The sequence below is a fragment of the Oligella sp. HMSC09E12 genome (genome assembly GCF_001808505.1).
Taxonomy (GTDB): domain Bacteria; phylum Pseudomonadota; class Gammaproteobacteria; order Burkholderiales; family Burkholderiaceae_B; genus Oligella; species Oligella urethralis.
Genome location: NZ_KV793543.1, coordinates 3,777 through 53,502, shown reverse-complemented (window position 1 = coordinate 53,502; position 49,726 = coordinate 3,777). Strand labels below are relative to the sequence as shown.

The following is a 49,726-nucleotide window of genomic DNA, read 5'->3' as shown; positions in this document are numbered from 1 at the left end:
AATATTTGAAAATAAATTTTAGTGTGTTGTTTTTTATTTTACTTCGCTTTTACTTGCTATCGCTAAATATTGCGAAAGACAGCTATTATGCTGAAGTCTTTTCTTCTTGTCAAGTCTTTTATCGAAAATCCGAAACACCCTAGTGAGCTATCACTAAAAGCAAGGCTATTTTTAAATAAAAGGTGATTTGATAGAAAGAGAAGTGGTGCCGGCTACAAGAGTCGAACTCGTGACCTTCTGATTACAAATCAGCTGCTCTACCAACTGAGCTAAGCCGGCTGAAGATTGAAATTATAGACGATTTATATTTATTTGCAAGTACTTTTGTTGTTGTTTTATGAAAAAATCGAATTTAATGCTTTTTTGCAACAAAAATGACTTATTTGATAATTTGCAGTATTGAGGCTTTTTTGGTTTCAGGTTTTTCGGAAGCTGCGCCAGACTCAACTGTGTTATCAACTAAATCATAATCCTCTTCAAAGGGAAAGCCCATCCCCTCTTGTGTTTCTCGCGCAAAGAAACTCACCACGGTAGCCACCGGAAACATCACCTCTTGTGCTTGACCACCAAAGCGCGCACTAAATGAAACCCAGTGATTATCCACATGAAAATCCTTGGTTGCTACTGGACCCACATTAAAAGTGATATAGCCGTCTTTAACAAAGGCCTTTGGCACTTGGCAGTTTTTATCGACGCGCACCACAATATGCGGTGTTAAGCTTTGGTCATAACACCACTCATATAATGCACGAATCAAATAAGGCTTACTGGATGCCGGAAACATACAATCACTCCTTGCACTTAAATCACGCAAAATACCCGAACTTCAACAAACTGACAGCTCGGGTACTGCGCATCACAACAACTAACGACGCATTACCTTTTCACTTGGGGTAAGCGCTTCAATAAAAGACGGTCTGGAGAAAATACGCTCAGCATACTTCTGAATTGGTGCTGCGCTGCGCGGCAGCTCAATCCCATAATGCTCTAAACGCCATAGTAGTGGTGCAATCGCTACATCAGGCATTGAAAAATCATCGCCTAACAAATAGTCATTTTTGCTCATCACCGGCGCCAATACAGTTAACTGATCGCGAATACGATTACGTGCCACTTCCACTTCCTTGGCATCTGGACTTAACTGGCGATCCTCTAACACTAGCACGTGTGAAAAAAGCTCACGCTCAAAATTATGTAAAAACAACCGCGTACGTGCACGCATAATCGGTTCGGCCGGCATTAATTGTGGGTGAGGAAAGCGCTCATCAATATACTCGTTAATGATATTTGACTCATAAAGAATCAAATCACGCTCTTCCAAAATAGGTACTTTGCCATAAGGGTTCATCACTGTAATATCTTCCGGCATATTGAATAAATCAATATCACGGATTTCAAAGTCCATGCCCTTTTCATATAAAACAAAACGACAACGCTGAGAAAAGGGGCAAGTTGTTCCCGAGTGAAGAATCATCATATAAATTGGTCTCCGTTTAAACGAATTAAGGTCAGCGCCATAAGACACTGACCTCATTTGCATTACACAGTAGTGTAGGTACAAAAAACTGTCGGTGTTGAACTATTTTACATTTTTCCAGTATTGCTTGTTCAAGAACCAAGCGACAACAAAGAACAGTGATAAGAATAGCATTACCCAAGTACCGAGCACTTTACGGAAATGCTGATCCGGCTCAGCCATCCAACCCAAGAAAGCACTTAGGTCGGCCATGTTCTTATCAAAGGCCTCACGCTTAGACTCGTCTAAGTATGTAATTTCAGCAGAAGAACTTTCGCCACCTTTATAATCGCTAAGCACTTTTTCACTTACTAAGGTAGCAAAACCATCCTTGTCGAACTTAGTCACCGTTTCAACCCATTTGCGCGTATCGCCGTCCTCAACTGATTTAATATCAGTAATGGTGGCTTCAACCGGACCCTGCATTCTCCATAATGGATTAGGCATTGCCGCATTTGGGAATACGATATTATTCCAACCCGTTTGGCTGCTTTGATCACGATAGAAGGTACGCAAATACGTATAGATGTAGTCCGTACCCGGCTGGCCTAAGTTAGCCGCTCGAGAACGAGCAATCACAGACAGATCGGGCGGGGTCACACCCATCCACTTTTTAGCATCCTGTGCCGGTAAGGCAATATGCATCATATCGCCCACACGCTCACCAGTAAATAATAGATTATCCTCAATCTGCTGCTCAGTGAGACCCAGATCCATCAACTTGTTATAGCGCACATAATTAGCGCTATGACAGTTCAAACAGTAATTAACAAATAGCTTAGCGCCATTTTGTAAGGCAGCTTTATCAGTTACCTTAACAGGCATCACATCCCAAGCTGGGCCTGTTGTTGCTGCTCCAGCTGAAGTAACAGCAGCAACTGTTAAAGCTAAAACGCTTAATATTTTTTTCAACATGATTCACCCTTGCTCTTAGTGTGGCTTGTAGGTAACACGCTCAGGTACTTCTTTGAACGTACCTAAACGACTCCAAATCGGCATAAAGAAGAAGAACGCTAAGTAAATAACTGTAGCCACTTGCGACGTCAAGTTTAATAAGTCTGACGGCGCTTTAGTACCGATGATACCTAAGATAATAAAGTTAATCATGAAGATGGCGTAAAGTAGCTTGTGCCAACCTGGACGATAACGAATCGACTTAACTGGCGATTTATCTAACCAAGGTAAGAAACCAAGCATCACCACCGTACCGCCCATGACCACAACACCCCAGAACTTCGCATCAAACACACGAAGTAGCACAGCCACAGCAATTAAAATCACTGGCCATACAATCTTCCAGATGCCACGGGTATTTTTACTGAAGAATAAACCAATCGCAAAAAGAATACAGAAAGCGACTAACGCCCAAGTAAACTCATCCGTGGTGGCACGCAGCATTGAGTAGAATGGCGTGAAATACCATACTGGCGCAATATGCGGCGGTGTCACATAAGGGTCAGCAGGGATAAAGTTATTAGCCTCTAAGAAGTAACCACCCATGGTCGGCGCAAAAAACATAATAGCCGCAAAGACTAATAAGAAACCGGCCACACCTAAAATATCATGCACCGTGTAATAAGGATGGAACGGAATACCGTCTAGCGGACGACCGTTAGCATCTAATTTTTCTTTAATCTCCACACCATCAGGGTTATTAGAACCCACTTCGTGTAAAGCAATGATGTGCGCCACAATCAAACCGATAAGCACTAATGGAATCGCAATCACGTGGAAAGCAAAGAAGCGGTTTAAGGTAGCATCAGACACCACGAAGTCACCGCGAATCCAAGTAGATAAGGCTTCACCTACAAAAGGCACAGCCGCAAAAAGGTTAACAATCACCTGAGCGCCCCAGTATGACATTTGACCCCAAGGCAATAAATAACCAAAGAAGGCCTCAGCCATTAAGCAGAGGAAGATGGCAACCCCGAAAATCCACACTAGCTCACGTGGCTTGCGGTAAGAACCATAGAGCATACCACGCAACATGTGCAAATACACCACCACAAAGAACATGGAGGCGCCGGTAGAGTGCATATAGCGAATCACCCAACCAAAGGGTACTTCACGCATGATGTACTCAACTGAAGCGAATGCTACATTACCATCTGGCTTATAGTGCATCACCAAGAAAATACCGGTCAAAATCTGAATGACCAGTACCAGCATAGCTAATGAACCGAAAAAATACCAGAAGTTAAAATTCTTGGGGGCATAATACTCCGTCATATGCTCCTTGACCATTTTGGTCATCGGAAATCGGCGATCTACCCAACCAAGAAGACCTGTTGTTTCAACAACTTTCTCGCTGGCCATGTAAGGCTCCTTTTTATCAAAAGCTAACAATCAAAAAAACCCTGCAGGTTCCCAAGCGATTAGGCCGGAGAAACCATCCCAATCATGATGTTGAAATCGTCAACAAAGTAATAAGGAGGTACCAGTAGGTTATCAGGGGCCGGTTGGTTTTTAAACACACGACCGGCAAAATCAAAGACCGAACCATGACAAGGACACAAATAACCGCCCAACCAATCGGCGCTCATACCTTGAGAACTACCAGTAGCAAAGCGAGCGGAGGGAGAACAGCCTAAATGTGTGCAAATACCCACCATCACCATCCACTCAGGGTTAATTGAGCGGTGCTCATTTTTGGCAAAGTCAGGCGTGAAACCAGGACGATCGGACATCGGATCAACCAGTTCATCATTAAGCTTGGAGAGCGAAGCAAGCATCTCGGGTGTGCGGCGCAAAATCCATACCGGCTTACCCTGCCACTCAGCAGTAATCATCTGACCCGGGGCCACTGCTGAGATATTTACCTGAACCGGTGCACCGGCAGCCTTAGCTCTATCTGATGGTGACATTGATGCCACAAAAGGAATTACCGTAGCAACCCCTGCAACGCCACCGACCGCACAGGCGGTACCTAACCAAAAACGACGAGCGGGATCATCAGGCAACACACTGGGTGAGGCCTGCTCAACGACCATCTCTTTTGAAACTGTAGATTCTTGACTCATATCATTCCCTATTTCTGCCAAGGTCTAAAAAATAAACGATGTGCGGCACCAGAAACCTGCGCTACAATCGTACAAACATAATCTGAAAAATATACAATATTACTATACGCAATACTATTTAACCCCTTATTATATACTTTATAAACCTGTTACATCGATTAAAAGGAAATTTTTTATGAGCAAGGCCTCCAGTTTTATTCAAGAGTTCAAGGAATTTGCTGTTAAAGGCAATATGATCGACCTCGCCGTCGGGGTGATTATCGGTGCCGCTTTCGGCAAGATCATCGACTCATTAGTCAAGGATGTGATCATGCCGCTTATCAGCTTTATCATTGGCGGTTCGGCCGACTTCTCTAATATGTTCGTAGTGCTATCTCGCCCTGAGGGATACAGCGGCCCTGAAACCTACCAAGCGCTGACTGAGGCAGGCGCTAACGTCTTTGCTTATGGTAATTTTGTCACCATTTTAATCAACTTTATCTTACTGGCATTTGTGGTCTTTTTAATGGTAAAAGTCATTGCTAAAGCACGCGCTAGCTTTGAACACGAGAAAAAGGTCGAAGAGGCGGCTCCTGAAGCTGAACCAGCTGATGTTGCACTGCTCCGTGAAATCCGCGATTTACTACAAAAGCAGGAAGCACAGTCGCAAATTGACAACAAATTGCAGTAGTCGTTATTAGCGCTCATCATTGCATCAGCCCGAACCTAGCTTGTTCGGGCTAATTTTTTGCTAAGTAACGCCCCATCAAACTGGGTTTTCAATATTCACAAACTCTAACTGCAGCTGTGGAAAGCGTTCCTGCATCACCCGCATCAAACCCTGCACACCATAGCGCTCAGTCGCATGATGGCCGGCACCATAATAGGCCACACCATATTCTCTGGCCAGATGAAACACCGGCTCTGAGGCCTCACCAGTGATATAGGCATCGACACCCGCTAGAACTGCTTCTTCAAACATACTTTGAGCGCCGCCGGTACACCAAGCAACGGTGCGAATCCTTTGCTCCGGCTCACCAATAAAGAGCGGCGCACGACCCAAAGCAAGCTGCAGATGCTCGCTGAATTGCTGCGCAGTCATCTCGTCCTGTGGCGCCTGCCCTAACCAAATCAAATTATCCCTACCCACGGTGTGTGGTTTATTATCCACATAGTCAACACGCAATCCCAAGACTTGCGATAACATGGCATTATTACCCCATAATGGATGAGCATCAAGTGGTAGGTGATACGCAATCAGATTGATATCATGTTTGATAAGCTTAGCCAGTCGCTGATATTTTGCATTGATGATTCTGGTGTCTTCGTTTTTCCAAAACCAGCCATGGTGCACGATAATCGCATCTGCCTGCTTTGCAATCGCTTGCTCCACCAAATCCAGACTGGCTGTGACACCGAAAACCACCTTTTTGATCTCAGGTTTTCCCTGCACCTGCAGTCCATTTGGCGCATAATCCTGAAACAAATGGGGTTGCAGCTGAGTATCGAGCCAATGCATTAGCTCTTTGACTGTAATTTTATTCACGATCGATTCCTACGTTATTTATGTACCGCTATTGGTTGATTTTCACACAAGCCGTCACGATTGTCTTGGCACTGATATTTACGATTAGTACTATCAGGCCCGGATGGCTGGATCGACAAATAGAAATCCAAACTCAACCAACCGCCATGGTCAAGATACAACCCGAGGCGATTCCCAATCAAAACAGCTCCACTAAGTCTCAAAGTCCCATCACAACCACGGTGACGGTCTTTACCTCCTATGCGGATGCAGTGAAACTTGCCGCACCCTCAGTGGTTAATATTTATACCACTAAACGCGTTGCTTCGCCGCTACGCGAACTGAATGATATTCCCTCGCTACGCCCCTTTATTCAAGAGCAAAATGAGCGTCAGCGTCTAAGCGATCCAACCAGCCTAGGCTCAGGCGTGATCGCCTCAGAACAAGGCTATATCTTAACCAATTATCACGTCGTTGAAGCGGCGGATGCGATTGAGGTACTACTTCATGACGGGCAAAGAGCTGGCGCTAAATTTATTGGCGCCGATCCAGACACCGATCTGGCGGTACTGCAAATTGATTTACCAACGATCCAACCCATCAAAAGCGATCCTAATCAAACGCTTAATGTCGGCGATGTAGTGTTAGCGATAGGCAACCCCTTTGGTGTTGGTCAAACCACCACCATGGGCATTATTTCTGCCTTGGATCGCTCAGGCCTCGGCATCAATACCTATGAAAACTTTATTCAAACCGATGCGGCGATTAACCCAGGTAACTCCGGTGGCGCCTTAATTAATGTAAATGGCAGTTTGATTGGTATTAATACAGCGATATATGCTGAGTCTGGCTCTGGCGGTTCTTTAGGCATTGGCTTTGCAACACCGGCCAGTACGGCCTTAAAAATCATGGCCGAGATTATTGAAACGGGTAAGGTTTCACGCGGCTGGCTAGGAGTTGAGCCGCAAGACGTGACCCCAGATCTAGCCAAAGCCTTTAATCTGCCCCAAGTGCGTGGTGTGATTATTGCCTCGGTAGGTCAGCAAAGTCCTGCAGCCACCAGTGGTTTAGCGGTGGGCGATATTATTTTAAAAATCAATGACAAAGAGGCGATTAACACCCGCCAAATGCTGAATGAAGTGGCCGGACTAAAGCCCGGCACCCTGATTAAGCTAGAGGTCTTAAGAGGTGGTCGTAAACTTAGCTTTGATGTGACTTTAGCGCAGCGCCCTAAAAGCTTTGAGTAGCACTGATTACGACTCCTCTGCTACCGCTTCGCTCTCCGGCTTTCGGACCTTGACAAAGCGGCATAAGAAAATGCCAAACTCATACAAAATACACAGTGGCAAGGCCATGAGTAACTGACTGATAACGTCCGGTGGCGTCACGATAGCGGCTACGACAAAGGCACCGACAATCACATAACCACGAATGGCTTTTAGCTTTTCAACCGTGATAATACCAAATGAAGCTAATACCACGACCACCACCGGCACCTGAAAAGTCACACCAAAGGCCAAAAACATCGTCATCACAAAGCTGAGATACGCTGCAATATCAGGCGCAACAGCAATCGACTCTGGCGCAACCATCGCAATAAACTGAAAGATGGTATGAAATACCACGTAATAGCAGAACAGCATGCCCAAGAAAAAGAGCAAGGTACTGGACACAATTAAGGGGATGATTAAGCGCTTTTCATGCAAATACAATCCCGGTGCAATAAAGGCCCACGCTTGATATAAAACCACCGGCAAAGCAATCACAAAGGCCACCAACAGAGTCACCTTGAGCGGCACCAAAAACGGCGTAATAACGCCTGTCGCAATCATGGTGCGATTTTCTGGTAGGGTACTGATCATGGGTTGCGCCAAAAAATCATACACGGCACCAGTACCAGGATAGATGGTCAGCACCACAAAAACCGCCAACACCGCCAACAACATACGGATGATGCGTGTGCGCAACTCAATTAAATGTGAGAAAAAACTTTGACCCGGATCGTCTGCCGCTGAACTTGCTTGTTTAGACATGTGAGCCACCCCTATCACTACTTGATGTGTTCTTATTGCTTGCGTCGTCGGCAGCGGCCTCCTCATGCTGCGCAAGGCTAACAGCTGCCGATTCAGCACCAGGCTTTTGCTCCCATAGCGCTAAGCCTGCTAAACTTTTATCAGCATTGATAGGGCTCTCATGCTCCGCCACATAGGCATCCCAAGCAGCGTTATCTGCTTCAAGTGCCTCCGCATCTCGCTCAGGCGCTAGCGGTGGTTCGTAGCTTGGTCCATCATAAGCACTAGTGAGCTGCTGCCTACTGGCGCTCACGCCAGATGCAGCGGACCCCCCACTGGCGGTTGAGTCATCAGGTATCCAGCGTTTACGCAATACATCCGCGCCGGCGGCTAGACTCTCGTCCTGCTCTTCGGGATAAATTAAGGCCTCCGCCACCGTCGAATCAACGGACTTCATACGCGGCGCTGGCGCCTGCTGATGCTGTGTGGCATCAGGCATTGTGCTCTTAGCCCCAGCCCCCGTCACAGTCTCGGCAGAAGCACTGGAAGCACCAACGCTTACCGCCGCTGCACCACGACTGACAGTGCTTGAGGCCACTGTCTTTGGCGCCTCCGTCAGCGGCACCGAAGCCGCTGTCTTCGCTGCTTCGTCTAATTTTAAGCTATCTAAATTTGGTAAAGGGTTTAATGAACCCTTTAGCTGCTGCTCCAGATCCTTTACCTCAGATTTAACCGTATCTAAGGGGTTTGTGATGCTTTTAATGGGATTGGTAATGGAGGTAATTTCACCCTCCACTGAAGACTTAGCTTTGGAGACGTTTGAAGCCACTTCGTCCTTAAACTTTTTAATATCATCAACGTGCATTTCACGCTCGATATCACTTTTAATATCGTTCACATAGCGTTGTGCACGGCCCATCAATAAACCAAGCGCCCTTGCCGTTTTCGGCAGGCGCTCAGGTCCAATCACGATTAGCGCAACCAGCGCAATAATAATTATCTCGGAAAAGCTAAGACCAAACATAGTAACTCGGCACGACTACCTACACCGAAGTGCTTAAGCAGATGGCTTATCCTTGTCCTTAATCTCGGTGAATTCGGCATCGCTAACCTGATTTACGGGCACTGCTTTAGCCTCTTCGGCTGCCGCTTTCTTGGTCACTGTGCTTTCTTCTTCGGCATCACCAAGACCCTTTTTAAAGCCTTTGACCGCCGTACCTAAATCCTCACCGACATTACGCAATTTCTTGGTACCAAAGACTAAAGCCACTACGACCAAAACGATTAACCAATGCCAAATACTTAATGAACCCATCATATTCTCCCAAAAATTTCTTTGCTAATAGTATAGCATTTGCAAGTTGATACCTTTATGACTAAAAGCAGTACGACCTATTCAGGACGTGACGCTTTTTCAACTAAACCGGATAAGCCCTCACGCCGTGCCAATTCGGCTAGTACCTGTGCCGGTGAAACGCCATAATAGATCAAAGCAAGCAGACTATGGAACCCATAAGTCGGCCGCTTCATAAATAATTTCTTCTTGATTGCCATCTTTGCAGGCCATAATCAGCTCAGCGCCCTCTTCGGCAATTTTTTTCAAAAACGAGTTCTCACCCTTATGGTAGAGCTTGGCCACATATGAGGTGTCGGGATCGCCACCATTTGCCGGGAGACGGCTTATTAAGACCTGCTCTAAATGCGCTAACACCTGTTGCGCTTCAATTTGCTTTTGCTCTGACATTTACCACTCTAACTAATTACTCAGACTTGTACATAAGCGCTGGATCCATCAGCACAGGGTCTACCGCATCCCAATAGCGCTCACCCTCAGCAGATGTCTTTAAGACTCGAAAAAAACAACTCTCGCGACCGGTATGACAAGCCACACCGCCCTGTTGCTCGATCTTGAGTAGCAGCACATCAGCATCACAATCCAGAATAATCTCATGCACAATTTGTGTATTGCCTGAGCTTTCACCCTTACGCCACAGCTTTTTGCGAGAGCGGGACCAATAAACACCGCGTTTAGTGGTCACCGTCTCAACTAAGGCTTCATGGTTCATCCAAGCCACCATCAGCACACGATTTGTTTGCCAATCCTGCGCTATCACAGGGATAAGCCCCTGATCATTAAAGTTGACTTGAGTGATCCAGGTCATTTAGTCCATCCTAACTGCAATGCCTTGATCGCGCATAAACTGCTTGCACTCTTGCACCGTAAACTCGCCAAAGTGGAATACACTGGCTGCCAACACAGCACTAGCACCACCCTTTGTAACCCCATCAGCCATATGCTGGAGCGTACCCACACCACCAGAGGCGGTAACAGGAATGCTCACCGCATCGCTGATGGCGCGCGTTAATGCCAGATCAAAGCCGTCTTTGGTACCATCGCGATCCATACTGGTCACGAGAATCTCACCTGCACCCTTGGCCTCCATGGTTTTGGCCCATTCAACTGCGTCTAAACCAGTGCCCTGACGACCGCCGTGAGAAATAACCTCCCACCGTGGTGCTTCGCCCTCGGCATTCACCTGACGCGCATCAATCGCGATGACGATGCGTTCAGAACCAAAACGCTCGGCTGCCTCCGTAATCAGCTCGGGATTGGCAATGGCCGCACTACCGATGGATACCTTAGAGACGCCAATATCAAGCAGGCGCTGGATATCCTCCAGAGTACGCACACCGCCACCGACTGTCAGCGGGATATTGATAGCCGCTACGGTTTTTTCAATGACCGGAAAAATCATCTCACGATCGTCACTAGTCGCAGTAATGTCTAAAAAAGTCAGCTCATCGGCTCCCTGTTGACAATAGCTTTTCGCTATTTCAACCGGATCGCCGGCATCACGTAAGCCGACAAAATTTACACCCTTAACTACACGACCACCATTAACATCTAAGCACGGGATGATTCGCTTGTACAAATTTGATTGCTGGTTTAATTGGTCGTTTTGCATTATTCCTCTATCTCTTCAAAATAGTCATCAACAAAATCGAGGGCTTCTTCAAAATCCAAAGTACCTTCGTAGATACTCCGGCCGAGGATCACACCCTCAACGCCTTCATCTGCCACCTGACAAAGTGCCTCAATGTCTCGCAAATCAGTCACTCCGCCGGAAGCGATGACCGGAATTCTGGTCGCATTGGCCAGACGTACGGTTGCTTCGATATTAACCCCGCTCAACATGCCGTCGCGGCCAATATCAGTATAGATAATCGACTCCACTCCGAAGTCTTCAAAACGCTTTGCCATATCGATCACATCATTTTTTGTGATCTTGGCCCAACCATCAGTGGCTACCTTACCATCTTTGGCATCTAAACCCACAATAATATGGCCGTGAAAGGCGCTGCACGCATCCTGTAAAAAACCTGGATCCTTAACAGCTGCAGTACCGATAATGACATAATCAATGCCGCTATCAAGATAATGCTCAATGGTTGCCATATCCCGAATACCGCCGCCAATTTGGACGGGGATTTCGCGATCAACGGCTTTTAAAATGGCATCAATAGCGGCTTTGTTTTTAGGGCGTCCGGCAAAAGCACCGTTTAGGTCAACCAGATGCAGGCGCTCCGCCCCCTTTTTAAGCCAAGCCTCAGCAACTGCGGCTGGGCTATCAGAGAAAATCGTGGTGTCGTCAAGATCACCCTGTCTGAGACGAACACATTGGCCGTCCTTTAGGTCGATGGCTGGGATGAGCAGCATGATATTATAGAATGATAGAGTAAATAGTTTAAATTTAAATCAAACGGCGATGGATAATATTTATCGCCCCGCAAATAGTATTTATACCTTATTTTGAGTGTTTTGCACTAGCAATTACAAGGATCAATACAATTAAATTTGATGCTTCCTCAAATTGTCGTCCAAAGCCCACGCAGACCCTGGACAACACAGGCAAGACTAGAGCACACCCTTGGTTGAAGGAATTACCCCGGCCATACGCGGATCCTCGGCTAAGGCCATGCGTAGCGCCCGTCCGAATGCCTTAAATACCGTCTCGGCTTGGTGATGTGAATTAATCCCTTTAAGATTATCAATATGCAAGGTCACTGCGGCATGATTCACAAAGCCCTGAAAAAACTCTTGGAACAAATCCACATCAAAGCGACCAATCAAAGCCCGCGTAAAAGGAATGTGGTAGTACAAGCCTGGGCGACCTGAAAAATCAATCACTACGCGTGACAGCGCCTCATCCAAAGGCACGTAGGAATGACCATAGCGGACAATGCCCTTTTTATCACCCACGGCTTTGGCAAAGGCTTGCCCCAGCGTGATACCGACATCCTCCACCGTGTGGTGATCATCAATATGTGTATCACCATCACAGTAAACCTCTAAATCAATCAGACCGTGACGTGCGATTTGATCAAGCATATGATCGAGAAATGGCACGCCCGTATTAATATCCTGTTTACCCGTACCATCTAAATTAATGGCAACACGAATCTTCGTCTCTTGGGTATCACGACTAACTTCAGCAGTACGCATGACATCTTCCTTATAATAAATTAATTCTTATAGCGGTATTCGGCACTACGGGCATGCGCCTGTAGACCCTCACCATACGCTAAACTACTTGCAATCGGCCCTAGCGTCGCAGCCCCTGCTTGCGACACCCTAATAAGGCTAGAGCGCTTTTGGAAATCATACACGCCCAACGGCGATGAAAAACGAGCCGTACGTGAGGTGGGTAAGACATGATTAGGACCTGCACAATAGTCGCCTAAGGCTTCAGAGCTATAGGGTCCGATAAAGATCGCACCGGCATGGCGAATTTTATCGACCAAGGGCTGCGCATCTGCGACCGAAATCTCCAAATGCTCCGCAGCGACATAGTTAGCGATCTCACAGGCCTCATCTAAGTCTTTTACTAATATCAAGGCACCACGATTGGCTAAACTTGTCGCAATAATCTCACGCCGCGACATGTTGGGCAACTGACGTTGGATCGAAGCCTCCACCTCGTCTAAATAGGCGGCATCAGGGCATAATAAAATGGCTTGTGCCAATTCATCATGCTCAGCTTGCGAAAAGAGATCCATGGCAATCCAGTCAGCTGGCGTTTTACCATCACAAATAATTAAAATCTCACTGGGACCGGCAATCATATCGATACCGACCACACCAAAAACTCGACGCTTTGCCTCAGCCACGTAGGCATTACCCGGGCCGACAATTTTATCGACCTGTGCAATCGTCTCAGTACCATAAGCTAAGGCAGCCACCGCTTGCGCACCACCAATGCTGAGCACGCGATCGACACCGGCCACCGCCGCTGCGGCTAGCACCAAAGGATTATGCTCACCACCCGGAGTCGGGGTCACCATCACCACTTCCTGCACCCCGGCCACCTTGGCTGGCACCGCATTCATCAAAACCGAAGAAGGATAAGCGGCCTTACCGCCAGGCACATAGAGCCCGACCCGATCCATGGGGCTGATTTTAACCCCTAGCACCGTACCATCCGCCTCCTCGTAATGCCAGCCCTCGCTTTTTTGATGCTCATGATAGCGACGAATACGCTCAGCGGCTTTCATCAAGGCCTGACGCTGCTCCTCAGGCAGACCCTCTAATGCGGCCTGACATTGCGCCTGAGAAATCTCCAACTCAGCCATGCTCTCGGCCTGTACGCCATCAAATTTGCGGCTATACTCAAGCACGGCCGCATCACCACGCGCCCGCACATCCGCTATAATTTCGCTGACCACCTGCTCAATTTGAGCGTCTTGCGTCTCGTCATAGGCTAATAACTGAGCTAACTGCTCGCCAAATCCTACACTACTAGCATCTAATCGATTAATTACTGACATAACTATTCCAAGGCAGCCTTTTCAAATGCATCAAGAAAGGGCTGCAAACTTTTACTACGGGTTTTTAAGGCCGCTTGATTCACAATCAAACGTGATGAAACCGGCATCACATCTTCCACATCAATTAAATTATTCGCTCGCAGGGTACCACCCGTGGAAACCACATCCACAATGGCGTCAGCCAAGCCAGTCAAAGGCGCCAGTTCCATGGAGCCATATAACTTGATTATATCAACGTGTACGCCCTTTTTAGCGAAGTGCTCGCGCGTGATATTGACATACTTGGTGGCGACCCTTAGACGACTCCCTTGGCGCACCGCCTTTTCATAATCAAAATCCTGGCGCACCGCCACCGCCAAACGACATTTCGCAATATTTAAATCAATCGGCTGATATAGACCACCCGCATGATCCTGACTATATTCATACAGCACGTCCAAACCGGCCACACCAAAATCCGCCGCACCGAACTGCACATAGGTTGGCACATCAGAAGCGCGCACAATCAAAATCTGCAAATTCGGATCGCTAGTGGCTAAAATCAATTTGCGCGAGGTACTCGGGTTTTCTGCCACCTCAATCCCAACACTGGCCAATAATGGCAAGGTGTCATCAAAAATACGTCCTTTGGAAAGGGCAAGCGTCAGCTTATCCATGCTTAATCTATCCTTTGAATTGTTGCGCCAACGGCGCTCAGCTTTTGTTCCATATTGACATAGCCGCGATCGAGGTGATAGATACGATCGACAATTGTCTCGCCCTCTGCGACTAAACCAGCAATCACCAAACTAGCCGAAGCCCGTAGATCGGTTGCCATCACCATGGCTCCGGATAGGTGCTCAACACCGTTAACCACGGCGGTGGGACCATCAAGCAAAATATCCGCATTTAAGCGCAGCAGCTCAGAAACATGCATAAAGCGATTTTCGAAGATATTTTCTACAATCACAGCAGTCCCCTCGGCAACACAATTCATTGCCATCATTTGCGCCTGCATATCCGTAGGAAATCCTGGATGCTCGGCGGTACGAAAACTGACAGCTTTAGGCCGTTGCTTCATGGTTGCATGAATCGTATCCGCCCCAATCTCAAGCGCAAGCCCCGCTTCGCTCAGCTTATCCAGCGTGGCACCCATGGTGTCGGGATTCACATTGCGCAACAACAGCTCACCCCCGGTCGCCGCCACCGCGCATAAGAATGTCCCGGCCTCAATACGATCCGAGATAATGGCATAGTCGGTGCCATGGAGCTGCTCAACCCCTTCGATCACGATTCTATCCGTGCCGTGGCCACTGATTTTCGCCCCCATGGCAATCAGGATATTGGCCAAATCAACCACTTCCGGTTCCCGTGCGGCATTTTCTAAAATCGTGGTACCTTTTGCCAATACAGCGCTCATTAAAAACTGCTCAGTACCACCAACCGTCACCATATCAGTACGAATTGAGCCGCCAACCAAGCCTGTCGCACCAGCCTCGCCATAAACATAGCCATGCTCCACTTCTAATTGAGCGCCCAACTCCTTGAGCCCCTTAAGGTGTTGATCCACAGGGCGTGAACCGATGGCGCAACCACCAGGCAAGCTGACCTTAGCACGCCCAATCCGTGCTAGCAACGGCCCTAGCACAAGAATTGAGGCACGCATGGTGCTAACCAATTCATACGGCGCCTCATGCGATGTGACTTCAAGCGTCTGCAACTTCAGTACATCCTCGGCCAACCACTCCGCCACCACACCGAGCTGCTGCAATACCGCAATCATCGTTTCCACATCTTTGAGACGCGGAATATTACGTAAAATAACCGGCTCTGCGGTTAATAAGGTTGTACATAAAATAGGCAAGGCGGCGTTTTTAGCGCCAGAGATCATCACCTCACCGTGCAAAGGCTGACCGCCGATAATTCTTAATTTAGCCATGTTGAGAAAACTCTGCCGGGGTTAAGGTCTTCATTGAAAGCGCATGAATTTCCTCCTTCATGCGATCACCCAAGGCGGCATAAACTAACTGATGACGCTGAATCAAGCGCTTGCCCTCAAAGGCTTTGCTAACAATGACCGCTTCAAAATGCGAGCCATCACCGACCACATGCACATGCTCACAGGCTAAATTACTCTCGATATACGTTTTAATCTGCTCTGGTGTAGGTAACATCTTGATTAACCCTTTAAAAATTAATTTCTTAGCTTATAACCACTGACAATTAAACGCAAAGCGATCAGTGAAACAATCACAAAAAACACACTAACCACCGCCAAACTTAACCAGGGGGAGGTGTCTGCCACCCCAAAGAAGCCATAGCGCATGCCGTCAATCATATAAAAGATCGGATTCCAATGGGATACGGCTTGCCAAAACGGCGGTAATGAGTGAATTGAATAAAACACACCCGACAAAAAACTCGCCGGCATAATTAAAAAGTTTTGGAATAAGGCTAATTGGTCAAACTTCTCCGACCATATTCCCGCAATTAATCCCAAGGTAGACATAATACCGCACGCTAATACAGCAAAGACTAAAACCCACAGTATATTGTAAGGTAGCACCACCCTAAAAATCAGCGCAAAAAACCACAAGCTCAATCCCACCATCAAACCACGGATAACCCCACCCAGCACATAAGCACCATACAGCTCATAGGCAGATAACGGTGGCAATAAAATAAACACCAGATTACCGGTGATCCGACTTTGCACGAGCGACGATGAGGCATTAGCAAATGCATTTTGCTGCATACTCATCATAATTAATCCCGGAATCAAAAATGATACATAGTCAATGCTAATATCCGAGCCTGCGTAGCTTTGTACCCGTCCTTGCAAGACATGGGAAAAAACCAGTAAATAAAGCACAGAGGTTAACACCGGCGCCAGGATGGTTTGTAGAGCCACACGCCAGAAGCGCATCACCTCTTTGGCTAAGAGCGTAGGAAATCCAGAACGATAGTCTTTATGCTGGCGCAGTCGTTGATAGGCACTACTTCCTAACGCGCTGTTCTCTACGGTCGACGACACTTGACGATCACTAGTCCTAGTCATGAGACACCTCCAGCGAGGAATCATACATAGCGCGAGAAAATGCGGCCTCAAGATTCGCACCACCATAATGCGCCATAATCGCTTCTGTTGTATCTAAGGCGATTAAATTACCACGTTTTAAAAAGGCCAAGCGATGGCACATGGACTCGGCCTCTTCGAGATAATGCGTCGTTAAAAGTACAGTATGACCCTTTTTATTTAGTCTTGAAATAAAATCCCAAAGCCCACGTCGTAAATCCACATCCACGCCAGCGGTAGGTTCATCCAAAATAATCACCGGCGGACAGTGTACCAAGGCTTGCGCAACTAAAACACGCCGCTTCATACCACCTGATAGGGCGCGCATATTTGCCTCGGCCTTATCGCTTAAGCCTAAATTAGCAAGCACCTCATCAATCCAGTCGTCATTATGGCGAATACCAAAATAGCCAGACTGCAAACGTAAGGTCTCACGCACGGTAAAAAAGGGGTCATATACCAGCTCTTGTGGCACCACGCCCAAGGCTCGGCGTGCCTGTCTATATTGTTCCTGCACGTCAAAGCCCATCACCTTGGCGGTTCCAGCACTGGCTCGCACCAAACCCGACAGCACCGAAATCAGGGTAGTTTTACCGGCGCCATTAGGACCCAACAAACCAAAAAACTCCCCCTCTTTTACCTCAAAGGACACATCATTGAGCGCCTGAAAGCCGCCAGCCTCCACATCACGCCCCATGAGACGGCGCCACATTGAGCTTTCCTTAGGGTATATCTTGGAGACATGCTCAAATTGAATTGCAATAGACATAGATTTATTAACGTTAAGATTCTTATAAAGCAAGAAGTGAGACTAAGCTATTTTAGCCTAATCTCACTTTTAATCAGTTGACAATCCTTAAGCCTAACTCAAGGATGTCTGAACGACGGTAGCTACCCTAAACGCTTAGCACAGCAATCACTAGCGTTGTAGACTCTTAATCAAGCCATCGATACCATTGCGACTGATTTCACCTGCAAACTGGTTACGGTAATTTTGAATCAACCAAATGCCCTCGATATTCATATCATAAACTTTCCACGAGCTACCGGCTTTTTCCAAACGGTAATCAACCGCTACCGGGGTATTACTCACACCAGTTAAGGTGGTACGCACGACCACATCGGCGGCATTAGGATCACCACGGAATGGCAACACATTCAACTTGGTACTATCAGTCACGTCCTTTAAGGCACCACTATAGGTACGCACTAAGGTATTTTTAAAGCCCTCAACCAAAGCCGCTTTTTGCTGCTCTGTGGCTTGACGCCAAGGTTGACCGGTGGCTAAGCGGGTGGTTTTTTCCATATTGACATAAGGCACAATGTACTTATCCACCAAGCGATTGGTCGCCCCTACGTCACCGCTACGCGCAGCTTGGTCTTGTAATAAAGCGCTTAAGGCTTGATTAGCGACTTTCTCAACAAAGGCGTTAGGACTTTCAGCTCGGGCCTGAGCGCTAGCAAAAACACCTAAACTGATCAATGCTGCTAAAGCACCACGATTGACGACCTTTCCGGCTGTTAATTTCATAAAACTCTCCATAATCATTTGAGCTATCCATTGATTGGACTCGATTTTTTACAAGAGTGATAGCTCTGTCAGGCTAATGTACAGCATTTAAGGCTGTACATTATTTAGTCTTTGTGTAGATATGTAACCCAATCGCTAACTACTAAGCCTCTGGATCCTCATACTGTGGCAAGTCAGCGCTAGTATCTGGCGTTGATGCTGTCGCTGTTGCATCAGCCTCAGGATCCTCGTACTGAGGTAGAGCGGAGGCACTCGCAGCCGTATCAGCGCCGTCCGGGTCATCATAGCTTGGCAAGCCATCATAGCCTAAATCATCCGTGGTTGGACGAGACTGATCCATGGTCGGCTGCATAAACATATCCTCACCCGGACCATAACGATGATCGTCCTCCTTAGTCCATGCGGGTACCTTCGTGCCATCGGTGATTTCAGGAGCCATTTTTTGAGCCACCAGGGCGCGACGATTCTGCAAATAGGCATCACGCACAAAACTGTACTTATCAATGGCAATACTATCTGCCAATTCATCCGCATCTAATAAACTAGCACGGCTATCAATCACACCAAGTCCCACAGCAGGATTACGCAGCCTAACATTATCAATACTCCATGGGGATAAATAAGCCTCGGTTTTTGCTAAAGAATCCACTGCCAAACCAGCCGTATCGCGGAAATTGCTTGGACCAAAGCCAGGCAATACCACATAATCCCCTTCACCTACACCCCAAACCGCCAAGGTGGTACCGAAATCATTGCGAATTTTATGTGCGCCGTTCATTGAGGCAACATCAATACAGCCCCCTAAGCCCACGGTACTATTAAAAAGTACGCGCCCAAAGGTGTTAACCGCATCCAAGCCGCGTCCCTGTAACATACTGTTGAAACCGGACCAAACATCGCCCAAGTTACCAAAAATATTACTGACACAAGTTCTGACTGGATTCGGCACCAACACCTCGTAGGTACGCGCCACCGGTTTAAGAACAGCACCATCCAAGGCCTCATTTACCTCAAACATAGTGCGGTTATAGCTCTCAAAAGGATCATTTGGATCCGGTTGGGGCACAGACACGCATGCCGATAAAGCAAGCCCTAAAGCGCCTACCGTTAGTAGTTTTTTAGTCATCGCGAGCATCATATTCTCAATCAAAATTATTGTTAGTATTTATTCGGCCGAACCCTGTTTATCAGCCGTGGAGAACAAGAACTTACTAATTAAATCCTCAATCACCACTGCACTTTGAGTGTAAGTAATCACCCCACCCTGTGCTAAATTCTCATCATCGGCTCCGGGCGTTAAGTCAATATACTGCTCACCGATAAGGCCTTGGGTCTTAATCGAAGCGGAAGTATCCGTCGGAAACTGATACTGCTTTTCTATATCCATTTCAACAATCGCACGAAACATTTGATTATCAAAGGCGATATTTTTAACGCGACCTACCACCACACCGTTGCTCTTGACTGCCGAGCGCTTTTTGAGCGAGCCGATATTATCAAAATGGGCACTGACAGTGTAGTTAGGCTGCATACTAAAGGTGCTGAGATTACCGGCACGTAAGGCTAAAAACACCAATGCCAACACGCCTAACAGCACAAAAATGCCAACCACAAACTCAATACGTTTATTCATTTCTAAACCTTTGCTTTAAAACATCACGGCGGTCAATAAGAAATCTAGACCCAAAACCGTTAAAGAACTGATAACCACGGTACGTGTTGTGGCTTGCGAAACGCCCTCGGGCGTGGCTCTACACGTCCAACCTTGATGTAGGGCAATCAACATACACGCCACCCCGAACGCCATGCTTTTTACCACGCCATTTAGCACATCATCAAACACATCAACGCCTGCTTGCATTTGAGACCAGAAAGCGCCGTCATCAACACCTAGCGACACCACGCCAACAAACCAACCGCCCATCACGCCGACCGCTGAGAAAATAGCCGCCAAAATCGGCATTGCGATCACACCACCCCAGAAGCGCGGCACTAATACTCGCTCAACCGGATTAATCCCCATCACATCAATGGCATCCAACTGCTCACCGGCCTTCATCAAACCGATTTCGGCCGTAATCGAGGTGCCCGCACGCCCGGCAAACAATAAGGCCGTCACCACTGGACCAAGTTCACGCAACAAAGATAAGGCAACCATCAAACCCAAGGCCTGCTCAGAACCGAACATCGAGAGAATACTGTAGCCTTGGAAACCCAACACGAAGCCCACAAACAGACCGGATACCGCAATAATCAGTAAGGAATAGACCCCAATAAACAGAATCTGCTCAACCAATAGTCGCGGCCGCTTAAAAATCAAGGCTGAACGCAACACAATCTGCACTAGCAGAATAAAGATATTACCCAGGTGACCAATACCATTAATCACATAGCCACCAATTGATGCAATCCATGAATACATAACTATCGCCCCCTGCGCTTAGACTTCGCTTGGCGAGCAATTTGCAGCTGCTTTTCTGCAAACCAACTTTCATAATCAGGCGTCGTCGGGTACTCAAAGCGTGTGCTACCCTCGGGCGACAGACCATGAATAAAGTTTTGTACCCGCTGATCCGACATGGCACGAATCTGTGCTGGTGTACCCTCCGCAATAATGCCACCTTGATGAAGCATATACACATAATCCACGATGCGGAAAGACTCCTCAATATCATGGGTAATTAAGAGACCAGCGGTGCCTAATTGCTTAGTAATGCCGCGTAGCATATCCGCCGTTTGATTCATGGAAACAGGATCTAGACCCGCGAAAGGCTCGTCATACAGCAATAACTCTGGCTCCATCACAATGGCGCGAGCCAAGGCAATACGTCTTGCCATGCCCCCAGACACCTCGGAAATATTTAAATGAGCCGCAGTCTTAAGACCCACCGCAGCGAGCTTATCCAGCACGCGCTCCACAATCTGCGATTCATCCAGCGTGGTTAATTCACGTAAAGGATAAGCCACATTTTCAAAGGTATTTAGATCCGTAAACAGCGCGCCCTGCTGAAACAGCACACCCATATTTTTACGTAATAGGCTCAGCTCCTTGGGGCTGATCGCATTCAGCACCTGGCCAAAGAGCCTAACCTCCCCGGCCTTGGCACGAATCTGCCCGGTCACGCCACGCATAATGGTTGACTTACCGGAGCCGGAGCCGCCGATTAAGGCGATTAACTGCCCCTTGTGAATCGAAAGATTCACCCCGCTGAGAATAATACGCTTACCATAACCCAAACTGACATCGTTAAACTCAACGACTTTTTCAGAGGATAAATAATCGGCTGCTTTGGTTGCGGCGCCTGCATGACTTAGCGTAGCGTCTGTAGGTGAACCGTCAGAGCTTTGAATTGACATTAACTAGCTTTATAAACTATTAGGTAGATCAATTGATTTTAAATAATCAAATTTTTTCTTGCAATAACTATAACATCAATTACGCCATCTCGTTACAATAGCAACATCACTTATCATCATTTACTGCTTAGGCAATGATCAAAAACGACAATTCCGCACTCGCTTCCACCTCTTCCTTTAACAGCCTCAATTTATCGGAGGCGCAATTAGCCAATCTACAACAACTGGGTTATGAGCAAATGACAGCGATCCAAGCGCTAACCTTACCACTTGCCTTAAGCGCTCAGGATTTGATTGTGCAGGCACATACCGGCAGTGGCAAAACCCTGGTCTTTGCCTTAGCCATACTACAAACACTGGATTTGAGCCGTATAGAGGCACAGGCCTTAGTGCTTTGCCCTACGCGTGAGCTGGCCACACAAGTGGCAGAGGTGATTCGTAAGGTAGGTAGAAGCCACCCCTCATTAAAAGTCAGCCTTATCTGCGGTGGCGCTTCGATTAGCCGTCAACAAGCATCCTTAGCTCAAGGCACCCATATCATTGTGGGGACACCGGGACGGATTGAGGACCTTATCAATCGTGGCGCCTTGCCATTAGGCAGTGTAAAAACGCTGGTCTTCGATGAGGCTGACAAAATGATGGATATGGGCTTTTATGAAAGTCTCAGTACAATTAGCAATGCCTGCCCTTTAAAGCGCCAGACCTTAATGTTTTCTGCGACATACAGCCCGGCGTTATTGGAGCGCACTGAGGGCTTTTTAATCAATCCACACATGATTCAGGCCATAGATGAGCCAAAGCCTGAGATCCAGCAGGAATTTTATTTAGTCAACGCCAATGAGCGAGGCCAAGCGCTTATCAGCTTACTTAATCACCATCTCCCGCTGGCCACACTAGCCTTTTGTAATACCCGTGATGAGTGTGAGCTATTGCAACGCCAATTACAACGCGCCGGTATTATCAGCCATGTACTGCACGGACAAATGGAGCAACGTGAGCGCGAGGATGTATTAATCCAGTTTGCCAATCACAGCTGCAGCGTGTTGGTCGCCACCGATGTTGCAGCGCGCGGCTTGGATATCCATGCCTTAGATTTAGTGGTTAACGCACATATCTCACCGAATGCCGACACCCATCTGCACCGCATTGGACGCACCGGCCGTCAGGGCGCAACAGGGCACGCCATTACCTTCGTCACTGAGGACGAACTTTTCCGTAAAAAAAGAATCGAAGAAGTCAGCGCACAACGCTTTGATTTACTCGCTGCGCCCCCGGCGTGGCAGGGTCGACAACACTTAAAAGCGCCGATGCAAACCATCACAATCCGTGGGGGTAAAAAAGACAAATTACGTGCCGGTGATATCCTAGGATCACTGACTAAAACGCTTGGAGTAGCGGCGGAGCAAGTCGGCAAAATCACGATTCATGACTTTGTTAGCTTTGTGGCGATCGCACGGGATATTGCCCCGCAAGTAGCACAACGCTGGCAACAAACAACCATCAAGGGCAAGCGTCGCAAAATCAGCTTACTCCCTTGATAACTTACATAAATTAACACCTTACACAGCAAGCAATCAGGGAACTAAAGACTATCTTTGCAGTCAAATTAGCACTCAGACCGATAGAGTGCTAAAATAGCATACAGCGTACTTTATCGGCGCCTATCTATTAAAGGACATATATTACTATGACAAATCAAGCACTTGCTTTACATAATCGCGCATTAGCCACCCTTGGCTCGGGTGCTATTGGCAGTATTGAGTCATATATCAGTAGTGTGAATCAGATTCCTATGTTGACGCCCGAAGAGGAGCGAGAGTATGCGGAGCGTCTACAGTACCAAGATGATATACAGGCAGCCCAAGCCTTAGTGTTATCACATTTACGTTTAGTGGTGTCAATTGCACGCCAGTACTTAGGCTATGGCCTACCGCATGCCGATCTTATCCAAGAGGGTAATATCGGCCTAATGAAGGCGGTTAAGCGCTTTGACGTTAATCGTGGTGTACGTTTAGTCTCTTTTGCCGTGCATTGGATTAAGGCAGAAATTCACGAGTACGTGATCCGTAACTGGCGCATGGTACGCATTGCGACCACCAAGGCGCAGCGTAAGCTATTCTTTAATCTTCGCAGCCTACGCTTAGACAGTTCTACCCTGGCGCCCGAGGAGATTCAAGGCATTGCTGACAAGCTCAATGTCAAACCTGACGAAGTGGTTGAGATGGAGATCCGCTTAAGCGGTCGGGATATGTCATTGGATCCAGGCCCTAGCTCACGTGCCGATGAGGATGAGTTTACCCCTATCGATTATCTATCCGATGAGGGTGAAAGTAGTCCTTATGAGATCATCGCTAGACGCGAACATGAGGAATTGCAGACGCATGGTCTTGCGGCTGCTTTGGAGTCCCTGGACCCACGTTCACGTCGCATCGTGGAAGCGCGTTGGTTACAGGACGACGGTGGTTTAACACTACATCAACTAGCCGATGAGTTCGGCGTATCCGCTGAGCGTATTCGCCAGATTGAAGCCGCTGCAATGAAGAAAATGCGTAGCTTCCTTGGTGAAGATGCAATGAACTAATCCACACAGCGCAAGCTCACCATTAGTTACATTTTAGGGGTGAGTTTTTGGAACTAACAGGAGATTCTCTGGACTAACACCTGTGAGCAATGGAAACGTAGTTATTACCCCGCTCATCATTCGTCCATTTTTCTCCTCTTTCCCTTCCCCTTAAGGACGAATGTTTAGACACTTCCGGCCCCCTTGCCGGAGGTGTTTTTTTTTGCGCTGATATTGTTAACCCCCTTTGAATCAATCAAAGCCTTACTCCCTCACTCAAGGAGAAGCTTTTTCAAATCAGCAGCCATCTTGTCTGGTGGCGTGCCCTCGCTAAATAAAAGCACGGATTCTGCGGCTTTATCCAACACAAACACATAGGCACTATGCTCCATCGTATAAAAACCCGCTGGTCCTGGCACCTGATGATAAAACACATTAAAGGATTTGGCGATTTGTTGTAATTGTTGAGGCTCGGCAATTAAGGCCTTAAAGCTGGGATCAAAATGCGATAAATACTCTCTTAAGCGCTGAGGCGTATCACGCGCCGGATCCACCGTCACAAAGAAAAACTGCACCGCTTCTGCCTCTGTCGGCGCTAATAAGTTAAGTGCCTGTTGGATCTGCACCAGGGTGTTAGGACATACATCCGGACAATGGGTAAAGCCAAAATAAACGAGCGAGAGTTTACCCTTGAAGTCGTCAAATCTAAAATCATTCCCACGTTCATCACGAGCCTCTAGACCGCGACCAAAATGACTGCCCCGAATACTACTGCCATTAAAATCGCTATGAGTCAAATTAAACAGATGCTGCCATTGTGCCGCAACCGGCCTCATCGCCAGTAAGGAAAAGGCGACGCTTAGACTAATAAGCAAGGGTAAAAAATAAGCCACAAAACGCATCCTAGCTGCCTCCGATTGTTGATTGAAACGACGCCAAGCGCTTGAGATATGCTTCGTCACACCCGGACACAGTTCAAACACTAAGGCTTGATATATACTTGGAGATAATGTCATTATTTTAATATCCTAGTATACAGAGGAAGAGTAAGTCATTGAAGCTTGAAAAAATGCAAGCGCTCTATCAGCAGTTAAGCCAGCAGGTTCAAGAGGTGCCCGTGAGCGGCTCAAGACCCTTGATTATTGCCGGTAAAATTGCCGGTTTTATCCATCCCGCCGCCATTAGTGCATTACAAACTAAGCACTACCTTAAGCAGGATGCGTTGGCGGTTTATCTGGCTGAAGCAGGTATTACTCGGAGCGAGTTAAATGCGCTCTTAGTTGATGTAGCCTATTGTTTACGTGATGCAGGCTTAACCAGAGCTTGGCGCAATGAATTGCTAAATGTATACGCCGAGGGCTCCGTGATTGCACAGATTGAGCGTGCTGCCATGCGCCCCCTTGGCCTCTTAACCATGGCGATTCATTTAAATGGCTGGACCCCTGAGGGAGATATTTATCTGCAATTACGCGCTGCCAGTAAGGCCTTCGATCCTAATCGCTGGGATACCTTAGTCGGTGGTTTATTAAATGCCGAAGACAGCCCACCCGAGGGCTTAATCCGTGAATCACAGGAAGAAGCCGGGCTCGCCACCACTCATCTCAAGCAACGCACACCGATTCGTACGATTTTGCGGATGCGTCGACGCCTTCCCGAGGGCTATCAATTAGAAGATATTTTAGTCAGTGATTGCATTATTCCGCCTGACGCGACCCTTGAAAATCAGGATGGTGAAGTAGAGCGCATTGAGACCTTTAGACCGAGCGAAGTGATACAAATGATTGAGGATAAAGACATCACCATTGAAGCCGCCATTGTTCTTTTAGATAGCTTGATTAACCAGCATATTCGTCATTTAATGCAGCAATAATCCACCCAACAAAAGCCGTAGCCTAAGGAGAAAGAGATGAGCAAAGAACCTTTTAACTTTAACTTCCCCTTTGTTAATATGATGCCTGAGGAGATGGGCGATCCGAATTTGCTTTTCAATAGCATGAAGATGATGAGTCAATCCTGGCAGAAATTTGCCAATCTCGCTCCCCAAGCGACCAGCATGGCACTCGATCCTAATGAGCTCGATAAGCGCATTGAGGAACTAAAAGCGGTGGAGTCTTGGCTCAAATTAAATCTGTCCATGCTCTCTAGTAGCATTCACAGCTTAGAAATACAAAAGGCCAATCTGCAAAACTTCAACAGTTTTATGGGCATGATGAGCGAGCCGCTAAGAGCTTCGCAAGCCGCCACAACAACACCAGCATCCGGGGACAGCGCTTCCTCCCCTGCTCCTGAACAGCCACCGACTGAAGCGAACAAACAGAGCTCACAGCATGCCGCTACCGGTGCCGACGAGCAGCAACCAGATGCCCAAAGCGATACGCTTGAATCAAGCATTGCCAATACTGGCGCGCTGATGCAAGAGCAGGCCCTAAACTGGTTTAATCTTCTAGGCGATCAATTTAAAAATATCGTTGCTTCAGTGGCTGCCGCTACCCCGGCGGACGTTGTCGAAAAAGCCGAGGCTGAGAGCAAAGCACAGCCCGCTGCCAGCAAAAAAACGGCAACCAAAAAGGCGGCGAGCAAAAAGACAGCAACAAAAAAGGCGCTAACTAAGAAAACAGCGACTAAAAAAGCAAGCAAAACCCCTGCTAAAACTGCCGCTCAGCGCAATACGCCCAGCGCCACAAAAAAAGCCACAAAACGTGCGGCTAGCAAGCAGGCGAGCGCAAAAACATCAAGCAACGAGTAAACTACTTTACTAACCCATTTTTTAACTATAAACAATTTAGACCATGAAACTAACTATCGTAATTTTGGCTGCCGGTATGGGTAAGCGTATGCAATCTGATTTACCGAAGGTACTCCATAAGTTAGCCGGTAAGCCCATGTTGGCCCATGTGATTGAAAGCGCAAAGCAATTAAAGCCGGCGCAGATTGCCGTAGTCGTCGGTCATGGTGCCGACACGGTAAAAGCCGCCTTTGATAAACAAAAAGATTTAGCTTTTGCCTTGCAGCAGCCCCAACAAGGAACAGCGCATGCGGTACAACAGGCTGAGCCACTTTTTGTGGGCGATGCGGAGAGCGATAAAACCTTAATTCTTTATGGTGATGTGCCCTTGGTGCAGGCAGAGACCTTAAGCCGCTTGATTGAGGCCGCTGGCGATGGGGTTGCGGTATTAACCGAGTTTTTAGACGATCCTAGCGGTTATGGTCGTATTATTCGTGATGCCCAAGGCAATGTCAGCCGTATCGTGGAGCATAAGGACGCTAGCGAAGAGGAATTACAGACTAAGGAAGTCAATACTGGTATTCTTTGTGCGCCGACCAAGCAATTAAAAACATGGCTTAGCAAAATCGATAATAACAATGCCCAAGGTGAATACTATCTTACTGATGTGATCGGCTTAGCGGTTAGTGATGGTGTGACCGTCAGCGCGGCGCAGCCGGCAGCCTCATGGGAAACACTGGGGGTGAATAGCCGTATCCAACAGGTTGAATTAGAACGTGCTTGGCAAGAAGAACAGGCACGCCGCCTATTGGCGCAGGGCGTCACCTTAGCAGACAACAAACGCATTGATATTCGCGGCACCTTAAGCTGCGGTCGTGATGTGTTTATTGATGTAGGTTGTGTATTTGAAGGCGAGGTTGAACTAGCAGATGGCGTACATATCGGTCCATACTGTATTTTAAAAAATGTCAAAGTCGCCAAGGAGGCTAAGATTGAGGCCTATAGCCACCTTGAGCAAGCTGACTTGGCGGAGCAATGCAAGGTCGGTCCATATGCACGCTTACGTCCAGGCGCGCAACTAGGTAAGGGCAGCCAAGTGGGTAACTTTGTTGAAATTAAAAACACAGAATTAGGCGCCTTTAGTAAAGCAAGCCATCTGAGCTACTTAGGTGATGCCGTGATCGGTCAGCGTGTTAATATCGGCGCCGGCACCATCACATGTAATTACGACGGTGCCAATAAATTTACCACCGTCATCGGTGATGATGCCTTTATTGGTTCTGACACCCAGCTCATTGCCCCAGTCACCGTGGGCGAGGGCGCCACTATCGGTGCTGGCACCTCGCTACGCCAAGACGCACCAGCAAATCAATTAACCTTGACGCAAAGCAGACAAATTAATGTCCCCCATTGGCAACGTCCGGTTAAGAAGAAGCATTAATCACCTATGCCTAAACTCAACGCTAAGCCCAGCAGCATCAGCCAACCACAACGACAGTCGCCTGCACTCAAGCCGGCCCAAGGCAGTGCAGGCCTGCCGAAGCCACGACGCTATTGGGCGGTAGCCGCGATCCTGTTAGCCATCACCATCAGTGTGATGGACGCCAGTATTGCCAACCTGGCCTTGCCGACAATTTCCAAAGAGCTCGGCATTCCCCCTCACCTCACGGTGTGGATTGTGAACGCCTATTTAGTCACCTTAATCGCCACCACCATACCGCTATCGGCCGTGGGCGAACGCATCGGCTTTATCCGGATGTTTCGCTGCGGCATCCTCATTTTTATGTGCGGCAGCACACTCTGTGCCTTAGCCACAAACCTCCCCATGCTGGTAACTGGACGCGTGGTCAATGGTTTGGGCGGTGCTGTGATGATGAGTATTTTCGGCGCCATGATGCGCCATATTTATCCACCCCGAGAAATTGCTAATGGCATCAGTTTAAACGCCATGATGGTTGGGGTATCGGCCATTTTAAGTCCAGCGCTGGGGGCCTTTATCATCTCCATTGCATCATGGCATTGGATTTTTATCTTCCCCATCCCCATTTGCTTGATTTCATTGATATTTTCACACTATCTACCAAGGGTAGATGCGCTTAACAAGCCCTATGATTTTCACAGTGCACTATTAAATATCATCACCTTTGCCTGCTTTATCACTGGCTTAAATCTGCTCACTAATCAAACCCTAATTAGCATGGCGCTACTCAGTATTGCGACCATCAGCGGCACCCTTTTATGGCGACGTTCGCAGCGACAAGCCGCCCCGCTTTTCCCGGTAGATTTGCTAAAAATTCCTACCTTTAAATATGCTGTAATCGTCTCAGCCTTAAGCTTTGGCACGGCCTCCTCCGCCATGCTGTCACTGCCTTTTTTCTATGAAAATATCATTGGCCTACCCACCAAAACCGTGGGGCTACTCTTTATGGCGTGGCCTATAGGCTCTACCCTGATGGCACGTCCATCAGCCCGACTCTCGGCCATCTACCCGGCTTCTATCCTTGCTGCCATTGGCTCCTGCATCATGCTCGCTAGCCTGCTGCTGCTAACATTCATCCCCCATAGCGCTTGGTTAGGCTGGTATGCCCTTTGCATGTTCTGTTGCGGTTTAGGCTTTGGCTTTATTCAAACGCCAAATAATAAAACCATTTTATTATCCACCCCACTGAATCGCAGTGGCGCCACTGGTGCCATGCAATCCGGGGCACGTATGTTTGGTCAAAGTACGGGCGCCGCCTTGGTTGCGGTATCATTTCATTTATCGGCCGAGCGGGGCGTGTTTTTGGCGCTGAGCATCAGCGTACTATCCATTGCCATCGCATCCTTAATTAATTTAATACGGTTTTTTCGCGGTCAAGACATAGAGATTCTTTAAAGAGATGGTTTCAACTCCTACACCTACAGAAACAGCACCAGCCAAAGCCAGCTTAGCCGTGGCCTTGATTGTAAAAAATGAAGCACGCTTACTAGCACAATGCCTAGAAAGCATTGCCCACTTGGCTGATGAAATCGTGATTTTAGACTCCGGCAGCACAGATGAGACGGAGACTATTGCACGTCGCTATACCGATAAATTTTATGTTAACGCCGACTGGCCCGGCTTCGGTCCGCAAAGACAGCTTGCGCAACGCTATGTCAGCGCTGACTGGGTGCTATGGCTGGACGCAGACGAAGTGGTGAGCGAGGAGCTAGCCGAGAGCATTCGTCAAGCCATCGCCGAGGATAATCGACAAACTATTTACAAAATCAGTCGCTTAAACTGGGCCTTTGGTCAATTTATACGTCACGGCAGCTGGAATCCAGACTATGTGGCTCGCCTCTATCCCACCGCCTTAACCAACTACAATGACAATCTACTCCATGAAAGCGTGATCATCCCCAAAGGTATCAAAGTCACCGCACTCAAGGGACGACTGCTTCACTACACGTACAATACCTTAGCGGAGCATCTACAAAAATCCCTGAAATACGCAGAAATATGGGCAGAGCAACGCGCCCTTGCTGGTAAAACATCAAGCATTACTAAAGCCATCTTTAAAGCCTTTGGTCGCTTTGCCAGAGACTATCTGCTAAAACTTGGCTTTCTGGATGGTCTTGCCGGCTTGATGATTGTGATTGTCACCATGCAAGGCACCTTTAACCGATATGCACTCTTGCACTATAAATCCAAAGAAAAAAACAATGAACATCCTACAGATTAATATGGAAAAGGGTTGGCGCGGTGGTGAGAGCCAAACCCTGTTGTGCATGGAGCAATTTAGACAGGCCGGTCATGAGGTTGAGCTATTAGCACGACGCCACAGCGAGTTGGCGCAACGTGCAAGCGCTAAAGGCTTTAAAGTACATACGCAAAAAAGCGCAGCGCTGGCTGCACTCTTTTTTTTATTAGGCCGTGCCGCTAAATACGATATCATCCATTGCCAAACAGCCAATAGCCTCACTTGGCCTGCCCTCTTTAAAGGCCTATTTAAAGCGAAGTTAGTTTATACGCGACGCACCGCCTTTCCGATTAAAGCGCATAAAGAAAAGTCCACTCGCCTAAAATGGCGTAACACAGATTTATTTGTCGCTAACACCCAAGCTGGCATGGCTGAAGCCTTGCGCATCAAAGCGCTGGCTGCAGAAGCAGTGCAAACCATCGCGGAGTTTAAGCCGCAAGCGCATGGTAAAGGTCCTACAGCTATCGTGATTCCCAGCGCCACGATACCACAGAGCTATGATGACGCACGTTTTAACGACATTATCGAGCAACACCATTTGCAGGGTAAAAAAATCATTGCCGTGATTGCGGCCTTAACAGAAGAAAAAGAGCCTTTGCTAGAAATTGAGGCAATTCATCAGTTATTTCAACGCCGACAAGATATTGCTGTGCTTCATTTCGGCACCGGCAAGCTACTCCCAAGCTGCCAACAAAAAGTGCAGGCCTTAGGTTTAGCGCCGAACTATGTGTTTATGGGCTTTCAACATCAAGTCGAACAACTGTTTCAGGGCTTCGATTGCTATTTACTCACCAGTCGTCATGAGGGCGCTAATAACGGCATTATCAATGCCTTTTTTAATGAGGTAGCTGTTGTTTCCACCGCCTGTGGTGGACCGAACGAACTGATCGGTCAACATAATGAGCGCGGTTACCTCTGCCCCGTTGGCGACGCCAAAGCACTGGCTGAGGCACTTTATTTAGCCCTTGATCAAAGCCCTGAAACCGCCGCACGCATCCAGGCTGCCAAAGACTATGCACTACAAAATCACACGGTCGAAACAATGGCTAAGCACTACTTAACGGCCTTTAAGGCATTACTTGGGAGGTCTTAAGCTAGCATGACTCAACTTCACCCCCTAGTCATTCACTACAGCACCACCCAGAGCGATATCGGCGTGATTTTGCTGGCCACCCTCAAGCAGCAGATCTATAGTGTGATCCTTGACGATAGCGAAGAAGCATGTCTAGCGGCCTTAACAATACAAACAGCCAAGGATTTTCCTAGGGCCAAACTGCAAGCGACCTCCCCACACCCCACTCTCACCCTGATTAGCAACTTTATCGCTGCACCTAGTCATCAGCGCTATCAGTCATTACAGCGCATAGATTTATACTGCCAGGGCACAGATTTTCAGCAGCGAGTCTGGCAAGCCTTAAACCGTATTCCGCTAGGACAAACCGTGTCTTACGCCACCTTAGCTCAACAACTAGGCTGCCCCAAGGCCGTGCGTGCGGTGGCACAGGCGTGTGCGGCGAATCGGCATGCTATCATCATTCCATGCCACCGTGTTTTACGTAGTGACGGTAGCATCTCAGGTTATCGCTGGGGCGTTGCTCGTAAACAGCAGTTACTCGCCCTTGAAGCCACCACTAAGGAAGCAACATGAGTACTACCAAAGACTCGTTTAAGAACAGCGCCGTTTGGGAGCAACGCTTTAACACCCAGGACTCTGCCAACCGCTCCGAGAGAGAGGTTAGAACGCCTTGGGAGCGAGATTATGCACGGCTAATCCACTCTTCAGCCTTTAGACGCATGCAGTCTAAAACACAGGTACTCGGCCTAGGTGAAAGTGATTTTTATCGCACCCGTCTCACCCATTCATTGGAAGTAGCACAAATCGGTGTCGGCATTGTGCGCTGGCTTGAACAAAAACTCGAACGTAAAGAGTTTCTCGTGAGTGAGGTGGAGCAACACCATAGCAGTCAATTAAAACAGCTACTCCCTGATTATGAATTGATGAATGTGATTTGCCTGGCCCACGATCTTGGTCACCCACCCTTTGGTCATGGCGGTGAGGTGGCCTTAAATATCTGCATGCGTGACTATGGTGGCTTTGAGGGCAATGGCCAAAGCCTACGTATCCTCTCCCGCCTGGATAAATACACCAAAGCCAATGGCATGAATCCGACCCGTCGGCTACTATTAGGCATACTGAAATACCCACTACCCTATAGCGAACTGTGTGTGCCTGAGGCCTATGGCCCTCTTGCCACACCAGTTTGGCAAAGCAAAGCCAAAGAGCAACTACCGCCTAAATGCTACTTAGATAGTGAAAAAGAGATTGTAGACTGGATTTTAGAACCACTCACGGCGCTCGAGAAAGAAGCCTTTACCGCAACCAAAGCCCGCTCAGACACAGATAGCACGCCCAAGCACCGTAAAACCCGCTTTAAATCCTTTGATACCTCGATTATGGAATTGGCGGATGATATCTCCTATGGTTTGCATGATTTAGAGGATGCGATTTCCCTAGGTTTAATCAGTCAACAGCATTGGCAGCAGCATTTTAAAACGCATCTGCACTTATTCGAGGCCCTATGCAGCGGCAGCAACCAAGGCAAAAGCCCTCAACAAATGGCCAAGGAAGTAGAGGCTCAGCTATTTTCCGAGCAAAGCTACGAGCGTAAACGACAAATTGGACGCTTGGTGCATCACTGCATTACCAGTATCTTTATTGACTCCAGCGGTATTGAGCATGCCACTCAGCCATTAATTAGGTATAACGCCTATCTCGGCGCTGAGCAAAGCGAGTTACTGGCGCATATTACGACACTGGTCTTTGACAAAGTCATTCGTAGCGCCAATGTACAACAATTGGAATTTAAGGGTCAAAAAATCGTGATTGAGATCTTCCAAACCCTCAAGGCCGACCCGCTGCGCTTACTCCCGGACGGCACCCGCGAACGCTATCGTCAAGCGCTAACTCAGCACCCTCAGGATACTGCGCTACATATGCGCATCATTTGTGATTTTGTGGCCGGCATGACGGATGAGTATGCCGCACGCTTTTATGAACGCATTTACCACCCGCATGAGGGCTCGGTATTTGATCGGATGTAGGGTTTAAAGAACATGAGCTTAACTCGCAAACAAGCAACGAGCGTACCGGTGCTGATGTATCACCACGTGACCCCAAGTGGCGGTTCACTTAGCTGTAGCGTGAAAAACTTTGAATCGCAAATGCGCTTTTTAGCCAAGCATGGCTACACCAGCCTCCGGGGCGAGCAGTTTGCTGCTTTTTTAGAGGGCAAGGCCGTACCTAAACGCTCCGTGCTTCTCACCTTTGATGATGGCTATTTGAATAATTATCAATATGCGCACCCCATTCTTCAACGCTACGGCATGCATGCCATGCTATTTTTAATTACGCAATATATACACGATGGACCACTACGCCCGACCATGCTCAATGGCGCCGATCAAGCGTATAGCCCAGGGCACTATGAATGTAAAAAGCTGATCGCTGAGGGTAGAGCCAATGAGGTGATGCTACGTTGGGAAGAGGTGCGCGCCATGCAAGCGGCGGATAGCTTTGAGTTTCACAGTCATACCCACACGCACAATCGTTGGGATCTAGCCGCCGACAACGCGAATAAAAACCGTCATATTCGTGAGGATCTACTGCAATCACAACACGAGTTCCAAACCCATCTGGGCGCCGTCAGCGATCATCTATGCTGGCCACAAGGCTACTTTGATAAAGACTATGTTGCTATTGCCAAGGCATTAGGCTTTAACTATCTCTATACCACCGACGCCTACGGCATGAATCAGGCACATGGTGCAGCTGACCATATTTATCGAATTGCCGTCCGTAATCGCCCAGGGCTATGGCTGGGGCAACGCTTATGGTTAGCAAGCCATCCGCGACTAGGACCGCTATATAATCAAGCAAAACTAGAGAAAAAACAGCGTCGTGAGCAAAAACGCTTAGCCCGCCAGGGTGAGGCTTCTTAAGTCGATCACTAGACTTGAGGCAAGTAAGCAAAAGGCCACCCGCAATGGGTGGCCTTAAGCGCTTAAACAAGGAAAAAACTACTCGACGCGCTCAAAAATAGCGGAGATACCCTGACCACCACCAATACACATCGTCACTAAGGCGTATTTACCACCGATACGATGTAATTCATGTAGTGCCTTGGTCGTAATAATGGCACCGGTCGCACCGATAGGGTGACCCAAACCAACGCCACTACCGTTAGGATTAACCTTAGCAGGGTCTAAGCCTAAAGACTTGGACACGGCTAAGGCTTGAGCTGCGAAAGCTTCGTTTGCCTCAATCACGTCCATATCCTCAACGCTAAGGCCTGCTTTTTTCAACACTTTTTCAGAGGCTGGTACCGGACCAATACCCATGATTTCAGGATCCACACCAGCGTGAGCATACGCCACTAAACGGGCTAAAGGCTTGGCGCCGTGCTTTTTCACTGCCTCTTCGCTCATTAATACTACGGCGGCTGCACCGTCATTAATACCGGAGGCATTACCCGCAGTCACGGTACCATTTTCTTTAACAAACACCGGACGTAGCTTAGCTAAACCCTCTGCCGTCACGTCACCGCGCGCATGCTCGTCGGTATCGAATACGACCTCACCCTTGCGCGTTTTGAGCGTGATAGGCACGATTTGCTCTTTGAAATAACCGTTCTCAATAGCGTGACGGGCACGACGGTGAGACTCAACCGCTAAGGCGTCCTGCTCTTCGCGTGTGATATTGTACTTCTTGGCAACGTTTTCAGCGGTCACACCCATATGAATCACTTCGAAGGGGTCAGTTAAGGCACCGGTCATCATATCCACAACCTTATTGTCACCCATACGCGCACCCCAACGTAAGCTAGGCGTGATATAAGGACCACGGCTCATCACCTCAATACCACCGCCGATTGCCACATCCGCATCGCCCAGTTTAATCGCCTGAGCAGCTGAAACAATGGCTTGTAGACCGGAGCCACATAAACGGTTAACGTTCATGGCGGGGGCGTCCTTGGTCACACCCGCATTCACAGAAGCTAATCGAGATAAATACTGGTCTCTAGGCTCCGTGTTAATCACATGACCAATCACCACGTGATTCACATCATCCCCCGTGATACCCGCTTTTTCAATTGCGGCTTTGATCACGGCAGCGCCTAACTCATGTGGTGGCATATCCTTTAAACTACCACCGAAACCACCAATGGCGGAGCGCATTGCTGACACTACATAGACTTCTGACATACCAATCTCCTCAGAAAGTTAATACAAAATAATTTAGTCCAGGCAAACATACTCAATGGCTGAATAAAAACCACCCAGCATAAAACTAAACTATCAAATTTATATTACACGATTAAGAACAAAATACCCCACTTAAATAAGCGGGGTAATGAATTTGTATTAACTTATTTGTCGCCAAGCTCTAAAAGCGATAAATCGAAGCAATACCGGTATCCGTCGGCATATACTGACTTGGGATAATTTTCACATCGCCACCGCGACGTAGCACCATTTCAGCCAAATCATCTAACACATCATCGGCATTGGGGTCGGAAAAGTCCGCCACTAACTCAACCTTACGGGCTTCACGATCAATTTTGCCGGCAAGCTTTTTCTCGGCATCAACTAACAAAGTATCCACCCGACCATCTAGAATTGCCGCCAAGGTGCGATCAAGGTCGCCATTGGCAAGACCTGTGCCGTGCGCTTGTTGAAAACGACTAATTTCCTCCTGCACCCGTTTGGCCGCTACTGGTTCCACGATCGCCCACGCTTTTTCAAGCAATTGCTCTTCACTTAAAGCGCTCGGATCAACATGAATCTCTTGCTCCAAAACATATGGGTTTGCATTGTGCTTGCGGAAAGCGCCCAGGTTTTCAGGTAGCCCCACTAGCACCACAGGCAGTTTGGCATTTTTGCTGATATTGTTATGCAAAGCACGTGCCACCACTCCTAAAAAGCGCTCTTTATCCGCCTGTACAGCGTCTTTACGACCACCTTGATAGCGCAAGGCCTGACGCTGACGATAGGATGGACCTAAGCCATAGGAGGAGCTCGGTATCATTGGTGCCGTTTCGTCGTAGGTATCATCAATATGCTCAGGGAAGCCCTCAGCAAAAATCACCTGATCCAGACCCTCACGTGTGCCCTCATACATCTCAATATCGGTACGGGTAATGCAAAGCACCTGGAAGCGATCTTGCGTCTGCGTAATGCGTAACAAGGGCTTTAAGTGAAAGGAATCAGACACAACAGCAAAGGCTTCGGGCTGACGCTGCAAGGTAAATACCTCAAAATGAGTTTCATCCGCCAAAATTGCTAAGCCATCTAAGACCTGACGCTGCCAAAAATCATGATTATCAGCCAACTGCTGAAAAGGTTGCATCAGCGACTCGATCTCACTTTTAGCATATTTCTCTGCCAAGGATTGCTCTAATGTCTTGAGCAAGTTTTTGTAGCGAATCAGATCCTGCTGATTTTCAGGGTGGCTCCGGTGTGTCGGTTGGTACAAAGATAAGCAAGGTCCCTCGTGCCTTTCTAAAAAATAACTCAGGCTTTGAAGATTAACTGGTTGCATCGTACTCTCCTTATTATGTAATTTGTGAAAAACCTCAATCAAGGCCGTGATATCAGCTATCACTAGTTATCCGCTGATTACCTATGAGCGGTGGTCCTGCGACTTGGAAATCACTTTGCTAAGACCTTGTACTAGCTTACGCGTGGCCTCAAGAATAGCAATCTGAATATCCTCTGAGCGATGCTCAGCCACCACTGGCTTCATTGCCGCTACCCGAGCCTCAACCAAGCAACGCTTATCAGTAGCACCGGCACGTGTTTCACTATTGACATCCGACAGATGATATTCAACGCGAGTTAGATGTGCTGCTTGATGCTTTAACTCCTTCGCCGCGATCGCCTCAATGCGTTGAACTAATGCCTCGCTACGTGTGGTGTGCCTGTCAGTATTAACTAAAATTTGCATAGAACCTCCTTGAACTACTGCGTTTTATTATTACTCTATTATTACTAAAGATTGAGCATTAAGCCAATCCGTAGCGCATGATTTACTCCTTTGGATCGACTATATTTTGATCAATAACAATTAACGCTGAGGCAAATAGTAGCTAATTTCTCAAGGACTTAACGCAACGCTCGGCACGATCATAACGTCGCTTGCGGTTAATATGGTACTTACAAAGTTTTGCAAAGACTTAAGTTTTGAGTCGATTATTTAAGCCTCAACTAAACACCATCTGCTACATTACAAAACATCCATGAATCACATGAAGCGATCGTATATGACTATGTTTAAGCCAGTGAAGCATCTCATCCAACAAAGCTTATGCCTACCCCTATTAACACTCAGTATGGTGATGCCAGCCAGTGCCGCTGCACCCTATCAGGCAATTGATTATGTCGATGCAGAGTTTGCCGTGTCCTATAACCAGGCCGCTGCAGGCGGTACAGCCAAGCTAACAATTCGTCAGCAGCATAATCATTATGATGTGAATTTCAACATCCAGCATAGCCTCTTAAAGGCAAGGCAGCAGGCGCATTTCAGTGCTGAGGGTTGCGACATCACGCCCCAGTCCTATGGCGCCAGCACGGAAGCGACATTTAAAGGCAGGAGCCAGGAAAATTTAGGCTTTAACTGGGCAGATAAAATCGCTACTCGCCAACATAATAAAGACGGCGATACCAGCTTTCAGCTCACACAAGCTTACTATGACCCAATAAGCTTATACTTCAAAGCCCGTTGCGATTTGATGGCGGGTAAACAGCAACTCAGCTACCCTCTTATTTATAAAGGCAAAGAAAGTACCCACCGCTACCAGGTGGTTGGTACCGAAAAGGTCAATACGGGTATGGGTGAATTTGAGGCCTTGGTGGTAGAACGCCAGCGCCGCAACAAAAACCGTCGCACCACCTTTTATGTGGCGCCAGCGCTGGACTATTTAATTGTTAAGATCGAGCATCGTGAAAGTAGCCTCGCTACCGTCAGCATGACCTTAAAACGTATGGATTATCGACTCAAATAAAAAAACGCTCCCAACCACTAAGATTGAAAGCGCTTTAAAACTAAATTAAAAAATCGCCTAGCGACCCGCTTTGAGCTCAGCCCAGAGACGTGTTTGTAATCGCAGCAACTCCATGGACTGGGGTTGCATCAAAAACAGCGTATCACGCACTTCCTGCGGTGGATAAAGCATCGGGTCGTTAGCAATTTCGGGCTTCACGAACTTTTTGGACTCCAAATTGGCATTGGCAAAGAACATCTCATTGGTAATCTCTGCGTGCACTTCGGGGGTTTCCATGTAGTTAATAAAGGCCATGGCATTATCAAAATTAGGGGCGTTTTTAGCCACTGCCATCATGTCCATCCAAATCAATGCGCCACCGCGCGGGATCACGTAGGCAATTTCATAAGGACGATTCGCCTCTTTGGCACGGTCAGCGGCAATATAAATATCACCATCGCCCGCATAGACTAAACACACATCATTTTGCGCCAGCTCCTCAATATGGGCGGCAGGGCTAAAATGCTTAATATAAGGACGAATCGATTTTAAGACCTCAAAGGCCGCTAAATAATCATCCGGATCTTGAGAGGCCGGATCCTTGCCCATGTAGTTAAGTACCGCAGGGAAAATCAAACCCGCTTCATCGTACAGCGAGATGCCACAGCTAGCGAATTTTTTGGCCTTTTCTGGATCAAATAAATTACCCCAATCCATTAGGTCCACATCCTCACCTGCAACTTCCTTGGCGCGGGTCACGTTATAGCCCAAGCCCAAGGTCCCCATGGCCCAAGGCACTAAGTATTCATTGCCCGGATCGACCTCCTCCAAGATCTTCATAATCTCAGGATCCAAGTACTTTAAATTAGGTAGTTGAGACTTATCGAGCTTTTCTAAAAGACCCGCTTCAATCTGGCGCTTCGCGTAGTAACTACTGGGAATCACCACATCATAACCGGAATTACCAATCAGCAATTTGGTTTGTAAGACGTCATTATTATCAAAGGTATCAAAATTTACCTTGATGCCGGTACTGCGTTCAAAGCCTGGAATCGTATCCTCTGCCACGTACTCCGCCCAGTGATAAATATTTACCACCCCCTTATCCTGAGCCGCTGCGCCGTAATTCACCGCAAATAAGGCGCCTGCCATGGCAATGCCTTTTATTAATTTATTAAACTTCATCGTATCCCCCCTTAATCAAGATGGACCAAACTACTTATAAAAATAAAAGACAATGCTGTCTTAAAAAACGGATCGATTTTATTTCATTTTCCTATCATAAAGGCTGCAATAGTGCGATTTTTAATAAAAAATATCAGCCCACTGGCGTACTAGGACGTAGTGGGCTCAGACGCTACTGTAGAAACGGCAATTGCGTAAAGATTTGCAGCACAGTGGCGTTAATTAAATCCACAAAAAACGCACCCACGATGGGCACTAGCAAAAATGCCTTATAGGAAGGACCGTAGCGGTCGGTCACGGCCTGCATATTCGCCACCGCCGTGGGCGTAGCACCCATCCCGAAACCGCAATGACCTGCCGCTAAAATCACCGCATCATAGTCCTTGCCCATGACCCGATAGGTGATCAAAATCGCATAGCACATCATTAGTAATACTTGCACCGCTAAGATCACCAATACGGGCAAGGCCAAATCCACTAACTCCCACAACCGCAATGAAAGCAAAGCCATTGCCAAGAATAAAGAAAGTGAGGCGTTACCAAAGACATCAATGGCCCGATCAAACATATCGAAGCTAAAGACATGAGTCAGGATATTACGTAGAATCACACCGCACATTAAGGCCCAAACAAAGGTCGGCAATTCAAACGCCGTGCCCTTGGCCACATTCGTCATCACATCGGCAAAAGCCAAACAAGCCGCAAAGAGCGCCAAGGTCTCAATGGCTGAGGAAGCGGTGATACGACGAATCTGATCCGGTTTATCAAAGAGCGCATCATCATAGCCATCATCATCCTCATCGTGACGCGTATTGTAAAGCGAGGTCTTTTTAGCTTGCTGCTCCAACGGGGTCAACTCCGCTGGTTCAGGTAGGCGCTCGCGCTGCATTCTTTTTAAAAGAAACTTAGCCACTGGGCCACCAATCATACCGCCAGCAACCAAACCAAAGGTAGCGGTAGCGACTCCCAGGGTAGTCGCACCGACAATGCCGTATTGATCCTCTAAAATCGGTCCCCAGGCCGCTGCCGTACCATGCCCGCCGGTTAAGGTAACGGAACCAGTGACCAGACCCATCAAGGGATCCAGCCCAACTAAAGAGGCCATGGCGACACCCACCATATCCTGCACAATAATCAGACCTGAGACCGTAAAACTAAAAATCACCAGGGGCATACCGCCCACTTTGAGACGCTTGAAATCAGCACTTAAGCCGATGGAAGCAAAGAACATCAGCATAAAGGCGGTTTGCAGCGCCCCATCGAACTTAAAGGAGATGCCAAAGAAGTACTTCAGCAGCATCACAATACAACTCGCTAACAATCCGCCCGCCACTGGCTCGGGAATATTATAAGACTCCAAAAACTTAATGCGACGGGTCAAGATACGACCTAAGAGCAGCACTAAGGTGGCCAAAATTAAAGTGTAATAGCCATTTAGTACAATTTCCATCATATACCTCGTTGTTATTCACGCTATGCCACAGTTTAAAACACTCTCGGCAAAATGCGAAATTTAAATTTAAACTGCTGTCTTATCCTGCTCGTACTTTACCTAGGGTTACCTAGCATTTGTGCTAATGTTAAATCAGCCCGATTTACCCTATGCTTTAATACATAGCCATTCATTCATCTTTATAGTTTTAGTTTAGCGCATGAGTTCTTATTACAAACTGCTTAACCGTACAATTCAGGACGATGGCACGGTGGTTGCCAACTATCAACCCACTATCCACAGTCAGGGCGCGTGGAATGCACATGAGCAGCATATGGCCCCTGCTTCTGGTGTGATGAGTTATGAGTTAGAGCTATTTCAGCCGCGTGACGATATGATTTACGGTCGTTTAGGCTTTGATATTTTGGGTTTGATCCCGCTTAAAGACTTCACCATCACGACGCGTAATATTCGCCCCGGCAAAACCATTGAGCTGATTGAGAGCAGCTTAAGCTGTGAGGGTAAGGTCGCCATTGTACTCCGTGCTTGGCGGGTGATGAGAAATGACACGAGCACGGTAGCAAGTGTGGCGGATGAACCAATCACCCCACGCAATGAGATGGTCGAGTGGACGGCACTCAAAGGGGTCTGGGCCGGCGGCTATATTGCCTCCATTAGCGATCATATCCGCAGCAACCGTGAGCGCCGTCCAGGATGTGCGCAAGTCTGGTTGAGTAATGATCTCGCCATGGTGGAGGGTGTTGCAACCAGCTCCTTTGTGAAGTTAATGGGCATGGTTGACACCAGTAACGGGGTGGCGGTGTCGCAGCAGTCGCCCTTTAGCCATATGTTTCCTAATGTTGATCTGCAAATCCACCTATACCGTCTACCCCAAGGTCAATGGTTAGGCCTTAATACTCGCCAACAATATGGCGCCCAGGGCGTGGGTCTCACCACCTCGATTCTATACGATGAGGTAGGTCCCTTTGGTCATAGCGAGCAGATCCTCACCGTGCGCCCTATGCCTATTAAGGCTTAGCGACGGGCAGCCTCCTCCCACACGGCGGCCCAACCAAGCGACAACTCGGCGGCACGTTCGGCCGCCATCACCAAACTATCTTCTCGGGCAATGCTTTGACCGGCAATATCAAAGGCGGTGCCATGATCCACCGAGACACGCACTACCGGCAAACCGACCGTGATATTTACCCCCTGATCACCATACACCGCTTTAAAAGGTGCATGACCCTGATCGTGATAGCACATCACTAAAAAACGCCAACGTTGATCGCGCACAGCTTGAGGCCAAATCACATCCCCTGGGATGGGACCATGTAAATTAATCCCTCGTGCCCGACCTCGCTCAATGGCAGGCAGAATAATGCTCGACTCCTCGGTACCGAACAGATTATTTTCTCCCGCATGTGGATTTAGACCGGCCACCGCAATGGCTTCACCCTCACGCCCCAAGGCTTTGGAAAAGGCATGCACCAACGCAAAGATGGCATCAAAACGCGCTGCTGTGCAGTCCTCAACCGCCTGCTTCATGGATACATGGGTGGTGGCATGAAACACAAATAACTCACCGCTAGAGAGCACCAGTGAAAAATCCTCCACCCCGAACTCATGCGCTAGCAGCTCGGTATGCCCTGGCCAATGATAACCCCCCAGATGCATGGCCTCTTTATTTAAGGGGGCGGTGACAATGCCGTCCACCTCACCGGCACGAGCTAAGGCACAGGCCTTTATCACAAACTGCGCAGCAGCTGCACCGGCACGTGCATCTACGGTAGCCAGCTGCACCTCGGCTAAGCTTGTCCCCACCTGTATCACCTCAATACTATCGGGCGCATTAATAATCTCTGTGGGGCTTTGCACCTCACGCACCACCGCCGCATCAAAACCGATTTGCTGTGCTGCTTTTTGCAAAGCAGCGACATCCCCTATCACCACAAAACGCGCTTTAAGCCGCAGATGAGGGTGCTTTAGCAGCATTTTTGCAGTGACTTCGGGACCGATACCGGCGACATCACCTAAGGTGACCGCCAGGATGGGTAAGCGCTTTTGAGTAGACACGATGGCTGTTCCTTGTAGCAAAAAATCAAAGGTATCGTTATTTTACACCTGCGCTATTAAAAACAAAAATGCCCATGGTTATCATCAAGCATGGGCTTGTCAACTGGCTCATCGTGTCCTGATCAAAGCTCTGCTTGCTTAATATGCATATGCCCGCTTTCCAAATCCAAACTGGTACGCAATAAAAACTCGCGCGGATAGGGGTTACACCACATCATGCCCTTAATAATCAAGGTCAATACATTATGATGCTCAAGGTGATTAGCCTCATTAATAAACTTGACACTTAAAGTATCTCGCTGTAGGCGAGGTTCAAAATTCACAATGCAATCATAAATTGCATTTTGTAGACTAATGTGATCGATTTCTGACATGCGGCGACCTGCCAGTGGAGCGACCCCAAAATTAATGGTGGATTTTTTGACCTCATCTAAGCCCTCCAGCTCCACAATCGACTCAAGATTAACGGTATTTAATAACCACGCCAAATCCCGTAGAATAGCGGCACGCAGCACCTCATAATCCACCTGCAGGCCAGTATTTACTTCATTTTTTTTATGGGGTGCATGATCGGTTAAGCGATCAAATAAGGCCGGTTGTAAACGATCTTTAACGGCTTGCTGCTGACGTCGTTCGCTAGCCGTTTTTTTGCGTTCCTGATATTCAATTACCATGGCTATATAAGAAAATGACGCTAAGGTCAACTGCCCTTAGCGCCTAACACTACTCGATCAAGCAAAACACGCTTGGCAATTAGGCCACCGTTTTGTTTTGTTTGATATCGTAAGCAACCACAGACTCAGCGCCTTTACCGCCGCGGTCAGTTTGCTCCCAGTACTGCTGCTTGATTTTAGCAGCTTGGAAAGCGTAGCTTACCATCATTGCGTCACCTTCTTGATCACCAGTGTACTGAACAGAAGTCACTAATACATCTTCTAAAGTGATGCGAGAGTATTCAACTTGCTCACCGCCGGCTTTACATACAGAAAGCTCAACTTTGGCCAAGTGCTTACCAGTTGCACAATGCTTTAAAACAGCAGGCGCAGCACGATCAATGCGTGCAAACACGTGTAAATCGTTAAAGCTGGCTTTACCGGTACCGCCACCACCGCCAGTTGACATTGAACCAGGCTGAGTAGCGCCCCAAGAGAAAGACTCGATATCACTCCAGTCTTTGTGCTGAGAATCTTTAGATTCACCGTTAGCGCCTTCAATTTTCATAAACATAGCAACTGCCATTTCACTCTCCTTAAGAAATGAGATAATTAAATTTAAGATAAAAAGCTACTTACTGCACATAATAGATACGCAAATCAACTGCTTAATGAATTCCATAAATTAAGCCAGCTCCCACGAAATCCAACAAAATTCTAACGTTCAAAAATGACATTTAGATGACTGAATTATGTCAATTTAATGATTTTTGTCATATTACAATTAACAAAGAGTGACCTTGATAAAGGCGGGCCCAAGCTCGCTCTGACCGCATCGAAGTGGCTGGTTAGACAATCCCAGTGTAATACGGTAGACTGATGACATCTTGTCGGGGTGCCTGTAGCAAGCGCTATCACACTACAGGCTGAGATGACACCCGTGAACCTGATCCAGTTCGTACTGGCGGAGGAAATAAGATGCGCCACCCTAGATCTGTACACCAGCGCCTTTCCTCCCCCCATGTGCTGATATGTATCACGACAAATATAACCTCACTAGGGCATAGGAGCGTCTCTTTATATGTCACCAGGAATTCGTTTGCAGGAGATTGGCCTGAGTTATGCCGATAAACCGCTGTTTACGCAATTAAATGCGCATTTCAAGGGTGGCTGTTGGCATAGTATTCTTGGTCGTTCAGGCGTCGGTAAAAGTAGCCTGTTAAAAAGCATGGCGGGTTTGTTGAGTAACACCACGCTTGCGGGTTCAGTCAGCGCTGACGATCATCAGCCACTACAGGGAAGAATTGCCTGGATGGCTCAGGGCGACTCGCTGCTACCATGGCTTAATGTTCAAAACAATGTACTGCTCGGTGTGCGCTTACGCAAAGAGCGCTCAAAACAAGCCCTCGCTCGTGCCCAAGCGCTGCTCAGACAGGTTGGTTTAGACGGCTTAGGTGAGCGCATGCCCCATCAATTATCGGGTGGGCAGCGCCAACGTGTAGCCTTGGCTCGAACCCTGATGGAGGATAAGCCCGTGGTACTGATGGATGAGCCCTTTTCTGCGTTAGATGCCATCACGAAGCTACAGCTACAAGACCTAGCCGCCGAACTGTTGCAAGATAGAACGGTGGTCTTGATTACCCATGATCCTCTGGAGGCCTTGCGTTTGAGCGATGAGGTGTGGGCAATGACTGGACGACCGGTCAGCTTGGATAGCCTGTTCACTATTGATATACCTGCGCCACGCGCTTTAGAGGATGCTCGCATCCTAGCGTGGCAAGGTGAGTTATTAAACTTCCTGCAGCACGATCTTGAGGAGCCTACCCATGAGTAAGCATCGAATCTCACCTGGGCTGCGCTTGTTGTTGGTAACGCTCAGTCTGTTTTTATTTTGGCAAATAATTGTCTGGGTCACCAAGACGCCGCACTTTATTTTGCCAGGACCCATTCGTGTATTTAAGGTGTTGTGGGCTCAGCGCAGCTTAATTGCTGAACATTCCCTAGTGACTTTAGCAGAAATTCTCCTAGGTATGGCCTTGGGTTGCTTGCTTGGTTTTCTGAGTGCGATGCTGCTACAGTGGTCCCGCACCCTCAGTTCATGGTTGCTGCCTATCCTGATTGTGAGTCAAGCCATTCCAGTGTTTGCCCTTGCTCCCATTTTAATGTTGTGGTTTGGTTACGGTATGCTTTCAAAGGTCGTGATGGCGGCGCTGATTATCTTCTTCCCGGTCACTTCTGCCTGTTATGACGGCTTACGACGCACCTCAGGTGATTGGCTAGCGTTGGCACATACCATGGGTGCCAGTAAATCGCAGCTGCTCTGGCAAATTCGCTTGCCTGCCGCCATGCCTTCATTGGCTTCCGGTCTACGGGTAGCAGCCGCTACTGCACCTATCGGCGCAGTGATTGGCGAGTGGGTGGGTTCCAGCCAAGGCTTAGGCTATTTAATGCTACACGCCAATGCCCGTATGCAGGTGGACACGGTTTTTGCTGCCTTGATCGTGCTGGCGAGTTTATCTTTACTATTGTATTTCAGTGTGGACTACCTATTGCGTCGACTGATTTATTGGACGACTTAAGACGTTTTTAATCATACTTTTAGGAGGGGATTGATGAAATCTTTATTTTCACGTAAAAAATTGCTCGCTGCAGGTGCTTTGAGCCTGCTAATGAGTACGCAAGCCTTGGCGGAAGACAAGCTGACTTTGTTGCTTGACTGGTTTGTAAACCCAGATCATGCGCCGATTATTATTGCGGAGAAAAAAGGTTATTTTAAGGATCAGGATTTAAAGGTGGATATTCAGGAGCCCGCCGATCCGTCCATGCCCCCTAAACTCGTGGCAGCGGGCAAGGCCGATATGGCGGTGACCTATCAGCCGCAATTACATATGCAGATCGATGAGGGTTTGCCGCTTACTCGTGTTACTACTCTGATTGCAACGCCTTTAAATACCTTGGTGACACTTAAAAGCAGTAACATCAGCTCGATTGCCGATCTTAAGGGTAAAAAAATCGGTTTTTCCGTTAGTGGCTTTGAAGATGTATTGTTGAGCGTGATGTTGCAGCATCACGGCCTGACAATGGATGATGTTGAGCTAGTCAATGTGAACTGGTCACTCTCGCCCTCATTGATTACCGGTAAGGTGGACGCTGTGATTGGCTCATACAGAAACTTTGAATTAAATCAGCTCGATATCGAAAATCATCCTGGTCACGCTTTTTATGTGGAAGAAGAAGGTGTCCCGACCTATGAGGAGCTAATTATCGTAGTAAATAATAAGGACCGTGATCATGATAAGTATCGCCGCTTTAATCTTGCCTTAGAGCAAGCTGTACAATTTATTGTGAATCACCCTGATGAGGCGTGGACCTTGTTTAAAGACTACAAACCTGCCGAGTTGGATGATGAGTTAAATCGTCGGGCATGGAAGGATACCCTAACACGCTTCGCTTTACGCCCAGGGGCGCTGAGCGAGCGCAGCTATGAGGCCTTTGCTAAGTTTATGCAGGAGCAGAAGCTGATTAAGCAGGTGCCCACTGCTGTTGCAGACTATGCGATTGAGCCTTAAATTTGGCGTGATTTAAACTAGGCAAAGCGTCTAGAATAAATCGAGATAAGGTGTATGAGTATGAGGCTGATACACCTTTTTTGTGGGACAGCCAACCCTTCCCTTATCACTCAATGAATTCGCTTAACATCCTAGTAACTCTGGGTATCGCACAAGGTTTAACATGTTTATTCGTGAGAAGAAAAATAAATCAGGCTCCGTTAGTATTCAAATACTCAGCAAAGAAAATGGAAGGAAGCGACTGCTTAAAACCATCGGTTGCGCTAGCGACCGCTTAGAAATTGATGCCTTGAAAATAAAAGCGCAGGAGACGCTGGAGGAGCTGAGTGCTCAATCTTCATCAAGCCACAACGAAGAAGATCAGCAATTTATCAATACCATCGCCTCCCTGAGCAATCGAAATATCCAAACCATTGGTCCTGAGCTTATCTTTGGTCGTATCTATGATGACATCGGTTTTCATCAGATTAAGGATGAGCAATTTCGTCATCTGGTGATGGCTCGACTTGCCTTTCCCTTAAGCAAGCTAAAAACCATTGACTACCTTCGACGCTATCAAGGCAGCAAGTTAAGGATTGAGGTGCTATATCGCTACTTGGATGGTCTAGCAAATAAACACAAGCCACGCCTTGAGCAGATTGCTTTAGCGCATGCCTTGCGGATGCATGATGCTGTGCTTAATACGGTCTTTTACAAAATCACACGCTTACATTACGTGAGTGAGGATGAAGATGATTTAGCTCGTATCAGCTCTCTCAACATCACTAAAGCTCAACATCCAACCATTTATTTAGGTCTATTAGTGAGTGCCAATGGCTATCCCATTAGCTATGACATCCTGAAGGGTAGGAGCTTTGAAGGCACTTGTTTAACCACCTGGTTGGAGGCGCTAAGCAGCAAATTCAATATTGGCAAGCCCATCGTGATGGCAGCCAGTGGTCTGCTCTCGCAAGGGCAGATTAAGGCCTTAGAAGACAAAGGGTATGACTATCTAGTAGGCGCTAACTTAGCGAGCAAAACAAGCGAAAAAAATAACATGGCTAAGCTGAGCTGGGAGGATGGTGAGTCTAGAAGCTTTGACCTCCCCGCTCAACAACGCCTAGTTGTACACTATAGCGCAGAACGGGCGCAGCGGGATGCGGCAAATCGTCGCAAAGGACTCAAGCGACTGCAACAAGGTATTCTCACTGGCGCCTTAACAGAGAAAAATAGTAATCAGCGAGGCTATAACAAGTACCTCAAACCTCATGTCGATGGCTCCGTTGAGATTGACTGGCAACGCTATGAAGCAGATGCTGCGTGGGAGGGTTTGCGAGCTTATCTCACGAACTCGAGCTTAAAGGATGAGGAATTACTAAGCCAGTATGGACAACTGCAGCAGATTCAAAAAGCCTTCCGTCTATCCAACACCGATCTTAGCGTCGCTCCTATCCACCATCGTTTGGAGAACAGAATCTGCGCTCATCTCGGCATTGCCTTTAGCGCCTACACAATCCATCAACGCTTAGACACAGCGTTGCGACAAGCAGGCTCAACCCTCTCGCTCGACAAGGCGGCAGAGTTAACCCAGACGATGTACCAGGTTGTGCTTGACTTAGCTGCTAGCAAACAAAGTCAGACGATATTACTAGGTATGGATGCGCAACAACAAGCGTTACGGAATATCTGCGAGAAACACTTCAAGTGATCGCTCCTGCCGCCCACCAGGAGCGCAGGAGCTAAGCTTAATTTCAATGCCTTACCATTGATAGCCGGCGCCAATCGTACCGCCCGCCCCACCACGTGCGGAAGTGTTGGCACTGCCTTTTAGGACCCACTTACCGTTCGCACTGACCGTGGACACCCCAATCGCCATGCCGGACTCACCTCGCCATACACCACCGGCAATCGCTACCATACTCTTACCCGGCAAGTAGGCTTGAGGTAAACCAGCTGCCGCCATCGCAG

53 protein-coding genes, 1 tRNA gene, 1 pseudogene and 1 riboswitch are annotated in these 49,726 nt (G+C 47.8%); of the genes and pseudogenes, 19 read left to right on the top strand and 36 right to left on the bottom strand.

The window, feature by feature from the left end; translation table 11 throughout:
- Window positions 1-203: 203 nt before the first annotated feature.
- From HMPREF3179_RS02825 to petA, 6 genes are all read right to left on the bottom strand, one after another.
- Window positions 204-279 (bottom strand) — tRNA-Thr (locus HMPREF3179_RS02825).
- A gap of 100 nt (window positions 280-379) precedes the next feature.
- Window positions 380-784, bottom strand: coding sequence for a ClpXP protease specificity-enhancing factor (locus tag HMPREF3179_RS02820; protein ID WP_036561152.1), 405 nt, complete (start codon window positions 782-784; stop codon window positions 380-382).
- 81 nt (window positions 785-865) lie between these two features.
- Window positions 866-1,477, bottom strand: coding sequence for a glutathione S-transferase N-terminal domain-containing protein (locus HMPREF3179_RS02815; protein WP_048767903.1), 612 nt, complete (start codon window positions 1,475-1,477; stop codon window positions 866-868).
- A 102-nt stretch (window positions 1,478-1,579) separates the two neighbouring features.
- Complete coding sequence (locus HMPREF3179_RS02810) at window positions 1,580-2,431, bottom strand: cytochrome c1 (protein WP_018027107.1); 852 nt, start codon at window positions 2,429-2,431, stop codon at window positions 1,580-1,582.
- Between the two features lie 15 nt (window positions 2,432-2,446).
- Window positions 2,447-3,832 (bottom strand): cytochrome b, encoded by a 1,386-nt coding sequence (locus tag HMPREF3179_RS02805; RefSeq protein ID WP_018027108.1) that lies wholly within the window; start codon window positions 3,830-3,832, stop codon window positions 2,447-2,449.
- A 59-nt stretch (window positions 3,833-3,891) separates the two neighbouring features.
- A complete protein-coding gene (gene petA / locus HMPREF3179_RS02800) occupies window positions 3,892-4,536 on the bottom strand; it encodes a ubiquinol-cytochrome c reductase iron-sulfur subunit (protein ID WP_018027109.1) in 645 nt (214 codons plus the stop codon).
- A gap of 175 nt (window positions 4,537-4,711) precedes the next feature.
- Here petA and mscL point away from each other — a divergent pair, with 175 nt between their 5' ends.
- Window positions 4,712-5,206, top strand: a complete 495-nt coding sequence (gene mscL / locus HMPREF3179_RS02795) for a large conductance mechanosensitive channel protein MscL (protein WP_018027110.1) — start codon at window positions 4,712-4,714, stop codon at window positions 5,204-5,206.
- 75 nt (window positions 5,207-5,281) lie between these two features.
- On the opposite strand, the gene HMPREF3179_RS02790 is transcribed toward mscL, so the two are convergent.
- Window positions 5,282-6,061: a Nif3-like dinuclear metal center hexameric protein gene (locus HMPREF3179_RS02790; RefSeq protein ID WP_036559182.1), complete on the bottom strand. Its 780-nt coding sequence runs from the start codon at window positions 6,059-6,061 to the stop codon at window positions 5,282-5,284.
- Window positions 6,062-6,081: 20 nt separating this feature from the next.
- Here HMPREF3179_RS02790 and HMPREF3179_RS02785 point away from each other — a divergent pair, with 20 nt between their 5' ends.
- A complete protein-coding gene (locus tag HMPREF3179_RS02785; RefSeq protein ID WP_026156919.1) occupies window positions 6,082-7,287 on the top strand; it encodes a S1C family serine protease in 1,206 nt (401 codons plus the stop codon).
- Between the two features lie 6 nt (window positions 7,288-7,293).
- Here HMPREF3179_RS02785 and tatC read toward each other — a convergent pair whose 3' ends face one another.
- The 19 genes and pseudogenes from tatC to HMPREF3179_RS02690 form a co-directional block, all read right to left on the bottom strand.
- Window positions 7,294-8,073, bottom strand: coding sequence for a twin-arginine translocase subunit TatC (tatC, locus tag HMPREF3179_RS02780; RefSeq protein ID WP_018027113.1), 780 nt, complete (start codon window positions 8,071-8,073; stop codon window positions 7,294-7,296).
- Window positions 8,066-9,076, bottom strand: a complete 1,011-nt coding sequence (tatB, locus tag HMPREF3179_RS02775) for a Sec-independent protein translocase protein TatB (protein WP_070469648.1) — start codon at window positions 9,074-9,076, stop codon at window positions 8,066-8,068. The genes tatC and tatB overlap by 8 nt, the downstream gene beginning before the upstream one ends.
- Before the next feature lie 33 nt (window positions 9,077-9,109).
- Window positions 9,110-9,367, bottom strand: coding sequence for a Sec-independent protein translocase subunit TatA (tatA, locus tag HMPREF3179_RS02770; RefSeq protein WP_036559177.1), 258 nt, complete (start codon window positions 9,365-9,367; stop codon window positions 9,110-9,112).
- Window positions 9,368-9,444: 77 nt separating this feature from the next.
- Window positions 9,445-9,796: pseudogene (locus HMPREF3179_RS02765) on the bottom strand (phosphoribosyl-ATP diphosphatase).
- A gap of 16 nt (window positions 9,797-9,812) precedes the next feature.
- A complete protein-coding gene (gene hisI, locus HMPREF3179_RS02760) occupies window positions 9,813-10,214 on the bottom strand; it encodes a phosphoribosyl-AMP cyclohydrolase (protein WP_018027117.1) in 402 nt (133 codons plus the stop codon).
- Window positions 10,215-11,018: an imidazole glycerol phosphate synthase subunit HisF gene (gene hisF / locus HMPREF3179_RS02755; protein WP_070469647.1), complete on the bottom strand. Its 804-nt coding sequence runs from the start codon at window positions 11,016-11,018 to the stop codon at window positions 10,215-10,217. It lies immediately after the preceding gene.
- Window positions 11,018-11,770 carry a 1-(5-phosphoribosyl)-5-[(5-phosphoribosylamino)methylideneamino]imidazole-4-carboxamide isomerase gene (gene hisA, locus HMPREF3179_RS02750; protein ID WP_018027119.1) on the bottom strand — a complete coding sequence of 251 codons (753 nt, stop codon included), beginning with the start codon at window positions 11,768-11,770 and terminating at the stop codon, window positions 11,018-11,020. Before hisA ends, hisF begins: the two co-directional genes overlap by 1 nt.
- A gap of 198 nt (window positions 11,771-11,968) precedes the next feature.
- On the bottom strand, window positions 11,969-12,556 hold the full coding sequence (gene hisB / locus HMPREF3179_RS02745; protein ID WP_018027120.1) for an imidazoleglycerol-phosphate dehydratase HisB: 588 nt from the start codon (window positions 12,554-12,556) through the stop codon (window positions 11,969-11,971).
- A 20-nt stretch (window positions 12,557-12,576) separates the two neighbouring features.
- The gene (gene hisD, locus HMPREF3179_RS02740; protein ID WP_070469645.1) at window positions 12,577-13,878 is read right to left on the bottom strand and encodes a histidinol dehydrogenase; all 1,302 of its coding nucleotides are present in this window, start codon (window positions 13,876-13,878) and stop codon (window positions 12,577-12,579) included.
- A 2-nt stretch (window positions 13,879-13,880) separates the two neighbouring features.
- Window positions 13,881-14,534 carry an ATP phosphoribosyltransferase gene (gene hisG / locus HMPREF3179_RS02735; protein WP_018027122.1) on the bottom strand — a complete coding sequence of 218 codons (654 nt, stop codon included), beginning with the start codon at window positions 14,532-14,534 and terminating at the stop codon, window positions 13,881-13,883.
- 2 nt (window positions 14,535-14,536) lie between these two features.
- Window positions 14,537-15,796: a UDP-N-acetylglucosamine 1-carboxyvinyltransferase gene (gene murA, locus HMPREF3179_RS02730; RefSeq protein ID WP_070469644.1), complete on the bottom strand. Its 1,260-nt coding sequence runs from the start codon at window positions 15,794-15,796 to the stop codon at window positions 14,537-14,539.
- Complete coding sequence (locus tag HMPREF3179_RS02725) at window positions 15,789-16,031, bottom strand: BolA family protein (protein ID WP_036559167.1); 243 nt, start codon at window positions 16,029-16,031, stop codon at window positions 15,789-15,791. Before HMPREF3179_RS02725 ends, murA begins: the two co-directional genes overlap by 8 nt.
- Before the next feature lie 20 nt (window positions 16,032-16,051).
- Window positions 16,052-16,915 (bottom strand): ABC transporter permease, encoded by an 864-nt coding sequence (locus HMPREF3179_RS02720; protein WP_070469642.1) that lies wholly within the window; start codon window positions 16,913-16,915, stop codon window positions 16,052-16,054.
- Window positions 16,908-17,702 (bottom strand): ABC transporter ATP-binding protein, encoded by a 795-nt coding sequence (locus HMPREF3179_RS02715; RefSeq protein WP_026156923.1) that lies wholly within the window; start codon window positions 17,700-17,702, stop codon window positions 16,908-16,910. Before HMPREF3179_RS02715 ends, HMPREF3179_RS02720 begins: the two co-directional genes overlap by 8 nt.
- Before the next feature lie 150 nt (window positions 17,703-17,852).
- Window positions 17,853-18,464 carry an MlaC/ttg2D family ABC transporter substrate-binding protein gene (locus HMPREF3179_RS02710; protein ID WP_018027127.1) on the bottom strand — a complete coding sequence of 204 codons (612 nt, stop codon included), beginning with the start codon at window positions 18,462-18,464 and terminating at the stop codon, window positions 17,853-17,855.
- Window positions 18,465-18,606: 142 nt separating this feature from the next.
- Window positions 18,607-19,590: an MlaA family lipoprotein gene (locus HMPREF3179_RS02705; RefSeq protein ID WP_246824344.1), complete on the bottom strand. Its 984-nt coding sequence runs from the start codon at window positions 19,588-19,590 to the stop codon at window positions 18,607-18,609.
- A 39-nt stretch (window positions 19,591-19,629) separates the two neighbouring features.
- Window positions 19,630-20,097 (bottom strand): outer membrane lipid asymmetry maintenance protein MlaD, encoded by a 468-nt coding sequence (gene mlaD / locus HMPREF3179_RS02700; RefSeq protein WP_018027129.1) that lies wholly within the window; start codon window positions 20,095-20,097, stop codon window positions 19,630-19,632.
- A gap of 15 nt (window positions 20,098-20,112) precedes the next feature.
- The gene (mlaE, locus tag HMPREF3179_RS02695; RefSeq protein ID WP_018027130.1) at window positions 20,113-20,886 is read right to left on the bottom strand and encodes a lipid asymmetry maintenance ABC transporter permease subunit MlaE; all 774 of its coding nucleotides are present in this window, start codon (window positions 20,884-20,886) and stop codon (window positions 20,113-20,115) included.
- 2 nt (window positions 20,887-20,888) lie between these two features.
- A complete protein-coding gene (locus HMPREF3179_RS02690; RefSeq protein WP_036559162.1) occupies window positions 20,889-21,821 on the bottom strand; it encodes an ABC transporter ATP-binding protein in 933 nt (310 codons plus the stop codon).
- A 134-nt stretch (window positions 21,822-21,955) separates the two neighbouring features.
- On the opposite strand from HMPREF3179_RS02690, the gene dbpA reads away from it, so the two are divergent.
- Together dbpA and rpoH are read left to right on the top strand one after the other, a co-directional pair.
- Entirely contained in the window at window positions 21,956-23,359 is a 1,404-nt protein-coding gene (gene dbpA, locus HMPREF3179_RS02685) for an ATP-dependent RNA helicase DbpA (RefSeq protein ID WP_070469640.1), read from the top strand.
- 149 nt (window positions 23,360-23,508) lie between these two features.
- The gene (rpoH, locus tag HMPREF3179_RS02680) at window positions 23,509-24,402 is read left to right on the top strand and encodes an RNA polymerase sigma factor RpoH (protein ID WP_036559157.1); all 894 of its coding nucleotides are present in this window, start codon (window positions 23,509-23,511) and stop codon (window positions 24,400-24,402) included.
- A 251-nt stretch (window positions 24,403-24,653) separates the two neighbouring features.
- Here rpoH and HMPREF3179_RS02675 read toward each other — a convergent pair whose 3' ends face one another.
- Window positions 24,654-25,397: an SCO family protein gene (locus HMPREF3179_RS02675; protein WP_070469639.1), complete on the bottom strand. Its 744-nt coding sequence runs from the start codon at window positions 25,395-25,397 to the stop codon at window positions 24,654-24,656.
- Window positions 25,398-25,435: 38 nt separating this feature from the next.
- On the opposite strand from HMPREF3179_RS02675, the gene HMPREF3179_RS02670 reads away from it, so the two are divergent.
- From HMPREF3179_RS02670 to HMPREF3179_RS02630, 9 genes are read left to right on the top strand one after another with little or no spacing between them, the layout of a single operon-like run.
- Window positions 25,436-26,251: an NUDIX hydrolase gene (locus tag HMPREF3179_RS02670; protein ID WP_018027135.1), complete on the top strand. Its 816-nt coding sequence runs from the start codon at window positions 25,436-25,438 to the stop codon at window positions 26,249-26,251.
- Window positions 26,252-26,287: 36 nt separating this feature from the next.
- Window positions 26,288-27,127, top strand: coding sequence for a PhaM family polyhydroxyalkanoate granule multifunctional regulatory protein (locus HMPREF3179_RS02665; protein ID WP_070469638.1), 840 nt, complete (start codon window positions 26,288-26,290; stop codon window positions 27,125-27,127).
- A gap of 43 nt (window positions 27,128-27,170) precedes the next feature.
- Window positions 27,171-28,547, top strand: coding sequence for a bifunctional UDP-N-acetylglucosamine diphosphorylase/glucosamine-1-phosphate N-acetyltransferase GlmU (gene glmU, locus HMPREF3179_RS02660; protein WP_070469637.1), 1,377 nt, complete (start codon window positions 27,171-27,173; stop codon window positions 28,545-28,547).
- Window positions 28,548-28,553: 6 nt separating this feature from the next.
- Window positions 28,554-29,981, top strand: coding sequence for an MFS transporter (locus HMPREF3179_RS02655; RefSeq protein ID WP_018027138.1), 1,428 nt, complete (start codon window positions 28,554-28,556; stop codon window positions 29,979-29,981).
- Between the two features lie 4 nt (window positions 29,982-29,985).
- Window positions 29,986-30,807, top strand: a complete 822-nt coding sequence (locus HMPREF3179_RS02650) for a glycosyltransferase family 2 protein (protein ID WP_070469636.1) — start codon at window positions 29,986-29,988, stop codon at window positions 30,805-30,807.
- Window positions 30,788-31,918, top strand: a complete 1,131-nt coding sequence (locus HMPREF3179_RS02645) for a glycosyltransferase (RefSeq protein ID WP_018027140.1) — start codon at window positions 30,788-30,790, stop codon at window positions 31,916-31,918. Before HMPREF3179_RS02650 ends, HMPREF3179_RS02645 begins: the two co-directional genes overlap by 20 nt.
- A 6-nt stretch (window positions 31,919-31,924) precedes the next feature.
- Window positions 31,925-32,473 (top strand): methylated-DNA--[protein]-cysteine S-methyltransferase, encoded by a 549-nt coding sequence (locus tag HMPREF3179_RS02640; protein ID WP_070469634.1) that lies wholly within the window; start codon window positions 31,925-31,927, stop codon window positions 32,471-32,473.
- Entirely contained in the window at window positions 32,470-33,927 is a 1,458-nt protein-coding gene (locus HMPREF3179_RS02635; RefSeq protein WP_070469631.1) for an anti-phage deoxyguanosine triphosphatase, read from the top strand. The genes HMPREF3179_RS02640 and HMPREF3179_RS02635 overlap by 4 nt, the downstream gene beginning before the upstream one ends.
- A 12-nt stretch (window positions 33,928-33,939) precedes the next feature.
- A complete protein-coding gene (locus HMPREF3179_RS02630) occupies window positions 33,940-34,824 on the top strand; it encodes a polysaccharide deacetylase family protein (protein ID WP_070469629.1) in 885 nt (294 codons plus the stop codon).
- Window positions 34,825-34,902: 78 nt separating this feature from the next.
- On the opposite strand, the gene HMPREF3179_RS02625 is transcribed toward HMPREF3179_RS02630, so the two are convergent.
- From HMPREF3179_RS02625 to HMPREF3179_RS02615, 3 genes are all read right to left on the bottom strand, one after another.
- On the bottom strand, window positions 34,903-36,087 hold the full coding sequence (locus HMPREF3179_RS02625; protein WP_018027144.1) for an acetyl-CoA C-acyltransferase family protein: 1,185 nt from the start codon (window positions 36,085-36,087) through the stop codon (window positions 34,903-34,905).
- A gap of 181 nt (window positions 36,088-36,268) precedes the next feature.
- On the bottom strand, window positions 36,269-37,423 hold the full coding sequence (locus tag HMPREF3179_RS02620) for a baeRF3 domain-containing protein (protein WP_070469627.1): 1,155 nt from the start codon (window positions 37,421-37,423) through the stop codon (window positions 36,269-36,271).
- A gap of 81 nt (window positions 37,424-37,504) precedes the next feature.
- Entirely contained in the window at window positions 37,505-37,828 is a 324-nt protein-coding gene (locus HMPREF3179_RS02615; protein WP_018027146.1) for an HPF/RaiA family ribosome-associated protein, read from the bottom strand.
- A gap of 316 nt (window positions 37,829-38,144) precedes the next feature.
- On the opposite strand from HMPREF3179_RS02615, the gene HMPREF3179_RS02610 reads away from it, so the two are divergent.
- Entirely contained in the window at window positions 38,145-38,885 is a 741-nt protein-coding gene (locus HMPREF3179_RS02610) for a DUF3108 domain-containing protein (RefSeq protein WP_070469624.1), read from the top strand.
- Window positions 38,886-38,942: 57 nt separating this feature from the next.
- On the opposite strand, the gene HMPREF3179_RS02605 is transcribed toward HMPREF3179_RS02610, so the two are convergent.
- Window positions 38,943-40,049, bottom strand: a complete 1,107-nt coding sequence (locus HMPREF3179_RS02605) for an extracellular solute-binding protein (protein WP_070469622.1) — start codon at window positions 40,047-40,049, stop codon at window positions 38,943-38,945.
- A 172-nt stretch (window positions 40,050-40,221) separates the two neighbouring features.
- On the bottom strand, window positions 40,222-41,499 hold the full coding sequence (gltS, locus tag HMPREF3179_RS02600; RefSeq protein WP_070469619.1) for a sodium/glutamate symporter: 1,278 nt from the start codon (window positions 41,497-41,499) through the stop codon (window positions 40,222-40,224).
- 202 nt (window positions 41,500-41,701) lie between these two features.
- Between gltS and HMPREF3179_RS02595 the strand changes: the two genes are divergently transcribed.
- Window positions 41,702-42,520: a thioesterase family protein gene (locus tag HMPREF3179_RS02595; RefSeq protein WP_036559127.1), complete on the top strand. Its 819-nt coding sequence runs from the start codon at window positions 41,702-41,704 to the stop codon at window positions 42,518-42,520.
- Here HMPREF3179_RS02595 and pdxA read toward each other — a convergent pair.
- The 3 genes from pdxA to HMPREF3179_RS02580 all read right to left on the bottom strand — a co-directional run bounded on the left by pdxA (window position 42,517) and on the right by HMPREF3179_RS02580 (window position 44,796).
- Complete coding sequence (pdxA, locus tag HMPREF3179_RS02590) at window positions 42,517-43,557, bottom strand: 4-hydroxythreonine-4-phosphate dehydrogenase PdxA (RefSeq protein ID WP_070469618.1); 1,041 nt, start codon at window positions 43,555-43,557, stop codon at window positions 42,517-42,519. The genes HMPREF3179_RS02595 and pdxA overlap by 4 nt on opposite strands.
- A gap of 122 nt (window positions 43,558-43,679) precedes the next feature.
- Window positions 43,680-44,231 (bottom strand): type VI secretion system baseplate subunit TssE, encoded by a 552-nt coding sequence (gene tssE / locus HMPREF3179_RS02585; RefSeq protein WP_070469650.1) that lies wholly within the window; start codon window positions 44,229-44,231, stop codon window positions 43,680-43,682.
- Window positions 44,232-44,310: 79 nt separating this feature from the next.
- Window positions 44,311-44,796 (bottom strand): Hcp family type VI secretion system effector, encoded by a 486-nt coding sequence (locus HMPREF3179_RS02580; RefSeq protein ID WP_018027399.1) that lies wholly within the window; start codon window positions 44,794-44,796, stop codon window positions 44,311-44,313.
- 295 nt (window positions 44,797-45,091) lie between these two features.
- A riboswitch (TPP riboswitch) is annotated at window positions 45,092-45,200 on the top strand.
- 91 nt (window positions 45,201-45,291) lie between these two features.
- Here HMPREF3179_RS02580 and HMPREF3179_RS02575 point away from each other — a divergent pair.
- From HMPREF3179_RS02575 to HMPREF3179_RS12085, 4 genes are all read left to right on the top strand, one after another.
- Window positions 45,292-46,044: an ABC transporter ATP-binding protein gene (locus HMPREF3179_RS02575; RefSeq protein ID WP_070469616.1), complete on the top strand. Its 753-nt coding sequence runs from the start codon at window positions 45,292-45,294 to the stop codon at window positions 46,042-46,044.
- Entirely contained in the window at window positions 46,037-46,789 is a 753-nt protein-coding gene (locus HMPREF3179_RS02570; RefSeq protein ID WP_070469614.1) for an ABC transporter permease, read from the top strand. The genes HMPREF3179_RS02575 and HMPREF3179_RS02570 overlap by 8 nt, the downstream gene beginning before the upstream one ends.
- Window positions 46,790-46,822: 33 nt before the next feature.
- Entirely contained in the window at window positions 46,823-47,779 is a 957-nt protein-coding gene (locus HMPREF3179_RS02565) for an ABC transporter substrate-binding protein (RefSeq protein ID WP_052043616.1), read from the top strand.
- Window positions 47,780-47,942: 163 nt separating this feature from the next.
- Window positions 47,943-49,466 (top strand): IS1634 family transposase, encoded by a 1,524-nt coding sequence (locus tag HMPREF3179_RS12085; RefSeq protein ID WP_070469611.1) that lies wholly within the window; start codon window positions 47,943-47,945, stop codon window positions 49,464-49,466.
- Between the two features lie 51 nt (window positions 49,467-49,517).
- Here HMPREF3179_RS12085 and HMPREF3179_RS11830 read toward each other — a convergent pair.
- Window positions 49,518-49,726: YadA-like family protein (locus HMPREF3179_RS11830; RefSeq protein ID WP_141743422.1), on the bottom strand; the 209-nt coding region annotated here is incomplete at its 5' end.

Coding starts and splice junctions, on each gene's coding strand:
- HMPREF3179_RS02820 (WP_036561152.1), bottom strand. CDS start 784: ATGTTTCCGGCATCCAGTAAGCCTTATTTGATTCGTGCATTATATGAG.
- HMPREF3179_RS02815 (WP_048767903.1), bottom strand. CDS start 1,477: ATGATGATTCTTCACTCGGGAACAACTTGCCCCTTTTCTCAGCGTTGT.
- HMPREF3179_RS02810 (WP_018027107.1), bottom strand. CDS start 2,431: ATGTTGAAAAAAATATTAAGCGTTTTAGCTTTAACAGTTGCTGCTGTT.
- HMPREF3179_RS02805 (WP_018027108.1), bottom strand. CDS start 3,832: ATGGCCAGCGAGAAAGTTGTTGAAACAACAGGTCTTCTTGGTTGGGTA.
- petA (WP_018027109.1), bottom strand. CDS start 4,536: ATGAGTCAAGAATCTACAGTTTCAAAAGAGATGGTCGTTGAGCAGGCC.
- mscL (WP_018027110.1), top strand. CDS start 4,712: ATGAGCAAGGCCTCCAGTTTTATTCAAGAGTTCAAGGAATTTGCTGTT.
- HMPREF3179_RS02785 (WP_026156919.1), top strand. CDS start 6,082: ATGTACCGCTATTGGTTGATTTTCACACAAGCCGTCACGATTGTCTTG.
- tatC (WP_018027113.1), bottom strand. CDS start 8,073: ATGTCTAAACAAGCAAGTTCAGCGGCAGACGATCCGGGTCAAAGTTTT.
- tatB (WP_070469648.1), bottom strand. CDS start 9,076: ATGTTTGGTCTTAGCTTTTCCGAGATAATTATTATTGCGCTGGTTGCG.
- tatA (WP_036559177.1), bottom strand. CDS start 9,367: ATGGGTTCATTAAGTATTTGGCATTGGTTAATCGTTTTGGTCGTAGTG.
- hisI (WP_018027117.1), bottom strand. CDS start 10,214: ATGACCTGGATCACTCAAGTCAACTTTAATGATCAGGGGCTTATCCCT.
- hisF (WP_070469647.1), bottom strand. CDS start 11,018: ATGCAAAACGACCAATTAAACCAGCAATCAAATTTGTACAAGCGAATC.
- hisA (WP_018027119.1), bottom strand. CDS start 11,770: ATGCTGCTCATCCCAGCCATCGACCTAAAGGACGGCCAATGTGTTCGT.
- hisB (WP_018027120.1), bottom strand. CDS start 12,556: ATGCGTACTGCTGAAGTTAGTCGTGATACCCAAGAGACGAAGATTCGT.
- hisD (WP_070469645.1), bottom strand. CDS start 13,878: ATGTCAGTAATTAATCGATTAGATGCTAGTAGTGTAGGATTTGGCGAG.
- hisG (WP_018027122.1), bottom strand. CDS start 14,534: ATGGATAAGCTGACGCTTGCCCTTTCCAAAGGACGTATTTTTGATGAC.
- murA (WP_070469644.1), bottom strand. CDS start 15,796: ATGGCTAAATTAAGAATTATCGGCGGTCAGCCTTTGCACGGTGAGGTG.
- HMPREF3179_RS02725 (WP_036559167.1), bottom strand. CDS start 16,031: ATGTTACCTACACCAGAGCAGATTAAAACGTATATCGAGAGTAATTTA.
- HMPREF3179_RS02720 (WP_070469642.1), bottom strand. CDS start 16,915: ATGACTAGGACTAGTGATCGTCAAGTGTCGTCGACCGTAGAGAACAGC.
- HMPREF3179_RS02715 (WP_026156923.1), bottom strand. CDS start 17,702: ATGTCTATTGCAATTCAATTTGAGCATGTCTCCAAGATATACCCTAAG.
- HMPREF3179_RS02710 (WP_018027127.1), bottom strand. CDS start 18,464: ATGAAATTAACAGCCGGAAAGGTCGTCAATCGTGGTGCTTTAGCAGCA.
- HMPREF3179_RS02705 (WP_246824344.1), bottom strand. CDS start 19,590: ATGACTAAAAAACTACTAACGGTAGGCGCTTTAGGGCTTGCTTTATCG.
- mlaD (WP_018027129.1), bottom strand. CDS start 20,097: ATGAATAAACGTATTGAGTTTGTGGTTGGCATTTTTGTGCTGTTAGGC.
- mlaE (WP_018027130.1), bottom strand. CDS start 20,886: ATGTATTCATGGATTGCATCAATTGGTGGCTATGTGATTAATGGTATT.
- HMPREF3179_RS02690 (WP_036559162.1), bottom strand. CDS start 21,821: ATGTCAATTCAAAGCTCTGACGGTTCACCTACAGACGCTACGCTAAGT.
- dbpA (WP_070469640.1), top strand. CDS start 21,956: ATGATCAAAAACGACAATTCCGCACTCGCTTCCACCTCTTCCTTTAAC.
- rpoH (WP_036559157.1), top strand. CDS start 23,509: ATGACAAATCAAGCACTTGCTTTACATAATCGCGCATTAGCCACCCTT.
- HMPREF3179_RS02675 (WP_070469639.1), bottom strand. CDS start 25,397: ATGACATTATCTCCAAGTATATATCAAGCCTTAGTGTTTGAACTGTGT.
- HMPREF3179_RS02665 (WP_070469638.1), top strand. CDS start 26,288: ATGAGCAAAGAACCTTTTAACTTTAACTTCCCCTTTGTTAATATGATG.
- glmU (WP_070469637.1), top strand. CDS start 27,171: ATGAAACTAACTATCGTAATTTTGGCTGCCGGTATGGGTAAGCGTATG.
- HMPREF3179_RS02655 (WP_018027138.1), top strand. CDS start 28,554: ATGCCTAAACTCAACGCTAAGCCCAGCAGCATCAGCCAACCACAACGA.
- HMPREF3179_RS02650 (WP_070469636.1), top strand. CDS start 29,986: ATGGTTTCAACTCCTACACCTACAGAAACAGCACCAGCCAAAGCCAGC.
- HMPREF3179_RS02645 (WP_018027140.1), top strand. CDS start 30,788: ATGAACATCCTACAGATTAATATGGAAAAGGGTTGGCGCGGTGGTGAG.
- HMPREF3179_RS02640 (WP_070469634.1), top strand. CDS start 31,925: ATGACTCAACTTCACCCCCTAGTCATTCACTACAGCACCACCCAGAGC.
- HMPREF3179_RS02635 (WP_070469631.1), top strand. CDS start 32,470: ATGAGTACTACCAAAGACTCGTTTAAGAACAGCGCCGTTTGGGAGCAA.
- HMPREF3179_RS02630 (WP_070469629.1), top strand. CDS start 33,940: ATGAGCTTAACTCGCAAACAAGCAACGAGCGTACCGGTGCTGATGTAT.
- HMPREF3179_RS02625 (WP_018027144.1), bottom strand. CDS start 36,087: ATGTCAGAAGTCTATGTAGTGTCAGCAATGCGCTCCGCCATTGGTGGT.
- HMPREF3179_RS02620 (WP_070469627.1), bottom strand. CDS start 37,423: ATGCAACCAGTTAATCTTCAAAGCCTGAGTTATTTTTTAGAAAGGCAC.
- HMPREF3179_RS02615 (WP_018027146.1), bottom strand. CDS start 37,828: ATGCAAATTTTAGTTAATACTGACAGGCACACCACACGTAGCGAGGCA.
- HMPREF3179_RS02610 (WP_070469624.1), top strand. CDS start 38,145: ATGACTATGTTTAAGCCAGTGAAGCATCTCATCCAACAAAGCTTATGC.
- HMPREF3179_RS02605 (WP_070469622.1), bottom strand. CDS start 40,049: ATGAAGTTTAATAAATTAATAAAAGGCATTGCCATGGCAGGCGCCTTA.
- gltS (WP_070469619.1), bottom strand. CDS start 41,499: ATGGAAATTGTACTAAATGGCTATTACACTTTAATTTTGGCCACCTTA.
- HMPREF3179_RS02595 (WP_036559127.1), top strand. CDS start 41,702: ATGAGTTCTTATTACAAACTGCTTAACCGTACAATTCAGGACGATGGC.
- tssE (WP_070469650.1), bottom strand. CDS start 44,231: ATGGTAATTGAATATCAGGAACGCAAAAAAACGGCTAGCGAACGACGT.
- HMPREF3179_RS02580 (WP_018027399.1), bottom strand. CDS start 44,796: ATGGCAGTTGCTATGTTTATGAAAATTGAAGGCGCTAACGGTGAATCT.
- HMPREF3179_RS02575 (WP_070469616.1), top strand. CDS start 45,292: ATGTCACCAGGAATTCGTTTGCAGGAGATTGGCCTGAGTTATGCCGAT.
- HMPREF3179_RS02570 (WP_070469614.1), top strand. CDS start 46,037: ATGAGTAAGCATCGAATCTCACCTGGGCTGCGCTTGTTGTTGGTAACG.
- HMPREF3179_RS02565 (WP_052043616.1), top strand. CDS start 46,823: ATGAAATCTTTATTTTCACGTAAAAAATTGCTCGCTGCAGGTGCTTTG.
- HMPREF3179_RS12085 (WP_070469611.1), top strand. CDS start 47,943: ATGTTTATTCGTGAGAAGAAAAATAAATCAGGCTCCGTTAGTATTCAA.